The sequence below is a fragment of the Streptomyces sp. NBC_00285 genome, from assembly GCF_036174265.1.
GTDB lineage: Bacteria > Actinomycetota > Actinomycetes > Streptomycetales > Streptomycetaceae > Streptomyces.
This window is the reverse complement of record NZ_CP108055.1, coordinates 1,135,871-1,193,541: the sequence shown is the minus strand read 5'-3', so window position 1 is coordinate 1,193,541 and position 57,671 is coordinate 1,135,871. Positions and strand designations below refer to the sequence as shown.

Annotated in this window: 43 protein-coding genes (2 of these 43 running past the window's edge); 27 read left to right on the top strand and 16 right to left on the bottom strand. The window is 71.6% G+C overall.

Annotated features, from left to right (window positions below; genetic code table 11):
• The 5 genes from OHT57_RS05650 to OHT57_RS05630 form a co-directional block, all read left to right on the top strand.
• Positions 1–5,310: the 3' portion of a non-ribosomal peptide synthetase gene (locus OHT57_RS05650; RefSeq protein WP_328744929.1), read on the top strand. It extends 2,490 nt beyond the left edge of the window; the window shows 5,310 of its 7,800 coding nt (coding positions 2,491–7,800); the start codon falls outside the window, past its left edge; the stop codon is at positions 5,308–5,310.
• Between the two features lie 6 nt (positions 5,311–5,316).
• Positions 5,317–12,948 carry a non-ribosomal peptide synthetase gene (locus tag OHT57_RS05645; RefSeq protein ID WP_328744928.1) on the top strand — a complete coding sequence of 2,544 codons (7,632 nt, stop codon included), beginning with the start codon at positions 5,317–5,319 and terminating at the stop codon, positions 12,946–12,948.
• A gap of 86 nt (positions 12,949–13,034) precedes the next feature.
• Positions 13,035–16,907 carry an amino acid adenylation domain-containing protein gene (locus OHT57_RS05640; protein ID WP_328744927.1) on the top strand — a complete coding sequence of 1,291 codons (3,873 nt, stop codon included), beginning with the start codon at positions 13,035–13,037 and terminating at the stop codon, positions 16,905–16,907.
• Positions 16,904–17,116, top strand: a complete 213-nt coding sequence (locus OHT57_RS05635; RefSeq protein ID WP_328744926.1) for an MbtH family protein — start codon at positions 16,904–16,906, stop codon at positions 17,114–17,116. The genes OHT57_RS05640 and OHT57_RS05635 overlap by 4 nt, the downstream gene beginning before the upstream one ends.
• Before the next feature lie 36 nt (positions 17,117–17,152).
• Positions 17,153–18,376 (top strand): cytochrome P450, encoded by a 1,224-nt coding sequence (locus OHT57_RS05630; RefSeq protein ID WP_328744925.1) that lies wholly within the window; start codon positions 17,153–17,155, stop codon positions 18,374–18,376.
• Here OHT57_RS05630 and urtE read toward each other — a convergent pair.
• The 5 genes from urtE to urtA form a co-directional block, all read right to left on the bottom strand.
• Complete coding sequence (gene urtE, locus OHT57_RS05625; protein ID WP_328744924.1) at positions 18,366–19,058, bottom strand: urea ABC transporter ATP-binding subunit UrtE; 693 nt, start codon at positions 19,056–19,058, stop codon at positions 18,366–18,368. The genes OHT57_RS05630 and urtE overlap by 11 nt on opposite strands.
• Positions 19,059–19,062: 4 nt before the next feature.
• Positions 19,063–19,836 carry an urea ABC transporter ATP-binding protein UrtD gene (gene urtD / locus OHT57_RS05620; RefSeq protein ID WP_328744923.1) on the bottom strand — a complete coding sequence of 258 codons (774 nt, stop codon included), beginning with the start codon at positions 19,834–19,836 and terminating at the stop codon, positions 19,063–19,065.
• Positions 19,833–20,939 carry an urea ABC transporter permease subunit UrtC gene (gene urtC / locus OHT57_RS05615; protein WP_328744922.1) on the bottom strand — a complete coding sequence of 369 codons (1,107 nt, stop codon included), beginning with the start codon at positions 20,937–20,939 and terminating at the stop codon, positions 19,833–19,835. The genes urtD and urtC overlap by 4 nt, the downstream gene beginning before the upstream one ends.
• Entirely contained in the window at positions 20,936–21,823 is an 888-nt protein-coding gene (urtB, locus tag OHT57_RS05610; protein ID WP_328744921.1) for an urea ABC transporter permease subunit UrtB, read from the bottom strand. The genes urtC and urtB overlap by 4 nt, the downstream gene beginning before the upstream one ends.
• 77 nt (positions 21,824–21,900) lie before the next feature.
• Positions 21,901–23,154: an urea ABC transporter substrate-binding protein gene (urtA, locus tag OHT57_RS05605; RefSeq protein ID WP_328744920.1), complete on the bottom strand. Its 1,254-nt coding sequence runs from the start codon at positions 23,152–23,154 to the stop codon at positions 21,901–21,903.
• Between the two features lie 386 nt (positions 23,155–23,540).
• Here urtA and OHT57_RS05600 point away from each other — a divergent pair, with 386 nt between their 5' ends.
• Both OHT57_RS05600 and OHT57_RS05595 read left to right on the top strand, forming a co-directional pair.
• Complete coding sequence (locus OHT57_RS05600) at positions 23,541–24,029, top strand: MarR family winged helix-turn-helix transcriptional regulator (RefSeq protein WP_328744919.1); 489 nt, start codon at positions 23,541–23,543, stop codon at positions 24,027–24,029.
• A gap of 183 nt (positions 24,030–24,212) precedes the next feature.
• Complete coding sequence (locus tag OHT57_RS05595; protein ID WP_328744918.1) at positions 24,213–24,662, top strand: MarR family winged helix-turn-helix transcriptional regulator; 450 nt, start codon at positions 24,213–24,215, stop codon at positions 24,660–24,662.
• Positions 24,663–24,666: 4 nt separating this feature from the next.
• Here the strand turns inward: OHT57_RS05595 and OHT57_RS05590 are convergent, their stop codons facing one another.
• The 3 genes from OHT57_RS05590 to OHT57_RS05580 are packed head-to-tail and all read right to left on the bottom strand — an operon-like array spanning position 24,667 to position 28,272.
• Entirely contained in the window at positions 24,667–25,749 is a 1,083-nt protein-coding gene (locus OHT57_RS05590; RefSeq protein WP_328744917.1) for a substrate-binding domain-containing protein, read from the bottom strand.
• A gap of 37 nt (positions 25,750–25,786) precedes the next feature.
• Positions 25,787–27,010: an MFS transporter gene (locus OHT57_RS05585; protein ID WP_328744916.1), complete on the bottom strand. Its 1,224-nt coding sequence runs from the start codon at positions 27,008–27,010 to the stop codon at positions 25,787–25,789.
• A 23-nt stretch (positions 27,011–27,033) separates the two neighbouring features.
• On the bottom strand, positions 27,034–28,272 hold the full coding sequence (locus OHT57_RS05580; protein WP_328744915.1) for an ATP-grasp domain-containing protein: 1,239 nt from the start codon (positions 28,270–28,272) through the stop codon (positions 27,034–27,036).
• Positions 28,273–28,501: 229 nt separating this feature from the next.
• Between OHT57_RS05580 and OHT57_RS05575 the strand changes: the two genes are divergently transcribed.
• From OHT57_RS05575 to metX, 17 genes are all read left to right on the top strand, one after another.
• Positions 28,502–28,660, top strand: a complete 159-nt coding sequence (locus tag OHT57_RS05575) for a hypothetical protein (RefSeq protein ID WP_328744914.1) — start codon at positions 28,502–28,504, stop codon at positions 28,658–28,660.
• A 90-nt stretch (positions 28,661–28,750) separates the two neighbouring features.
• Positions 28,751–31,246, top strand: coding sequence for a dCTP deaminase domain-containing protein (locus OHT57_RS05570; RefSeq protein WP_328744913.1), 2,496 nt, complete (start codon positions 28,751–28,753; stop codon positions 31,244–31,246).
• A complete protein-coding gene (locus OHT57_RS05565; protein ID WP_328744912.1) occupies positions 31,236–32,441 on the top strand; it encodes a hypothetical protein in 1,206 nt (401 codons plus the stop codon). The genes OHT57_RS05570 and OHT57_RS05565 overlap by 11 nt, the downstream gene beginning before the upstream one ends.
• The gene (locus tag OHT57_RS05560; RefSeq protein ID WP_328744911.1) at positions 32,438–34,288 is read left to right on the top strand and encodes an alkaline phosphatase family protein; all 1,851 of its coding nucleotides are present in this window, start codon (positions 32,438–32,440) and stop codon (positions 34,286–34,288) included. Before OHT57_RS05565 ends, OHT57_RS05560 begins: the two co-directional genes overlap by 4 nt.
• On the top strand, positions 34,273–35,313 hold the full coding sequence (locus OHT57_RS05555; protein ID WP_328744910.1) for a hypothetical protein: 1,041 nt from the start codon (positions 34,273–34,275) through the stop codon (positions 35,311–35,313). Before OHT57_RS05560 ends, OHT57_RS05555 begins: the two co-directional genes overlap by 16 nt.
• Entirely contained in the window at positions 35,310–35,876 is a 567-nt protein-coding gene (locus tag OHT57_RS05550) for a hypothetical protein (RefSeq protein ID WP_328744909.1), read from the top strand. The genes OHT57_RS05555 and OHT57_RS05550 overlap by 4 nt, the downstream gene beginning before the upstream one ends.
• The gene (locus tag OHT57_RS05545) at positions 35,873–36,415 is read left to right on the top strand and encodes a dCTP deaminase (protein ID WP_328744908.1); all 543 of its coding nucleotides are present in this window, start codon (positions 35,873–35,875) and stop codon (positions 36,413–36,415) included. Before OHT57_RS05550 ends, OHT57_RS05545 begins: the two co-directional genes overlap by 4 nt.
• A 1-nt stretch (position 36,416) precedes the next feature.
• Positions 36,417–37,400: a fatty acid desaturase family protein gene (locus tag OHT57_RS05540; RefSeq protein ID WP_328744907.1), complete on the top strand. Its 984-nt coding sequence runs from the start codon at positions 36,417–36,419 to the stop codon at positions 37,398–37,400.
• Positions 37,400–38,416 carry a DUF6001 family protein gene (locus OHT57_RS05535; RefSeq protein WP_328744906.1) on the top strand — a complete coding sequence of 339 codons (1,017 nt, stop codon included), beginning with the start codon at positions 37,400–37,402 and terminating at the stop codon, positions 38,414–38,416. Before OHT57_RS05540 ends, OHT57_RS05535 begins: the two co-directional genes overlap by 1 nt.
• Positions 38,417–38,445: 29 nt before the next feature.
• Positions 38,446–38,976: a DUF6031 family protein gene (locus OHT57_RS05530; RefSeq protein ID WP_328744905.1), complete on the top strand. Its 531-nt coding sequence runs from the start codon at positions 38,446–38,448 to the stop codon at positions 38,974–38,976.
• Between the two features lie 3 nt (positions 38,977–38,979).
• Entirely contained in the window at positions 38,980–40,230 is a 1,251-nt protein-coding gene (locus tag OHT57_RS05525; RefSeq protein WP_328744904.1) for an aspartate aminotransferase family protein, read from the top strand.
• Positions 40,221–40,667, top strand: a complete 447-nt coding sequence (locus tag OHT57_RS05520; RefSeq protein ID WP_328744903.1) for a type II toxin-antitoxin system RatA family toxin — start codon at positions 40,221–40,223, stop codon at positions 40,665–40,667. Before OHT57_RS05525 ends, OHT57_RS05520 begins: the two co-directional genes overlap by 10 nt.
• Entirely contained in the window at positions 40,664–41,761 is a 1,098-nt protein-coding gene (locus tag OHT57_RS05515) for an SDR family oxidoreductase (protein WP_328744902.1), read from the top strand. Before OHT57_RS05520 ends, OHT57_RS05515 begins: the two co-directional genes overlap by 4 nt.
• On the top strand, positions 41,758–43,074 hold the full coding sequence (locus tag OHT57_RS05510; RefSeq protein WP_328744901.1) for a hypothetical protein: 1,317 nt from the start codon (positions 41,758–41,760) through the stop codon (positions 43,072–43,074). The genes OHT57_RS05515 and OHT57_RS05510 overlap by 4 nt, the downstream gene beginning before the upstream one ends.
• The gene (locus OHT57_RS05505; RefSeq protein ID WP_328744900.1) at positions 43,074–44,453 is read left to right on the top strand and encodes an O-acetylhomoserine aminocarboxypropyltransferase/cysteine synthase family protein; all 1,380 of its coding nucleotides are present in this window, start codon (positions 43,074–43,076) and stop codon (positions 44,451–44,453) included. Before OHT57_RS05510 ends, OHT57_RS05505 begins: the two co-directional genes overlap by 1 nt.
• Positions 44,450–45,226: a gamma-glutamyl-gamma-aminobutyrate hydrolase family protein gene (locus OHT57_RS05500; protein WP_328744899.1), complete on the top strand. Its 777-nt coding sequence runs from the start codon at positions 44,450–44,452 to the stop codon at positions 45,224–45,226. The genes OHT57_RS05505 and OHT57_RS05500 overlap by 4 nt, the downstream gene beginning before the upstream one ends.
• Positions 45,223–46,395 carry a homoserine O-acetyltransferase MetX gene (gene metX, locus OHT57_RS05495; protein WP_328744898.1) on the top strand — a complete coding sequence of 391 codons (1,173 nt, stop codon included), beginning with the start codon at positions 45,223–45,225 and terminating at the stop codon, positions 46,393–46,395. The genes OHT57_RS05500 and metX overlap by 4 nt, the downstream gene beginning before the upstream one ends.
• A 66-nt stretch (positions 46,396–46,461) precedes the next feature.
• Here metX and OHT57_RS05490 read toward each other — a convergent pair whose 3' ends face one another.
• The 3 genes from OHT57_RS05490 to OHT57_RS05480 are packed head-to-tail and all read right to left on the bottom strand — an operon-like array spanning position 46,462 to position 49,376.
• Positions 46,462–47,706: an MFS transporter gene (locus OHT57_RS05490; protein ID WP_328744897.1), complete on the bottom strand. Its 1,245-nt coding sequence runs from the start codon at positions 47,704–47,706 to the stop codon at positions 46,462–46,464.
• 33 nt (positions 47,707–47,739) lie between these two features.
• On the bottom strand, positions 47,740–48,270 hold the full coding sequence (locus OHT57_RS05485; protein ID WP_328744896.1) for an AAA family ATPase: 531 nt from the start codon (positions 48,268–48,270) through the stop codon (positions 47,740–47,742).
• A 59-nt stretch (positions 48,271–48,329) separates the two neighbouring features.
• Positions 48,330–49,376, bottom strand: a complete 1,047-nt coding sequence (locus OHT57_RS05480) for a LacI family DNA-binding transcriptional regulator (RefSeq protein WP_328753125.1) — start codon at positions 49,374–49,376, stop codon at positions 48,330–48,332.
• Between the two features lie 201 nt (positions 49,377–49,577).
• Here OHT57_RS05480 and OHT57_RS05475 point away from each other — a divergent pair, with 201 nt between their 5' ends.
• The 3 genes from OHT57_RS05475 (at position 49,578) to OHT57_RS05465 (ending at position 52,047) form a co-directional block, all read left to right on the top strand.
• A complete protein-coding gene (locus tag OHT57_RS05475; protein ID WP_328744895.1) occupies positions 49,578–50,636 on the top strand; it encodes a glycoside hydrolase family 5 protein in 1,059 nt (352 codons plus the stop codon).
• A gap of 199 nt (positions 50,637–50,835) precedes the next feature.
• Positions 50,836–51,486 (top strand): restriction endonuclease, encoded by a 651-nt coding sequence (locus OHT57_RS05470; protein WP_443053598.1) that lies wholly within the window; start codon positions 50,836–50,838, stop codon positions 51,484–51,486.
• A gap of 90 nt (positions 51,487–51,576) precedes the next feature.
• A complete protein-coding gene (locus tag OHT57_RS05465) occupies positions 51,577–52,047 on the top strand; it encodes a carboxymuconolactone decarboxylase family protein (RefSeq protein WP_328744893.1) in 471 nt (156 codons plus the stop codon).
• A 57-nt stretch (positions 52,048–52,104) separates the two neighbouring features.
• Here OHT57_RS05465 and OHT57_RS05460 read toward each other — a convergent pair whose 3' ends face one another.
• The 5 genes in view from OHT57_RS05460 to OHT57_RS05440 are tightly spaced (at most 26 nt apart) and all read right to left on the bottom strand, a layout consistent with a single transcriptional unit that may run on beyond the window.
• Positions 52,105–53,094, bottom strand: a complete 990-nt coding sequence (locus tag OHT57_RS05460) for an ABC transporter ATP-binding protein (protein WP_328744892.1) — start codon at positions 53,092–53,094, stop codon at positions 52,105–52,107.
• Between the two features lie 26 nt (positions 53,095–53,120).
• Positions 53,121–54,155 carry an ABC transporter ATP-binding protein gene (locus tag OHT57_RS05455; RefSeq protein ID WP_328744891.1) on the bottom strand — a complete coding sequence of 345 codons (1,035 nt, stop codon included), beginning with the start codon at positions 54,153–54,155 and terminating at the stop codon, positions 53,121–53,123.
• Positions 54,148–55,116 (bottom strand): ABC transporter permease, encoded by a 969-nt coding sequence (locus OHT57_RS05450; RefSeq protein WP_328744890.1) that lies wholly within the window; start codon positions 55,114–55,116, stop codon positions 54,148–54,150. Before OHT57_RS05450 ends, OHT57_RS05455 begins: the two co-directional genes overlap by 8 nt.
• A gap of 2 nt (positions 55,117–55,118) precedes the next feature.
• The gene (locus tag OHT57_RS05445) at positions 55,119–56,144 is read right to left on the bottom strand and encodes an ABC transporter permease (protein ID WP_328744889.1); all 1,026 of its coding nucleotides are present in this window, start codon (positions 56,142–56,144) and stop codon (positions 55,119–55,121) included.
• A protein-coding gene (locus OHT57_RS05440) for an ABC transporter substrate-binding protein (protein WP_328744888.1) crosses the window boundary here: on the bottom strand, positions 56,132–57,671 show its 3' portion. 179 nt of this gene lie beyond the right edge of the window; 1,540 of the gene's 1,719 nt are visible here — the last part of the coding sequence; its start codon lies off the right edge, out of view; its stop codon occupies positions 56,132–56,134. The genes OHT57_RS05445 and OHT57_RS05440 overlap by 13 nt, the downstream gene beginning before the upstream one ends.

Sequence of the window (57,671 nt, the reverse complement as noted above, 5' to 3'; positions counted from 1 at the left end):
GGCATGCGCGCCTACGTCCTCGACGGCGCCCTTCGCCCGGTCCCGCCCGGCACGCTGGGGGAGTTGTACGTCGCCGGGGCCGGCGTCGCCCGCGGCTACCTCGGCCGTCCGGGCGCCAGCGCGGAACGGTTCGTCGCCGACCCGTTCGGGCCGCCCGGCGAGCGGATGTACCGCACGGGGGACCGCGTCCGGCTGACACCGGACCGTGAACTCACCTTCCACGGACGGGCCGACGACCAGGTCAAGCTCCGCGGCTTCCGCGTCGAACCGGCGGAGGTCGAGGCGGCCCTCGCCGCGCACCCGGACGTCGAGCACGCCGTCGCCGTGGTCCGCGAGGACCGGCCCGGTGACCGCGGCCTCGTCGCCTACGCCACCGCTGTTCCCGGCACGGAGACGGAGGCAGCGGCGCTGCGCGACCACCTGGCCGCGCATCTGCCCGCCCACCTGGTGCCGTCCGCCGTCGTGCTCCTGGACCGGCTGCCGCTGACCGTCAACGGCAAGGTGGACCGTGCGGCGCTGCCCGCGCCGGTGCACACCCCCAGGGACCTCGCCCGAGGCGCGCGCACCGCCCACGAAGAACTGCTGTGCACCCTGATCGCCGATGTGCTCGGTCTGTCCGCCGTCGGCATCCGGGACGACTTCTTCGCCCTCGGCGGCCACTCCCTGTTGGCCCTGCGGCTCGTCCACCGCATCCGCACCACGCTGGGCGCCGACCTCGGCCTGCGGGACGTCTTCGAGGCCCCGAACGCGGCGGCCCTGGCCCGCCTCGTCGCCTCCGCCGAACGTGCCCGTCCGGTGCCTCGTCCGCTCAGGAGCACGGAGGACGGCGACGCCCCGCTGTCCTCCGCCCAACGGCGCCTGTGGTTCCTGCACCGCGCCGAGCCGACCGGCGCCGCCTACCACGTACCTCTCGCCGTTCGGCTGACCGGCGCACCCCTGGACCAGGACGCCCTGCGCGCTGCTCTGGCCGACGTCTGCGCCAGGCACGAGATCCTGCGGACCGTCTACCCCGACACCGAGGGCACTCCGCGTCCGCGGCTGCTGGACGGGGCAGCCCCGCAGTTGCACGTCTCGCACGTGACTGAGGACGAACTCCCCTCCATGGCTGCCGAGTTGGCATCGAGGGAGTTCCGGCTCGCCACCGACATACCCCTCCGCGCCCACCTCCTCACCCTCAGCGCCGAGGGTGAGGACGACAAGGCGCCCACGGACCACGTCCTGCTGCTCGTGCTGCATCACATCGCCGCCGACGGCTGGTCCCTCCAGCCGCTCCTGAGCGACCTGGCCACCGCCTACCGGTCGAGGCTCGCCGGCACGGCCCCCGACTGGGCGCCGCTCCCCATCCGCTACACGGACTACGCGCGCAGGCAACGGGACCTCATCGCCGTCGACCGGGACCGGCAGCTCGCCCACTGGCGCGGCGTCCTCGCCGACCTGCCGGACGAGCTTGAGCTGCCCGTCGACCGCCCCCGCCCGGCACGGGCCACGCACCGGGGCGGCGACATCGCCGTCCACTGGGACGCGGACCTGCACCGGCGACTGCGCGACCTCGCCGCCGGCCAGGGCGCGACGGTGTTCATGGCCGTCCAGGCCGCACTCGCCGCCCTGCTGACCAGGGTGGGAGCGGGCACCGACATCCCACTCGGCACACCGGTCGCGGGCCGCACCGACGAGGCCCTGGACGACCTGGTCGGCTGCTTCGTGAACACCCTCGTGCTGCGCACCGACACCTCGGGCGAGCCGACCTTCCGGGAACTCCTCGGCCGGGTGCGCGAGACCGACCTGGCCGCCCACGCCCATCAGGACCTGCCGTTCGAGCAGCTCGTCGAGGCGCTCAACCCGTTCCGCTCGCCGGCCAGGCACCCGCTGTTCCAGGTGATGCTCGCCTTCCGCCCGACCGCGTCATGGCGTCTCGACCTGCCCGGCCTGCATGACCGCGCCGTCCACGTGGAGACCGGCACGACCAAGATCGACCTCACCCTCAACCTCGCCGAACACCGGACGCCCGACGGCACGGCGAACGGCATCGAGGGCACCCTCCAGTACAGCGCCGACCTCTTCGACCGACGAACCGCCGAGGACCTGGCCGCACGTCTGGAACGGCTGCTGCGGGCCGCACTCGCCGAACCGGACCGGGCCATCGGCGACCTCGACGTCCTCGACCCCGAGGAACGGCGATGTCTGCTGTCCGACCTGACCGACACCGCGCGGGACGTCCCCGACATGACGTTCCCCCGGATGTTCGAGGAGCGGGCGGTCGAGACACCGGAAGCCGTCGCCGTGACCGACGCCCACAACTCACTGACGTACCGCGCACTGGACGCGCGGGCCGACGACCTGGCACGCGTGCTGGTCATGCACGGCGCCGGTCCCGGCCGGGTCGTCGCCTTCGGCCTGCCTCGCTCTGTCGATGTCGCCGTGGCGGTCCTGGCCGTTCTCAAGGCGGGCGCGGCCTATCTCCCGCTCGACCCGGAGCACCCCGCCGAGCGCACGGCCTACGTACTGTCCGACGCCGACCCCGTCTGCGTCATCGCACGGGAAACCGTCGACACGGCCCGCCCACACGTGAGTCCGGACGCGACGCCCACCGACGCCACCCGCCCCGACGCCGCGGACGAACTCCCGAAGGCCCGGCCCACCGACCCCGCCTACCTGATCTACACCTCCGGAACCACCGGTCGCCCCAAGGGTGTGGTGGTCGAACACCGCAGCCTCACCACCTATGTGGCCCGCTGTGTCGAGGCCTACCCGAGCCTGCGCGGCACCTCGCTCCTGCACGCCACGATGACCTTCGACGCGACCGTCACCACCCTGCACGGAGCACTCGCCATCGGCGGCCGCGTCCACATCGCGGCCTTCCACGAGGCGGGCGCCACCGGCCTGGCCGGCGGCTACAGCTTCCTCAAGGCCACCCCCAGCCACCTCCCGCTGCTGCCCGCGCTGCCCCACGACCTCTCGCCCACCGGGGAGTTCATGCTGGGCGGCGAGGCCCTGGTCGGCGAAGCACTGCGCGAGTGGCGCCGCGATCACCCCGACATACGGCTCGTCAACCACTACGGCCCGACCGAGCTCACCGTCGGCTGCACGGACCACCGCATCGAACCGGGGGAGGACCTGCCGTCGGGCCCCGTACCCGTCGGCCGCCCCATGTGGAACACCCGGGCGTATGTGCTCGACACACGCCTGAACCTTGTGCCGCCGGGTGTCGAGGGTGAGCTGTATGTGGCCGGAGACCATGTGGCGCGCGGCTACTGGAAGCGCCCCGGCCTGACCTCGGAGCGGTTCGTCGCCGACCCCTTCGGGCCACCCGGTGAGCGGATGTACCGCACCGGAGACCTGGCCGTACGACGCACCGACGGTGTCCTGGAACTGCGTGGCAGGGCCGACGGACAGCTGAAGATCAGGGGACTGCGGATCGAACCCGGCGAGGTCGAGGGAGCACTGACCGGTCATCCGGTCGTCACCCAGGCCGCGGTGGTGGTGCGCGAGGACCTGCCCGGCGTTCGGCGTCTGGTCGGCTATGTCGTCGGGGCCGGTGCCGACGACCTCGACGACATCCGTGCCCACGCCGCCCGCCGGCTGCCCGCCCACATGGTCCCCGAGACGCTGGTCCCGCTCGATGTCCTGCCGATGACGTCCAACGGCAAGCTCGACCGGCCCGCCCTCCCCGCCCCCGCGTCCTGCTCGGAGACGGCGGGCGGGCGGGAGCCGCGCACGCCGCAGGAGGTGACCCTGCGTGGCCTCTTCGCCGAGGCGCTCGGGCTGGAGGTGACCGAAGTAGGCCTGGACACCGGCTTCTTCGACCTCGGCGGCGACAGCATCACCTCCATCCACCTGGTCAGCAGAGCCCTCGCGGCCGGGCTGCGGCTGACGCCGCGCGATGTGTTCGAGCAGCGGACGGTCGCCGGTCTCGCCGCGGTGGCGGCCGCCGCGCCGGCCGTGACCCCGGCCGCGCAGGACGCCCCCACCGGCGAACTGCCGCTGCCCCCGGCCCTGCGACGACTGATCGAACGCGGCGGACCCGTCGACGCGTTCAGCCAGTCGATCCTGCTGGTCACACCGCAGGACGCCGACGAACAGCGTCTCGCGGCGGCACTCCAGGCCGTGATCGACCACCATGACGCCCTGCGGATGCGCCTCGGCAGTGACGGAACCGCCGTCATCCCGCCGCCAGGCTCCCTGGACGCCACCGGTCTCCTGGAGCGGGTGACCGCACTGGACCTCCACCGGCCAGCGCCACGACTCGCCCCGGAGCGCGGTGAGTTGGTCCGAGCGGTGTGGTGCGACGCCGGCCCCGGCCGCCGCGGCCGACTGCTGCTGACGATCCATCACCTCGCCGTCGACGCGGTGTCCTGGCGCATCCTGCGCACCGACCTGGCCGCAGCCTGGCGCGGAGACACCCTCACCCCGAAGGGCACGTCCTTCCGGGCCTGGGCCCACCTGCTGCAACGGCAGAGCGTGTCCCGGGAGACGGAACTCGACCTGTGGCGCGGTGTGTTGGCGGACCCGTCCCCGCTTCCCGCCGTACGGCCCACCGACCTCGTGGGCCAGATGCGCCACCTCACCCGGGAACTGCCCACCACCGGTCTGCTCACCACCGTCCCCGCTGCCTTCCACGCCGGCCCCGAGGACGTCCTGCTCGCAGCGCTGGCCGCCGCCTACGCCCGACTGCGGGACCGGCCGGCACTGCTGCTCGACATCGAGCGGCACGGCCGTGAGGAGATAGCCGACGGCGTCGACCCGACCCGGACGGTCGGCTGGTTCACCGGCGTCGTACCGGTCCGCCTCGACCTGCGCGGACTCGACCTCGGTGATCCGGCGCAGCTCCTCAAGGCGGTCAAGGAGCATCTGCGGGCCGCCCCCGACCACGGCCTCGGACACGGCATGCTGCGCCACCTCAACCCCGGGACGGCCGCGGTCCTCGCCGAACTCCCCTCCCCGCAGATCGGGTTCAACTACCTGGGCCGCGGCACCCCCGGCACCGACACCCCCTGGTCGACGGCGCCCGAAGCGCTGCCCGGGCCGGCCCTGGGTGTCGCCCACGACTCGGCGCAGCCCGTGGCCCACGGCCTGGAGATCACCGTCGTGGCCGACGCCGAGGGCACACTCACCGCCACCTGGTCCTGGGTGCCGCGCCTCTGGAACGAGGACGAGGTGAGAGCCCTGGCCGACGGCTGGTTCCAGGCACTGGCCACCTACGAAGGCACCGGCGCGGACGGCGGGCACACCCCGTCCGACGTGCCCCTGGTGTCCCTGTCCCAAGCGGAGATCGACGAACTCGAAGCCGAGTTCGCAAGCGAGTGGAGGTAACCCACGGTGACCCGGTCCGGAATTGCCGACATCCTGCCCCTGTCGCCGTTGCAGGAAGGGCTGCTCTTCCACGCCCTGTACGACGACGACCAGGCACCCGACGTCTACGCCGCCCAGCAGATCCTGGAGCTGACCGGTGACGTCGACCCCGCCGCCGTACGCGCCGCCGGCCAGGCCCTGCTCGACAGGCACCCCAACCTGCGTGCCTGCTTCCGCCGCCGTGAGACCGCGGCGCCCCTCCAGATCGTGCCCACGGACGTCGAACTGCCCTGGTCCGAAGAGGACGTGAGCGCGCTCGACGACGCTCCGCGCGAGGCGGCCTGGCAGCGGATCCTGAACGAGGAGCGCGCCCGCCGCTTCGACCTGGCACGCCCGCCGCTGCTGCGCCACGTGCTCGTCCGCTGGGCGGCCGACCGGTACCGCCTGGTGATCACCAACCACCACATCCTCCTCGACGGCTGGTCGAAGCAGCTGCTGGTACGGGAGTTCACCGCCCTGTACGCGGGAGAGCACCCCACCGCGCTGGCCCCGACCCCGCCCTATCGCGACTACCTCGCCTGGCTCTCCCGGCAGGACCGCGCCGCCGCCGAGGCGGCCTGGCACAAGACCCTGGACGGCGTCGAGGAACCCACCCTCCTGGCCCCCGGAGCGGCGGTCGGCACGGCAGTGCTGCCGCACGAACTCGTCGTCGAGCTCACCGAGTCGGCGACCATCGCCGCCGAGACCGCGGCCCGCACCCTGGGCATCACCCTCAACACCCTGGTCCAGGGCGCCTGGGGTGTCCTGCTCGGACGTCTCACCGGCCGCACCGACACCGCCTTCGGCCAGACCGTCACCGTCCGCCCGCCCGAGCTGCGGAACGTGGCCTCAATGGTCGGCTTCTGCATCAACACCGTCCCCACCCGGGTGCGTTGGGACGACGGCGACACCGTCTCCGGATTCCTCACCGCTCTCCAGGAGCGACAGGCCGCCCTGCTCCCGCACCAGCACCTCGGCCTCGCCGACATCCGGCGCGCCACCGGCACCGGCGACCTCTTCGACACCCTGCTGGCCTTCGAGAGCCACCCCGCGGCCGGCGGCCCGGGGGAGGGCCGCGTCACCCAGCTCGCCGGCCGCGACGCCACCCACTACCCCCTGACCCTCGCCGTCCTGCCCGCCCGCCGCCTGGCCCTGCGTCTCTCCTACCGTCCCGACGTGTACGACCAGGCCGGCGCCCGCACCCTCATGGACCGCTTCGCCGTGGTGCTGGCACAACTGGCAGATGACCCGTCCCGCCGCGTGCGCGAGGTGGAGGCGCTCCTGCCGGGGGAGCGGGAGCAGTTCACGAGCAGTGGCGCACCCCGGTCCGCCGCCCCGCCCGAAGCCCTCACCGACCTCTTCACCGGCCAGGCCGCCCGCACCCCCGGCGCGATGGCCGTGGTGCACGGGAACACCCGCCTCACCTATGCCGAACTGGACGCACGTGCAACGGCGTTGGCCTCCGTGCTGGCGTCCCGCGGTGCCGCCCCCGAGCGCCTGGTCGCCCTCGCGCTGCCCCGCTCCACGGACCTGGTCGTCGCGATCCTGGCCGTCCTGAAGACCGGCGCGGCCTATGTCCCGCTGGACCCGGAGTATCCCGCCGAACGGCTCGCGTACATGCTCGGCGACTCCGCGCCCGTCCTGCTGCTGACCACGCGGGAGGTGGCACCGGGTCTGCCCGCCACGGACGTACCCGTGCTGGTCCTGGACGACGACATGACGTCTCCGTGCGACGCCGAGCTCCCGCGGCTGACGGGGGATCACCTCGCCTATGTCATCTACACCTCGGGCTCCACGGGACGGCCGAAGGGCGTCGCCGTCCCGCACCGCAACGTGGTCCGCCTCGTCGACTCCACCCGCCACTGGTTCGACTTCGGCCCCGACGACGTGTGGACCCTGTTCCACTCCTACGCCTTCGACTTCTCCGTCTGGGAACTGTGGGGAGCACTCCTGCACGGCGGCACCCTCGTCGTCGTACCGCACGACGTCACCCGGGACCCGCACGAGTTCCTGCGGCTGCTCGCGAGGGAACGGGTCACCGTCCTCAACCAGACCCCCTCCGCCTTCGGTGAACTGGTACGGGCCGACGCCGAACTCCCTTCCGTTTCAGAAGATCTGAGGCTCCGTCACATCATCTTCGGCGGTGAGGCCCTCGACGTCACGCCCGTCGCCGAGTGGTTCACCCGGCACGCCGAGGACGCCCCAGCGCTGGTGAACATGTACGGCATCACCGAGACCACCGTCCACGTCACCGGCCTCCCGCTCACCCGGGAGCGCTGCGAGGGCATCGGCGAGCCCATCCCCGATCTGCGCGCCCACGTCCTGGACGCCGGTCTGCGGCTGGTCCCGCCGGGCGTGACGGGCGAGTTGTACGTCGCCGGCGCCGGTCTGGCCCGCGGCTACCTCGGGCGACCGGGCCTCACGGCGGGCCGCTTCGTCGCGGACCCGTTCGGCGCACCCGGTGAACGGATGTACCGTACCGGCGACTTGGCCCGCCGGACGGCCGACGGGCGCCTGGAGTACACCGGCCGCGCCGACGACCAGGTCAAGATCCGGGGCTTCCGCATCGAGACGGGCGAGGTGGAGGCCGCACTCGCGGCCCATCCCGAGGTGTCCCGCGCGGTCGTCCTGGTCCATGACGGGCGGCTGGTGGGATACGCCGTGGCCGAACGACCACTGGACCCGGCGGCACTTCGCGCCCACACCGCACTCACCCTGCCCGAGCACATGGTCCCCGCCACGGTCGTCGTCCTGGACCGGCTGCCCCTGACCGCCAACGGCAAGCTGGACCGCGCCGCCCTCCCGGTCCCGGCCGCCGCCGGCGTCACCGGCGCCACCCGGGCCCCGCGCACCCCGCAGGAGGAGATCCTCTGCGGCCTGTTCGCCGGTGTCCTCGGCATCGAGGCCCACCAGGTCGGCGCGGACGACTCCTTCTTCGACCTCGGCGGCGACTCCCTGCTCGCCATGCGCCTCGCCGACCGGATCAGGACCGCCTTCGGTACCGCGCTGCCCGTACGAGCCGTCTTCGAGGCCCCGACCCCGGCCGCCCTCGCCACCCGTCTGGCCGACACACGGGACGGCCGGCGGCCCGCCCTGCTGCCGCTGCCGAGCCGCCCCGACCCCGTCCCCCTCTCCTACGGCCAGCAGCGACTGTGGTTCATGAGCCGTCTCGACGGCGGGCACACCACCTACACCGTCCCCGCGGCCCTGCGTCTGACCGGCACCCTGGACCGGCAGGCGCTCACCGCAGCCCTCGCCGACGTCGTCACCCGCCACGAGCCGCTGCGTACGCTGCAGCCCGACGTCCAGGGCACCCCGTACCAGCGGATCCTGGCACCGGAGGAGGCCCGGCCGAACCCGGACGTCGTCCGAACCACCGAGGCCGAACTCCCCGCGCTGCTCAAGGCGGCAGCCGGTCACCGTTTCGAGCTGTCCACCGAACCGCCCCTGCGGGTGACCCTGTACGACCTCGGCGCCGACACCCACGTCCTGCTCCTGCTCGCCCACCACAGCGCGGTCGACGGCTGGTCGATGCGCCCGCTCACCCGCGACCTGGAGAGCGCCTACACGGCCCGCTGCGCGGGACGGGCACCCGACTGGCAGCCCCTGCCCGTCCAGTACGCCGATTTCGCGCACTGGCAGCGCGAGTCGCTGGGGGACGAGAACGACCCCGGCAGCCCGATGGCCGAGCAGATCGACTTCTGGCGTACGGCGTTGGCGGGCATCCCCGACGAGCTCCCGCTCCCCGCCGACCACCCGAGGCCCGCCGAACCCAGCGGCCGGGGCGACCGCACGGCCGTCGCCCTGGACCCCGCACTCCACGCCGGCCTCGCCGACCTGGCCGCCGCCCAGCGGGTGACCCTGTTCATGGTGCTCCAGGCCGGCCTCGCCGCCGTCCTGACCCGGCTCGGCTCGGGCACCGACGTCACCCTCGGCACCCCCGTCGCCGGGCGGAGCGACGAGCGACTCGACGACCTGATCGGGTTCTTCGTCAACAGCCTCACCCTGCGCACCGACACCTCCGGCAACCCCACGTTCCGTGAACTCCTCGCCCGGGTAAGGGAATTCGACCTGGCCGCCTACGCCCATCAGGACGTGCCGTTCGACCTGCTCGTGGACGCCGTCAGTACCGAGCGGAGCCTCGCCCGCCACCCGCTCTTCCAGGTCATGCTGGCCTACACCGGCCATGGCGCGGACCCCGTCCCCGCCCTGCCCGGCCTGAGCGTCACCCGGGAAGCCGTGGCGACGGGCGCGGCCCGCTTCGACCTCTCCCTGTACCTCACCGAGCACCGCCACGACGACGGCTCCCCGGCAGGCATCGACGGAGTCGCCGAGTTCAGCACCGACCTGTTCGAACCGGAGACCGTCCGCCGACTGGCCCACAGGCTCGTCCACTTCCTCGCCGACGTCGCCGCCGACCCGGACCGGCGCATCGGCGACGTCGACCTCCTCGACGAGGACGAGCGCGCACGCCTCGACGAGTGGAGCGCCACCGGGGGACAGGTCGAGCCCGAGTCCCTGGCCGGGATGTTCTCCCGGCAGGTGCGGCTCAGGCCGCACGCCCCGGCCCTCGACGACCTGTCCTACGCCGAACTCGACGCCCGGGCACGGCAGGTGGCCCACGTCCTCGCCGGCCGCGGCATCGGCCCCGGCGACCTCGTCGCCGTACGGCTCCCGCGATCCGCCGACCGGGTCGTCGCCCTGCTCGCGGTCGCCCTCGCCGGCGCCGCGTTCCTCCCCGTCGACCCGGCACTGCCCGCCGACCGCATCGAGGCCCTGCTGGCCGACGCCCGCCCGGCGCACATCCTGACGTCCCTCCCGGCGGACGGTCCTCCCGGCGGACTCCCCACCGCCCACCACCCCCACCACGCCGCCTACGTCATCCACACTTCCGGCTCGACCGGCACCCCCAAGGGGGTGATCGTCGAGAACCGCGGGCTCGCCGCCCTCGCGCAGACGCAGGTCGAGCGCTTCGGACTCGGCCCCGACAGCAGGGTCCTGCAGTTCTCGGCACCCGGCTTCGACGCGTCCGTGATGGAACTCCTGATGGCGTTCGCGTCCGGCGGAACCCTGGTGGTGCCCGAAACGTCCGGACCGCTGCTGGGTGCGGACCTCGCACAGGAACTGACCCGGGGCCGGATCACCCACGCCCTCGTCCCGCCGACCGCCCTCGCCACCCTGGCGCCGAACGGGTTTCCCGACCTGCAGACCCTCGTCGTGGGCGCCGAGGCCTGTTCCGGTGAACTGGTGGCCCGCTGGGCGCCGGGCTGCCGGATGGCCAACGCCTACGGGCCCACCGAGTCGACGATCTGCGCCACCATTGCCGTCCCGCTGACCGGCGACCAGGCCCCGCCCATCGGCCGCCCCGTCACCGGCACCCGCGCCCTCGTCCTGGACGCCTGGCTGCGCCCGGTGCCACCCGGCACGGTCGGCGAGCTCTACCTCGCGGGCACCGGCGTGGCCCGCGGCTACCTCGGCCGCCCCGGACCGACGGCCGCACGGTTCGTCGCCGACCCGTACGGAGGCCCCGGCGAGCGGATGTACCGGACCGGCGACCTGGCCCGCTGGGCGCCCGACGGGCAGCTGGAGTACCTCGGCCGCGCCGACGACCAGGTCAAGCTGCGGGGTTTCCGTATCGAACCCGGCGAGATCGAGTCCGCCCTGGCCCGTGATCCGGCCGTCGCCCAGGCAGCGGTCGTGGTGCGCGAGGACGAACCGGGGGAGCGGCGCCTCGTCGCCTACGTCACCACCCGCGCCGGACGCCCGCCCGCCGACCCCGCCGCACTGCGCCGGGACGCCGAACGCCTGCTCCCCGAGTACATGGTGCCCTCGGCCGTCGTCGTCCTGGACGCCCTCCCGTTGACCCCCAACGGCAAGCTGGACCGCAGGGCCCTGCCCGCCCCAGGGACGCCGACGCCCGTCGAAGCGACCCGCGAGCCGAGCACACCCGCCGAGCGCGTACTCGCCGAACTCTTCCGCGACCTGCTGAGGCTGCCCGGACTCACCCTCGACGAGGGCTTCTTCGCGCTCGGCGGCGACAGCATCTCCTCGATCCGGCTGGTGAGCCGGGCCGCCGAGGCCGGCGTGGTGATCAGCCCGCGTGACGTGTACGAGCACCAGACCGCGGCCGCCCTCGCGGCGGTGGCCCGCGGCCCCGTGGGCGCCTCACGAGGGGCCGCGGGCGACGACGGCGTCGGACCGGTGCCGTTCACGCCCGCGATGCACTGGCTGGCCGAACGCGGCGGCCCGATCGGCCGGCTCAGCCAGTCCGTGCTGCTGACCGTGCCCGCGGACGCCGACACGCCACGGCTGACCCGCACCCTCCAGGCACTCGTCGACCATCACGACATGCTGCGCTCCCGCCTCACCGGGGAACGCGCGCTGGAGGTCGCCCCGGTGGGTGCGGTCGCCGCCGTCGTGGACCGCCGGGACGTCAGCGGGACGGACGACCTCCACACCGTCGTGGCCGAGGAGTTCGACCGCGCGCTCGGCACCCTCGATCCGGCGACCGGTGCGATGGTGCGGGCCGTGTGGCTCGACGCGGGCCGGGACCGTCCCGGGCGGCTGCTGCTGGTCGTCCACCACCTGGCCGTGGACGGAGTGTCCTGGCGGATCCTCGTACCCGACCTGGAAACGGCCTGGAACGCGGTCACGGCCGGACGCGACCCCCGACTGCCGCCCGTCGGCACGTCGTTCCGAGCCTGGTCCGCCCTGCTGCGCGAGGAGGCCCGTGAGCGGGGCGCGGAGGCCAAGCTGTGGCGGCGGACGAACGACGCCCCGCGTGTCCCGTTCGGCGCCCGGCCGCTCGACCCCGCCACGGACACCGCGGCCACCACCAGGTCGCTCCGGCTGACCCTGGAGGCCGACGTGACCGGGCCCCTGCTCGCCGGCGTGCCCACGGCGTTCCGCACCGGCCCGCAGGACGTGCTGCTCGCCGGCCTCGCCCTGGCCCTCGCCGCACACCAGGACGTCCCGCACGTCCTCGTCGACGTCGAGGGACACGGCCGTGAGGAGATCGCCCCCGGCCTCGAACTCTCGCGCACGGTCGGCTGGTTCACCTCGCTCTACCCCGTCCACGTCGACCTGGAGGGCGTCGATCTGAAGGACGCGCTGGCCGCCGGTGCCGCCGCCGACAGCGTGGTCCGCCGGGTCGCCGACCGCACGGGTGAACTACCCGACCGGGGAATCGGGTTCGGCCTCCTGCGCTATCTGAACCCCCACACGTCGGGAGAGTTGGCGCAGCAGCCCGCACCCGCGGTCGGCTTCAACTACCTCGGCCGGTTCACGGCTCCCGTCGCCGACAGCATGTGGTCGTTCGCTCCGGAGTCCCCGGCCCTCGGCAGCGGCACCGACCCCGGCCTCGCCGCCGCCCACGTCCTGGACCTCAACGCGGTCGTCCACGACACCGCGCAGGGCCCCCGGCTCGTCGCCGACTGGTCGTGGCCCGACGGCGTGCTCACCGGAACCGCGGTGCGCGAACTCGCCGAGACGTGGTTCGCCGCCCTCACCGCCCTGGTCGAACGCGCCGCCCGCACGGCACCGGCGGCCCCGGGAACGCTGCTGCCGGCGGAGCTCGACGCGGACGAACTCGACGAACTCGCCGCCGGCCTCGACGGCTAGCCGCCGCGGAGATCCATCAGAAGGGCCCCAGGGCACAGCCGACCCGGCCCGCCGGACCCCCGGCCCGCACCGAAAGAGACGACGCGATGACCCAGCCCGCGCTGGCCGACGTACTGCCCCTGACCCCCCTCCAGGAGGGCCTGCTCTTCCACGCCGTGTACGAGCACGAGCGGGACGCCGCCGACGTGTACCTCGTGCAACTGGTCTTCGAAATCGAGGACCCGGTCGACGCCGAACGGCTCCGCGCCGCCTGGCAGGCCCTCCTGGACCGCCACCCCAACCTCCGCGCCGCCTTCCGGCGCCGCAAGGGCGGTGCCCCCGTCCAGGTCGTCCCGCACCGTGCGGCCCTGCCGTGGACCGAGACGGGCATCGACTCCGAGACCGCGTGGTCCCAACTGCTCGACGAGGACCGCGACCGCGGCTTCGACCCGGCCACCCCGCCCCTGATCCGCTGCACCCTGGCACACCTGCCCGACGGACGGCACCGCCTCCTCGTCACCCACCACCACATCCTTCTCGACGGCTGGTCGGTCTCCGTCCTGGTCCGCGAACTCCTCGCCCTGTACGGGAAGTCCGAGCCCGACCTGCCGCCCGCCCCCGCCTACCGCACCTTCCTCGAATGGCTCACCCGCCAGGACCGCACCGCCGCGGAGACCGCCTGGCGGACCGCCCTGGACGGGGTGACCGAACCGACCCGCCTGGCCCCGCCCCACCCCGGCCCCGGCCCGCTCGCCCAGGCCCGCGCCGAACTGCCGGAAGCCACCGGGGCCGCCCTCACCGCCCTTGCCCGCAAGCTCGGCATAACCGCCAACACCCTGGTGCAGACCGCCTGGTCGATCCTGCTCAGCCGGACGACCGGCCGCAACGACGTGCTGTTCGGCGCCACCGTCTCCGGCCGCCCCGCCGCCCTGCCCGGCGTCGAGTCGATGGTCGGACTCTTCGTGAACACCGTGCCGGTTCGGGTACGGCTGCGCCCCGACCGCGCGCTGAGCGCACTGCTCCGCGACGTCCAGGGCGGATTCGTCGGCCTCCTCGACCACCACCACCTCGGCCTGGCCGACATCCAGCGCACCACCGGCCTGCCCGAACTCTTCGACACCCTCGTCGTGTTCGAGAACTACCCGATGGAGGAGGCCACCAGGGCGGACGCCGGCGGTCTTCGCATCACCGGGACGAGCGGCCGCGACGCCACCCACTATCCCGTGACCCTCGTCGCCTTCCCCGGACCACGCCTGCGCTTCCGGCTCGCCCACCGGGCCGACCTCTTCGAGGACGGGTGGGCCGACGCCCAACTCGCCCACCTCGTGCACATCCTGGAGACCATCGCCGCCCACCCGGAACTCCCGCTCGGCCGCCTCGGACTCCTCGACCCCGGGAGCGACCCCCGCCCCGACCCGGCCACCGAACCGGCGCCCACCACCCACACCCTCATCGGCCTGTGGACGGCCCAGGTGAGCGCCATCCCCGACGCGGAGGCGATCAAGGCAGCCGGCACGAGTCTTTCGTACGCCGAACTCGACGCGCGGGCCGAACTGTTGGCACGGAGACTCACCGCGCTGGGCGCCGGACCGGAACAGGTCGTCGGCATCGCCCTCCCGCGTACGCCCGACCTGGTCGTCGCCGTCCTCGCCGTACTGAAGGCGGGGGCGGCCTATCTGCCGCTCGACCCCGCGTACCCGAAGGATCGGCTCGCCTACATCGTCGAGGACGCCCGACCGGTGGCGGTCCTGGCCACGGCCGAAACGGCAGGAGTGCTTCCCGAGGACACCGAACTCGTCCTGATCGAGACGGAGGTGACGGATCATCAGACCTCGCTGAAGAGTCCGCTCCCCGGCAACCTCGCCTACATCACCTACACGTCCGGATCCACCGGCCGCCCCAAGGGAGTCCTCGCCACCCACCGCAACGCGGTCGAGTTCGTCGAGTGGACTCACCGTGCCCTCGGCCCCGACGCGCTGCAAAAAGTCCTCTTCTCGACCTCCCTCAACTTCGACGTCTCGGTGTTCGAGATCTTCGCCCCCCTGCTGTGCGGCGGACGCATCGAACTCGTCGACAGCCTGCTGTCCCTCACCGCCTCCGGCACCGACGCCGGACTCATCAGCGGCGTGCCGTCGGTGATGGCCGGAGTGGTCTCCGAACGCCCCGACGCCACACCGCACACCGTGGCCCTGGGCGGCGAGCCCATCACCGCACAACTGCGCGCGGAGCTCGAAGCCGCCTTCCCCGGAGCCAGGCTGGTCAACTTCTACGGGCCCACCGAGGCCACGATCTACGCCACCGCCTGGCGTTCCGACGACGACCCCGCGGAGGGCTCACCGCCCCTCGGTGAACCACTCGCCCGCAACTGCCTCTACCTCCTCGACCAGGCCCTGCGGCCCGTCCCCGACGGGATCGTCGGCGAGATCCACCTCGGCGGAGGCGGCCCCGCGCGTGGCTATCTCGGCCGCCCGGGTCTCACCGCCGGCCGGTTCGTCGCCGACCCGTTCGGGGCGCCGGGAGAGCGGATGTACCGGACCGGAGACCTCGCGGTCCGTGACCGCGACGGACGGCTGCGGTTCGTCGGACGCGCCGACCACCAGGTCAAGATCCGCGGCTTCCGCGTCGAACTCGGCGAGATCGAGGCCGTACTGACGGCACACCCCGCCGTGGCGCGAGCGGCCGTGACGGTACGTCAGGACGGGCGGGGTGAAAAGCAGTTGGTGGCCTACGTCGTGCCGTACGCCGTCGCCGGTACGCCCCCCACGAGCACCGGCACGGACACGCTGCTCGCCGAACTGCGCGCGCACCTGTCCCGTACGCTTCCCGCCCACATGGTCCCCGCCACGATCGTGCCGCTCGCCGCCCTCCCGTGCACCGCCAGCGGCAAGACCGACCGCACGGCCCTGCCCGACCCCGCCGCGCCCGCCGCGACCGACAGCGCTCCGCGGACCCCGCAGGAGGAGCGTCTGCGCACGATCGTCGCCGACGTCCTCGGGCTGGACGCCACCCGCGTCGGCGTCCACGACAGCTTCTTCGACCTCGGCGGCCACTCCCTGCTGACCCCGCGTCTGACCGCCCGCATCCGCACCGACCTCGGCGCCGAACTGCCCCTGCGTGCCGTGTTCGAGACCCCGAGCGTCGCCGGGCTGGCAGAGCGGCTGCGGGGCGGCGCGTCGGGTGCGGCACCCCTGGACGCCGTACTGCCACTGCGCACCCGCGGCGCCAAGGAACCGCTCTTCTGCCTCCCGCCCGCCTCCGGACTCGCCTGGGGCTTCGCCGGACTCGCCCGTCATCTCGACCCCGAAAGGCCCCTGTACGGGCTCCAGTCGAAGGGGCTGACCCCAGGCGACCCGCGCTCGGGCAGCCTGCGGGAGACGGTCGCCGACCACATCACACGCATCCGGGAGATCCAGACCGAAGGCCCCTACCACCTGCTCGGCTACTCCATGGGCGGCCTGGTGGCCTACGACGTCGCGGTGACCCTCCAGAAGCAAGGCCACGAGGTCGCCCTGCTGGCGATGCTCGACGCCTACCCCGGCGTCTGGATCACCCGGGGCGCCCGCGCGGCGGACCGGCCGACCCTCCTGCGCAGCCTCCTCAGCATCCTGGGCCGCCCGCAGCCCGACGCAACGGAACCCCTCACCGACGCCCGCTTCGCCGAACTCGTACGCGAGACACCCGACATGACCGCGAGCCTCGACGACACCGAACTCGCAGCACTGGTCGAGGTCACCGCCGGGAACCGGCGTCTGATGGAGGAGTTCGCCCCCACGTCGTACCACGGTGACCTGCTGTTCTTCACGGCCGCACAAGATCCGGACACGCACCCGGAACGGCACCGCGCCTGGCAGCCGTACGTCGACGGACGCGTCGACAACCACGACATCCCCTGCGTCCACGGGGAGATGACCCGGCCGGGCCCGCTGGAGCGGATCGGCCCCGCACTGAACACCGCAACCCACCGGAGGAACCCCGCATGAGCGCCAACCCGTTCGACGACGACACCCTTGAGCACTTCGTCCTGGTCAACGACGAGGGACAGCACTCGCTGTGGCCCGCCTTCGCCGAGGTCCCGGCCGGCTGGACGGTCGCCCACGGTCCGGCGGGCCGCCAGGAGTGCCTGGACCACGTCGAACAGAACTGGACGGACATGCGCCCCAAGAGCCTGATCACGGCCATGGGCGAATAGGGCTTTCACGCAAGGGACTTGGAAGGTGGGACGTAGATGAGCGCGCGGCGGACGATCGCAGCCGAAGAACTGGACACGCTCGACCTGGCCGATCCACGGCTGCACGCCGAGAGCGACCTGTCCGCCGTGTGGCGCCGGCTGCGGCAGGAGGAACCGGTCCACTGGAACCCGGCGACCGGCACCCGGCCGGGGTTCTGGGTGGTGACCCGGCACGCCGACGTCACCGCCGTCTACCGAGACAGCACCCGCTTCACCTCCGAGGGCGGCAACGTCCTGGAGACCCTCCTCGCCGGCGGTGACTCCGCGGCCGGACGCATGCTCGCCATCACCGACGGGGCCCGGCACACCGGGCTGCGGCGCATCCTGATGTCGGCGTTCACGCCGCGCGCCCTGCAGCCGGTCGTGGCGAGCGTGCGGCGCACCGTCGACCGGCTGCTGCGCGAAGCCCTCGACAAGGGCAGCTGCGACTTCGCCGCCGACGTGGCCGCGGGGATTCCCCTCGGCGCGATCTGTGACCTGCTCGGCGTGCCCGAGAGCGACCGGGCCCATCTGCTCAGCCTGACCTCCTCCGCCCTGGGCTCGCACGACGCGGACGGCACCGCGGCGGACACCTGGATCGCCAAGAGCGAGATCCTGCTCTACTTCGCCGACCTCGCCCGCGACCGCCGCGGCAGCGGCCACGCGGACGTCATCGCGCTCCTGGCCGGCAGCAAGGTGGACGGCCTTCCGCTGGACGACGACGAGATCATGCTCAACTGCTACAGCCTGATCCTCGGCGGCGACGAGACGGCCCGTCTGTCCATGGTCGGCGCCGCCCTCGCCCTGGTGGAACACCCCGACCAGTGGCAGTCGCTCAAGCAGGGCGACACGGGTACCGACACGGCCGTCGAGGAGATCCTGCGCTGGACGACCCCCGCGCTGCACTCGGGCCGCACGGCCACGACCGACACCGAGATCGCAGGCCGGGCGATCCGCGCCGGTGACATCGTGACCGTGTGGAACGCCTCCGCCAACTATGACGAGCAGGTCTTCGAGAACCCGGACAAGCTTCGTCTGGACCGCACCCCCAACAAGCACTGCACCTTCGCCTACGGCCCCCACTTCTGCCTCGGCGCCTACCTCGCCCGCGCGGAGATCGGAGCCGTACTGGAAGGACTGCGCGACCAGGTGGCGGACATGGAACAGACCGGCCAGGCACGGCCGGTCTACTCCAACTTCCTCAACGGCCTCAGCGCGTTGCCCCTCAAGGTCACACGCTGAGCGCCTCGCGCACGGTCTGCTCGGAGGCGGTGCCGCCCTCGCCGGAGGAGGTCACGCGGCCCGCCTCCAGGACGTAGTACCGCTCGGCGGCGCGCATGGCGAAGCCGACATGCTGCTCGACGAGGAGGACGGACAGACCGCCCTGGCGGGTCAGCGCGAGGATCGTCTCCTCGATCTCGGCGACGACGGAGGGCTGGATGCCCTCGGTCGGCTCGTCGAGCAGCAGCAGCCGGGGAGCGGTGATCAGGGCCCGGGCGATGGCCAGTTGCTGACGCTGGCCGCCCGAGAGCAGACCCGCGCGGCGGACGGACAGCTCGCGCAGCACCGGGAAGAGGTCCAGCGCCTGTGCGATCGCCTCCTTGCCCCCGCTGCGGCCGTCCGCCACCAGTTGGAGGTTCTCGGCGGTGGTGAGGTGCGGGAAGGACTGCTGGCCCTGCGGGACGTACGCCATCCCGCGGGCCACCCGCTGGTGCGGGGCGAGGCGGGTGATGTCCTCGCCGTCCAGCAGCACCTGGCCGCCCTTCGGCTTGAGCAGACCCATCGCGACCCGCAGCAGGGTGCTCTTGCCTGCACCGTTGTGGCCGAGCACCGCGGCGACCCCGTCCTTCGGGACGGACACGGTGACGTCGTGCAGGACGTAGGAGCGGTCGTAGCCGGCCCGGACGTTCTTGATCTCCAGCATGGCGTCAGGCCTCCTGCGTCTCTACGACGGTCTCGACGGCGGGCTCGGTCGCGCGCCCCAGGTAGACCTCCTGGACCTTGGCGTCGGCCTGCACCTCGGCGACCGTGCCCTCACTGAGCATCTTTCCGGCGTGCAGCACGCTGACGCTGCGGGCGAAGGCACGCATGAAGTCCATGTCGTGCTCGATGACGACGACCGTCCGCTCCTCGCTGATGCGCTGCAACAGCTCGCCGGTGGCCTGGCGTTCGTCGTGGCTCATACCGGCGACCGGCTCGTCGAGCATCAGCAGCCGGACGTCCTGCACGAGCAGCATGCCGATCTCCAGCCACTGCTTCTGACCGTGCGCGAGCACCCCGGCCTGGCGGTCGCGCAGCCCGGTCAACCCGATCGTCTCCAGCGCCTGCTCGACCGGCTCCGGGATGTCCTTGCGGCGCCGCAGCATGGTCCACACGCCACGGCCCGCGCCGGCCGCGATGTCCAGGTTCTGAAGGACCGTCAACTCCTCGAAGACGGTGGCAGTTTGGAAGGTGCGTCCGATGCCCGTCCGGGCGATCTTCTGCACCGGCTTGCCCAGCAGTTCCTGGTCGCCGAAGCGCGCGGACCCCGTGGCCCTGACCAGACCGGTGACGGCGTCGACCAGGGTGGTCTTGCCCGCGCCGTTCGGACCGATCAGGAAGCGCAGGTCGCCGGGACGGATCTCCAGGTCCACGCCGTCGACCGCGGTGAAGCCGTCGAAAGTGACCCTGAGATCGCGGACGGTCAGTCCTTCGCCGCTCATACCGTCTCTCCCACCGTCACCGGAACCGGTTCCTCCACAGGTGTCGTCGTACGAGGCCGCTCGCGCCGCCTGCGCAGATACACCGTCAGCGACGCCAGGCCGCCCGGCAGGAAGCCGACCGCCAGCACGAACAGCAGGCCCTGCAGATACGTCCACGCGGCCGGGAACTCGTCGGACAGCGTGCTCTGCGCCCAGGCCACGGTGACCGCGCCGAGTACCGAGCCCACCAGCGAGGCCCGGCCGCCGACCGCCGCGCCGATGACGAAGCCGATGGACGGCACGACCCCGATCAGTGCCGGGGAGATGATGCCGACGGCCGGCACGAACAGCGCACCGGCCAGGCCCGCCATGCCGGCCGCCAGGACGTACGCGACGAGCTTGACGTTCGCCGGGTCGTACCCGAGGAAGCGCACCCGCTCCTCCGAGTCCCGTACGGCGATGAGGAGTTCGCCGTAGCGGCTGACGAACAGCTGCCGGGCCAGGGCCATCAGCAGGAGAAGTACGGCGGCGATGATGAAGTACACCATCCGCTGGTTGACGGGGTCGTCCAGCGAGTAGCCGAAGAAGCCCTGGATGTCGGTGAGTCCGTTGGTGCCGCCGGTGGTGGCCTGCTGGCCGACCAGCCAGATGGACAGGGCGACCGCGAGCGCCTGGCTGAGGATCGCGAAGTACGCGCCCTTCACCCGGCGGCGGAACACCAGGATGCCGAGCAGCGCGGCGACCGCCATGGGCAGGAGCATCGTCATGGCGAGCGCGAACGCCGGGTTGGCGAACGGTTCCCACCACCACGGCAGCGTGTCCGAAGTGCCGTACAGCTGCATGAAGTCGGGGAGTTTCTCGCCGGTCGCCGCGGCATCGGTGAGCTTCAGATGCATGGCCATGGCGTAGCCGCCGAGGCCGAAGAAGACGCCCTGGCCGAGGACCATCAGACCGCCACGGCCCCAGGCGAGGCTGACCCCGACCGCGACGATGGCGTAGCAGAGGTACTTCGCGAGCAGGGAGAGCCGGAAGTCGGAGAGAGCGACCGGGGCGACACCCAGGAGGAGGACGGCCCCGACGAGGAAGGCGCCGGGGACGCGGAAGCGTTCGGTGATCGTCGTCATGCCAGGCTCCGGGTGCGCAGTGTGTACAAGCCCTGGGGTCGCCACTGGAGGAAGGCGACGATCGCCACCAGGACGACGACCTTCGCGACGCTGATCGTCGTCGAGTACTCCAACACCGCCTGGAGCACGCCGAGTACGAACGCGGTGATCACGCTCCCCTTGAGCTGCCCGATGCCGCCGACGACCACGACCAGGAAGGCGTCGACGATGTAGTTGGTGCCCATCGTCGGGCCGATCGGGCCGACCAGGGTGAGTGCGACCCCGGCCACGCCCGCGAGGCCCGAACCGATGAAGAAGGTCGTACGGTCCACCCGCTCGGTGGCGATGCCCGACACCTCGGCGAGATCCCGGTTCTGCACGACCGCGCGGATCCGGCGGCCCAGGGGCGTCATGCGCAGCACGAGCGTGAGCCCGAGGACGCACAGCAGGGCGAGGCCCAGGATGAACAGCCGGTTGTTGGCCAGCGTGATGCCGCCGCCGACCGGGATGTTGCCGGTCAGCAGATCCGGGGCGTGGGTCTGCACGTTGGGGGCGCCGAAGATGTCTCGGGCCAGCTGCTGGAGCATCAGCGAGACACCCCAGGTCACCAGCAGGGTGTCCAGCGGCCGGGTGTACAGGCGCTTGATCAGCAGCCACTCCAGCAGCGCGCCGAGGCTGCCCGCGACGAGGAACGCCAGTGGCAGGGCGACCAACAGGGAGACACCGGCGCTGCTGATGGACTTCTGGAGGACGTATGTCGTGTAGGCGCCGGCCATGATGAACTCGCCGTGCGCCATGTTGATCACGCCCATCTGACCGAACGTCAGGGTCAGTCCGAGGGCGATGAGCAGGAGGACGGCACCGATGCTGATGCCGGTGAAGGTCTGGTTGAGGATGACCGTCATGAAGCGGCTCCGGGTCGGGGACGGGCGTGCGGGCTGTCCAAGGGCCCGGCCTCAAGTGCGAGGCCGGGCGGGGCGGTTCAGGAGAGACCGGCGGCCCAGGAGTAGCTCTTCAGGTACGGGTCCGGCTTGATCGGCTTGCTCGAGTTCCAGACCTCCTTGATGAGGCCGTCCGAGCCGACCTTGCCGATGCGGGCCGTCTTGTACACGTGCTGGGAGGCGCCGTCGACGGTCACCTTGCCCTCGGGGGCGTCCAGTTCGATGCCGTCGGAGGCCGCCTTCACCTTGGCGACGTCGAAGGAGCCGGCCTTCTCGACCATCTCCTTCCACAGGTAGACCGAGATGTACGCGGCCTCCATCGGGTCACTGGTCGGCTTGTCCTTGCCGTACTCCGCCTGGTAGGCCTTCACGAACTTGGTGTTGGCCGCGCCCGGTGTGGTCTCGTAGTAGTTCCACGCCGTCAGCTGGTCCTCCAGGTACTGCGTGCCGATGCTCTTGACCTCCTCCTCGGCGATGGAGACCGACAGCACCGGCATCTTCTTCGCGGTGAGCCCCGAGGACTTGTACTCCTTGAAGAAGGCCACGTTGCTGTCGCCGTTGAGGGTGTTGAACACCGCGTCGGCGCCGGAGTCCTTGACCTTGTTGACGATGGTGCTGAACTCCGTGGAGCCCAGCGGCGCGTAGTCCTCGCCGACCACGGTCATGCCGTTCGCCTTGGCGTACGCTTTGATGATCTTGTTGGCGGTGCGCGGGAAGACGTAGTCGCTGCCGACCAGGTAGAGCTTCGTCAGGCCCTGCTTCTTGAGGTAGTCGAGGGCGGGGACGATCTGCTGGTTGGTGGTCGCGCCTATGTAGAAGATGTACGGCGACTCCTCCAGGCCCTCGTACTGCACGGGGTAGAAGAGGAGCGACTTGTACCGCTCGAAGACCGGCTTGACGGCCTTGCGGCTCGCCGAGGTCCAGCAGCCGAAGGTGGCCACGACCTTGTCGTCCGTGATCAGTGCCTCGGCCTTCTCCGCGAAGGTCGGCCAGTCGGAGGCGCCGTCCTGGCTGACGGGCTTGAGCTTCTTGCCCAGTACTCCGCCGGCGGCGTTGATCTCCTTGACGGCGAGCAGCAGCGAGTTGTGGACGGTCACCTCGCTGATCGCCATGGTGCCCGACAGGGAGTTGAGCAGACCCACCTTGACGGTGCTGCCGGAGGTGTCGGCCTTGGCGGCGGAGTCGGACGACGTGTCGCTGCCGGTCTTGGCACCGCACGCGGTGAGAGCCGCGGAGGCGCCGATGGCAGAGGCGCTCGCCAGGAGACCGCGACGGCTGATGCTGAGCCCGGACATGCAATACCTCCTTGCCCCGAGGGGCATGGGAAAGAGAGGAAGAGTTCAGGGACGTGAACCTGCGGGCACTCAGCGCGTGAAGTGCGGCTGGGGTGGCGCGCGAATTCCCAGCCGTTCGGTGCGGTGGCGTCCGGGCTGGTGGACTGAAGTGCGGTCACAGACTGCGCCGATGCTGTTTCCCCGGTGTTTCGGCGCGGTTGATGAATAGTTTCTGTTGGAAGTAAATCTCGGGGCCAAAAAGAGAAAGCCGCCACCGGAGAGACCTGGGTGACGGAATCTCGGTAACGGCAATTATTGCTTCCTGTGTGAAGTTTCCGGTCTCCCGTTACCCTTGTCAAGCCGAGGTGATCGACGCCAAGGCTGAAGTCCCGACGCGACCATGTGGCATGAGGAGTGTGACGGTGAGCCGGCCCCAGGAACTGCTCCAGCTGCTGACCAGGACCGAACGCCTCGCCGCGCGCCGACTGCACGGCGTCCTCGACGAGTTCGGCTGCTCGGTGGAGGCGTGGCGGGTGCTGGACCTGCTCTCCGACGGCCGGGGGCACAACATGACGGCCATCGCCGACTGTGCCTTCCTGCCGCCGCCCAGCCTGACCAAGCTGATGGACCAACTCGTCGAGCAGAACCACGTGTACCGGCGTGTGGACCCCACCGACCGCCGTCGCATCCTCGCCCGACTGACCCCGCGCGGGCAGCAGTACTGGCATCGGCTGAGTCGTCGAGTGCAGGCGGACTGGGCCGAGTTGCCCGCGGGGCTCGCGCAGGACGAGGTGGAGGAGCTGCACGCCTTGCTGGCCCGGTTCGCCGACGTGCTCGACGGGAGTGCCGGCACGGTCGCGTCGGGGCGCGGGGCAGCGGCAGGGCGGGTGCGCTGACTCCGGTTGCTTCTGTCGGAAAGGAGCTCGGATGGGGCACAGGGTGCGGCTCGGGGGAGCCGGCGTCGGCGGAATCGGTGTGCGCCCCCGTGAGCAGGTTCTTCCCCTGGAAAGTACCGCGGCGGGGAGGTAGGGTCGGCGCTGTGAGCCGGTTGCCCGCGGACCTGCTGAGGAGGGGTTGACGTGTCGTCGGAGCTGCCCCGCGATCTCCCCCGACTGCTCAGCAGTGCCGAGCGGTTGATGACCAGGCGCCTGAGCGTGGCCCTGGACGCCGAGAGCTGTTCCGTCGAGGAGTGGCGCGTGCTGGCGTTCCTTGCCGACGACCGCGGCCACACCATGTCCGACGTCGCCGAATACGCCCTGATGCCCGCGCCCAGCCTCACCAAGCTGGTCGACCGGATGGTCTCGGCGGCGCTGGTCTACCGCCGCAAGGACCCGGGGGACGGCCGGCGCGTCCTGGTCTACCTCTCCCAGCGCGGCCGGACCCGGCACCGCGCTGTCGCCGCCCTGGCCCGGCGGGCGCAGGAGCAGGTGCTCGCCGAACTGCCCGAGGTACGGGAGCTGGTGTCCGGGCTGGCGCGCCTGGAGTCCCTCCTGGAGCGCGCCCCGCAGCAGGCCGGATCTGAGCGGTGAGCTCTCAGAGCTGAGCGGTGATCTCGAAGTCCAGGGCGTCCGCCCGGGCCAGGTAGAGCCGCTGTTCGAGGTGGTTGCCGCGCAGCCTCAGCGCGCCCCGCGGGCCCTCGTAGGAGATCGTCTCCTCAGGTCCTGGCGGGGCCGGCACGGTTAACGACCTGCGGTGGTCGGCCAGTGCGCCGAGCAGCAGGATGCCCTCGAAGCAGGACTCGCCGAGGCTCCCGGCGACCGGCGCCTCGTCCCCGAACCGCCTGGCGTAACGGTGGCCGAAGGACAGGCTCTCCGAGGTCATCAGGGAGTCGAAGTACCCGGCGGCCGCCCACAGCCCCTCCGAGGCCTCCGCGCCCGTCGCGAACAACAGGTTCTCGTCCATGTGCGTGCTCAGTCGTATGCAGTGCTGGTGCAGCCCCGCCGCCGTGAACGCCCGGTTGAAGCGCACCGCGTCGTCGCCGAGCAGCAGCATCAGCACCGCGTCCGCCCCGCTGGCCTCGATCCTTCGCAGCGCGGGGCCGAACTCCTCGGTGTTGAGGGGAACGAACACCTCGTCCACGACGCTGCTGCGGGACTCCGCGGCGAACCGGCGGGCGGTGCGGGCGGTGACCCGCGGCCAGACGTAGTCGCTGCCCACCGTGCACCAGCGGCGGGCGCCCGTCGCTTCGGTCAACAGGCGCATGGCGGGGGCGAGTTGCTGGATGTCCGTCTCCCCGGTGAGGAACACCCCGGGCGTCACCTCGCCGCCCTCGTACTGCGCGGTGTAGATGTACGGCACCCGGTGTGCGATCCGCGGCGCCAGGGCCTGGCGCACCGCCGAGGTGTGCCAGCCGACGACCGCGTCGACCGCCCCGAGGGCGACCAGGCCCGCCACCTCGTCCGCGACCTGGTGGGGTTCGGCGCCGCCGTCCACGACGACCAGCCGTACCTCCCGGTCCAGGATGCCGCCCGCGGCGTTGAGCTCCTCCGCGGCCAACTGCGCGGAGAACTCGCAGGACGGGCCGACGATGCCGGCCGGGCCGTGCAGAGGGATCACGAGTGCGACGAGGAGGATGTCCCGTCGGTCCGAACACAGGTGTGCTGCCGTCGAGTGCACAGGGCACCTCCGGGGGATTCCGCGGTGTACGTGGAGTTCAACCCCGGCGCCCTTGCTGAGGATCTCCCGCGTCGACGGAGCCTAGACCGGTACAGACCACTTGACAATCCTCGGAGGTCTGAGCCCGCCACTGGGCCCGGGGGAGCAGGTAGTACAAAGCGGGCGCACTGACCACCATGAGGCCGGCGCACATCAGCCAGGGCAGCGCGGCGTGCTGACCGTAGGCGTACACCCCGGCGGCCGGGCCGACCGCGTAGCCGACGGTCTGGCACATGCTGAGGAAGGACAGGTATACGGACTCCTGGGAGGGCGGGGCCGCCTCGGTCGCGAAGGCGGCGGCCACCGGCGTCATCAGCACCTCGCCCAGGGTCCAGCTCAGCACCCCGATGATGAGGACGGGCAGGGAGATCCCGGCGAGGTTGACCGCGTACCCGGCGCAGACGAAGACCGTGCCGAGGATCAGCGGGGTGCGCCGTTGCCAGCGCCCTGTGTAACGCGACAGGGGCACCTCGACCAGGATCACCACCACAGCGTTGAGGGTGAGCAGCCAGCCGTAGACATCGGTGGAATAGTCCGCTTCACGGACCGCCAGGGCGAGCACTCCGGTCTGCTGGGCGTAGACCAGCGAGGCCACGCTCAGCACCACGGCGGCCGCCGCGAACTCGCCGCTCACCCTTGAGCGTTGCGCCACCGGGCTCCGGTCCGGTCCCGGGACGGAACGGGGGGTCGCGCGAGGCAGCGGCAGGACGAGCAGGGTCGCCACGGTGGCGGCCAGGCCGTTGCCGACCAGGACGGCCGCCGGGGACCAGGACAGCAGCAGGGCGCCGAGGACCGGGCCCACGCTCGCGCCCACGTTCAGGCACAGCCGGTACACGGCGAACATGGCCACCCGGCGCTCGGCCGTCGCCGAGGTGCCCACCACGGTCTGGGCCAGCGGGGAGTACGCCTGCACACCGGCGGAGACCACGGCGGCCAGGGCGACGGTGGGCGCGAAGTCCTGGAGCGCGGCGCACAGGAACGCGCCCGCCGCGGTGACCGAGCCCGTGAGCAGCAGGGCCGTACGCACTCCGACCCGGGCGGCCACCGGGCCGGCCGCCGCGGCGCCGAGCACGCCCGCGGTCGCGACCACGATCAGGGCGAGTGTGATCTGCCGGGTGCCGTAGCCGCGTTCGGCCAGGACGAGGGTCAGGAAGAGGACGAAGAAGCCGCCGAGCCGACTGACGAAGATGCCGAGGCACACCAGGGCGATGGGCTTGGTCATCCCGTCGGTGTACTGGCGAAGCCTCACTCCGCTTCCAGCTTGACCAGGATCGACCCGGCCGCGGTGGTGGCCGCCGCCAGCGCGGCGGTGCTGTCGGGGCCGGTCGCGGTGACGTAGCCCAGGCGGTCGTTGTTGTTGGTCGGCGGCGCCAGGACGTCGCCCGGGCCGACGTACAGCGAGACCTCCTCCACCCCGGGCACGGCGTGCGCCCGTTCGATCCCCTCGACGGCGACCACCCGGCCGCCCGGGCTCGGCAGGAAGACGATGGCCGCACCCCGTGCCGGCTCCGGAATCCGGTCGGGCGGGGTGCCCAGGTACATCTCGATCAGCAGCTCGGTCGGGTCGACATCGAGCGCACGGTTGAGGAGATGGGTGATCCGGTCGCCCGCGGGACGGCAGTTGACCTCGATCAGTTTGGGCCCGTCGGGGGTGAGCTTGAGTTCTATGTGCCCGGCGCCGAAGACGTAGCCGATGGCGTTCAGGGCGTCGACGGTGATCCGGCGGCATTCCAGTTCGAGCTCGGGGTCGAGGTCGGCGGGCAGCGCGTGCCCGGTCTCGTAGAACGAGGGCGGCGGCACCGTGAGCTTCTGGGTGATGGCGAGGAAGCGGGTGACGCCGTCGTAGGTGAGGGTCTCCAGACTGATCTCGGGGCCCTCCAGATACTCCTCGACGAGGATCTCCTCGGACATCCGCTGGTCGCGCTGGTTGTGGGTGACCGAGTGCAGGAAGACGCCCTGCTCCGCCACCTCGTCGGCACTGTGACACAGCCGCACGCCGTAACTGCCGCCGTAATCAACGGGTTTGACGATGCACGGGAAGCCCTGGGCGACGGCTGCCTCGGCCGCCTCCTCGGGGGTGCGGGCCACGGCGAAGTCCGGGATCGGGACGCCCGCCTCGGCACAGGCCCGGCGCTGCAGGGACTTGATCCGGGCGGCGCGCACCGAGTCGGGCGCCTGCCCCGGCAGGCCGAGACGGTGCGCCGACTCCGCGCCGCTGATCATGTGCCACTCGCCGATCGAGATGAGCGCGTCGAGGCCGGGCAGCAAGGGCCGTAGCGCGGCGACCACCTGGTCCGGATCGTTGGTCTCGGTGCCTACGACATCGTCCAGCAGGCTTGTGTCCAGCTGGAGTTGGCCCGGCAGCAGATACGCCTCGATGTCACGGGTGACGAAGGTGACGCGGTGGCCGGCACGCTTGGCGGCGGCGATCGCCTCGTAGCCGCTGCCGGTGGTGTTGGTCTCCAGGAACGCGATGTGCGCCATGTGTACCTCTCGCTTGCGCCGGACCTGGGCAGGCCGGTGCGGGGAGTCAGGTGCGGGGGAGTTAGGTACTTCCTGGATGAACTATTTTCCGGTCGGTGAGTAGCTGTCAACTAGCCCAAGTTTCCGCGAAGTTACATTTGCTGAGCATGCCGTTGAATCGTTGACATCAATTCCCGAACCCAAATACTTTCTGAAGGAAGTACTCCTGATCGGAACGGGGCGTGCATCCATGCGACTGACCGCTCACGAGCAGGAACGTCACCACCCTGAGTCGATCGTCTTGTTGACCGCCCGGATCCTGGAGGGCACCGTCCCCGTCGACGGCGAGATCGCCGAAGCCCGCCCGGCCACCGAACTCCCGAGGGCCCAGCGGTACTTCCCCCTCTGACCCGACCTCGCCACCCCCTCCTTCTCCACGGCCGCGTCCCTCTGCCGATCGGGCCGTCGCCGAACCCCCCACCTCCCGCAAGGAGTGCTGATGATCCTGACCGGAAGCGAGATCGCGCGGGAACGCACGAACGACCGCATCACCATCGAGCCGTTCACTCCCGAGCAGGTCAATCCGAACAGCTACAACTTCCGGCTCGGCAGCCGCCTCAGGGTCTACTCCGAGATGCCCCTCGACCCGCGCCGCGAGAACGTCTGCGTCGACATCGAGATGGGCGACGAGGGCTATGTCCTGGAGCCCGGCCGGCTCTACCTCGCGCACACCCAGGAGGTGCTCGGCAGCCGCCACTACGCGCCGACCTTCGCCGCCCGCTCCTCCGTGGCGAGACTCGGCCTGTTCATCAATCTCTCCGCCAGCCTCGGGGACATCGGCTACGAGGGTCAGTGGACCCTCCAGCTCTACACGGTCAACCAGGTTCGGGTGTACCCGGGCATGACCATCGGCCAGATGATGTGGTGGCGCCCGCAGGGCGAGATCGAGCTGTACGACGGCAAATACCAGGGCGCTGTCGGACCCCGGGCCAGCGACATCCACAAGGACTTCGACCGTCAGCTGTCCCGGCAACGGCTGCCGGGCCTCGGCACCGTCGCGAACCCGGCGGAGGTCGGCCACAAGTTCGCCTCGCTCGCCCTGACCTCACGGACCTACCGGGTGCCGCTCGCCTTCGCCGTCCCCGCGGGGGAGCTGGCCCAGGCGCTCGATCGTGAGGCACGCGGCGAACTCGGCGCCCTGTTCGAGGAGATGCGGGCCACGGTCGGTGCCTTCTTCACCGAACTCACCGCCGGGATCGAGGCGGCGGTGGCCGGGCTGACCGTGCCGCAGGACCTGCGCGAGCTGCTCACCGCCCGGCTGCAGGACATGTTCGGAGACCCGGAGGAGGGCGAGTTCGCGGTCCGTTCCTCCGGGCTCGCCGAGGACAGCGGCACCAGCAGCCTGGCCGGCGTCCATCGCAGTGTGCTCGGCGTGCGCGGGGCCGACGGGGTGATCGCGGCCGTGGCGGAGTGCTGGCGCTCCCACTATGCGAGCTCGGCGGTGGCGGCCCGGGTGCGCGCGGGCGACTTCGACCCCGAGCCCCGGCTCGCGGTGATCGTCCAGCGGCTGGTGCGGCCCACGCTTGCCGGCGTGGCCTTCACCGGGCTCGACGGGAGTCAGGGCTCCGTCGAGATCGAGTACACCGAGGGTCTGGCCGAAGAGCTGGTCGCCGGAGTGGCGGTGCCCCGGCGCGTCTCGGCCGCGCCCGGAGGGCGGATCGACGACCCGCTCCTGGCGGAACTGGCCGACACCTGCCGCCAGTTGCGACAGGAGCGCGGCTGCGACGTGGACGTGGAGTGGGCCGCCGACGAGGCCGGGCTGCACCTCGTCCAGGTACGTCCCGTGACCGCCCGCAGGCTCGTCGACGAAGGCCCCGCCGCAGCCGGGATCTGGTCGAGCCGGCTGTACTTCGAGGATCCGCCCGCCGGTGCCCAGCTCGGTGACATCGCCGAGGTGTACGCCGGATACACCGCCAAACGAGGACCCGCGCACCGGCTGGCGGAGGAGCTGGGACTCTCCGTCGGCGCGGGCTGGCTGATCGGCTTCACTGCCCGGGACCTGGCCGCCGCCGAGGGCCGGGACCACGTACGCGCGCTGCTGGCCACCGGCCCCGGCAGCGAATGCGTCCTGGATCTCGGCGCCACGCTGCGGCAGATCGTCGTCCCCAAGGAGCAGGTGCCCGACCGGCTCGGCGAGATCACCCGCGCCGACGCGCAGCCCGACCGCCGACAGGCCGTCGTCGTACGGGACTTCATCCGCGGCGAACTCGGCCTGATCACCCGCCGGTCCGGGACCGACCTGCTCGTCGAGTACACGCCCGACGGACTGCTCGCCCTCAACCGCGGCACGGCGGGCGCCCGTTCCTTCGTCCGGAACGCGGGCGGGGAGGACCGCGCGGAGGCCGTGGACGGCGCTCCGGCCGAGCTGGTCCCGCACCTGGCACGCATGGCCGCCTTCACCGGCCGTATGCACGACCGGTACGGCGATGCCACGGTGGAGTGGGTGTTCGCCGACGGCGAGCCCTACTTCGTGGACTACTCGCTCCTGACCGGGGACGTGCTGTCGGGGGAGCGCGGCACGCTGGTCTCCGCAGGATCTGCGAGCGGACCGCTGCTCAAGCTGGCCGACGACGACCTGTTGAGGCGGCTCTCGGTGGGGCCCGCGGTGAGCGTGGACCGCAGCAAGGACGTCGTCGAACACACCGAGATCACCCGCCTGTTGGAGAAGATCCAGGCCATGCCCGCCCCGCCGGTGGTGCGGGTGAGCCGCCCCTACGCGGTGCTCTCCGTCCTCATCGGTTCGGTGGCCGGCTTCGTCTTCGAGGAGGGTTCGGTCCTCTGCCACCTCGCCATCCTGCTGCGCGAGGCCAAGGTCCCCGCCCTGGTCGCGGACGACCTGGCACCCCTGGTCGACGGCGGCGAGGCCGTCATCAGCGACGGGGTCATCACGGTGGCCGGAACCGCCGCCGGAAGGAGCACCGACGATGAGCGCTGAACGACGGGACGGCCAGGCCTGGGTCGTACTCGGGGGAGTCCACCTGCTGAACGGCAGCAAGCCGTGGGCGGACGCCGACCCGCTGGTCCTGGTCCGGGTGGACCCGCTGGAGGAGGCCCGGCCCAGCACCACCGTGGTCGTCGACTGGGCGGACCTCGGCACCTGCGAGGCGGTCGCCCTCACCAGCGACGGACACCCGCTGGGCCGCGCTCCCGTCGAGGGCGCGGACCTCTTCCAGGACGGCTTCGCGGGTCCCGCACTGCGGCCCCTGGTCGGATCCGCCGGCTCGGCCCTGGTGCCCCTGTGCTACCTCTCCGAACACCCCGGCGGCGGCTACCACGCCTATGCGCAGATCCGCGCCCACATCGAGGACGCGTGCTTCGTGCGCAGTACCGAGGCGCCGGTCGGCCATGGACCGGTGGACGAACTCCGCTGGCTGAAACCGATGCTGACGGCACATCAGCATCACGAACTGATGGTCGGCAACCACCACCTCTACTTCCGCAACCACTTCAAGGGCACCGAGCTGGAGTACAAGTACACCCTCGATCCGGCCCCGGACATCTGGGAGGCCGGCCTGGAGGTCCTGCGGGCGCTCAGGGCGGGCGAACTGCCGGGCTGCCGGCCGGAGTACCGCGAGGACTTCCAGATCTGGTACTACGACAACCACCTCCACGACGTCCTCGGTCCCGAGTCCGAACGCGGCTACGCCTCCTTCATCCCCTCCACCGACGGCAAGAACATCCTCAAGCGGAAGTGGTTCGCCGAGGACGCCTTCGCCCGCAGGGAGGAACTGACCCACAAGGTGGACGTGCCCCCAGAGGGCTACGCCGACTACCTCAAGGATGAACTCGGCCTGACCGTGCGGGCGTTGCCCCCCTTTCGGCGGGTCCGTTACGACGTCCAGTGCGAGTCCGTGCGGACCGGGCACATCTATGGCATCTTCTTCGACCACTGCCGCCTGCTGGACGCACCCGACGTGGTGCTGTCCCAGTGCGAGGTCGAGTACCTGCGGTCCCGCAACCTCGTCCCGCACGAGGAGGGCGAGGTCGTCGCGGAGATGGACCGGGTCGACGCGTGGGTGCGGGAGTTCCTCGCCGAGCGCGGCTGGGCCAAGGAGCGCTCCTTCTACTCCAAGCGCAGCTTCCTGCGGGACGTCGTCGCCGCCCGGCCCGAACTGGAGCCAGGCCGGTGACGGTCTACTGGCTGGTCTGGGACGCGGCGGCGCACTGGATCGTGGACCGGCTCACCGCGGAGGGCGCGCTGCCGAACACGGCACGGCTGCGGGCCGCCGGGGTCAGCGCCGCGGCCCGCCCACCGGCCCCCAACTGTCAGACCCCGCCCTCCCTGGCCACACTCTTCACCGGCACCTGGCCGGAACGGCACGGCATCACCGGCTTCCGGATCCCCGGCACCGGCGGCCCGGTGGAGGAGTCCGCGGCGGCCTTCGCCCCGGGCCGCTGCGCGGCACCGACCGTGTGGCACACGGCCGCCGATGCGGGGCTGCGCACCGCCGCCGTGTACGTCCCATGGACGATCGGCGCGGACGGCCAGGCGGAGCCGGGGCTCGACGTCGCGGTGGAGGCGTACGGCGACCGCATCGACCGCCAGGCGGCGCTGGTGCTCGCCGGGGGGCAGGAGAGGTTCTCCGTCGGGACGTACGTGCTTGACGTGACGCCGGTGGGCGGTGCCGATGTGACGTCGACGGGCGCGCCCGATGCGGCGACGCTGGGCAGTCCTGATGTGCGGCCGACGGGTGGTGTCGGCGTCGCGCCGGTGGGCGGCCCTGATGTGGAGCCGGCGGCCGGTGGTGTCGGCCACGCGCCGGGGCGCGGTCCCGCTGTGGCACAGGCGGCTTGCCATCGAATCCGCGTCACCTGCGGCGAGCACTCCGTGACGCTGGGGGCGGGGGACACCGACTGGCACCCCCTCCGGCTCGGCACGGACACCGGTGTATGGCTGCGGCTGATCGAGACCGAGGGGCGACGCGTCCTGCTGCGCACCGGTGCCTGGCGTCCACGGGTCGTCGGCCACGACCCCGCCCTCACCCACGCACTCACCGAAGACGAGTGTCTGCCTGTCTTCGCCGGCGAGGGCATCGGCCCCACCTATCGCGCCGGACTGCTCGGCCCCCGTCTGGTGGACGGCGGCGACGGCACCGCCGAGGACCTGTTCCTGTCGTCGCTGGCCTGCGTGCAGCGCTCCTTCGAGGCCCCGGCCCGCACAGTCCTACGACGGCACAGCGCCGACCTCGTCGTGATGTACCTGCCCACCACCGACGACCTCGGCCACGAACTGATCGGCTGGTGCGACCCCAAAGGCGCCGCCCACCGTCCGGACGTCGACGAACAGATCTGGCAGCGCGTCCGCACCTGCTACGGCTGGGCCGACCGACTCCTCGGTGAAGTCCTCGACCACGCCGGCGCACAGGACTCGGTGCTGCTCGGTGCCGACCACGGGATCGCCGGCACCGCTTGGGTGGTCCACCCCAACGAGGCACTGATCGCGGCCGGACTCGCGGCCCGCGCACCCGACGGGGCCCTCGACCCCGGGCGCTCCTCGGTGATCTACCACCCGGCGGACAACGGCTCCCTGTGGATCAACCACGAGGACCTGCCCGGAGGGCTGGTGCCCCGTGCGGACACGGAAGACCTCCTGAACCGGGCCGAGGCCGCGCTGAAAGGCCTCACCGAACCTGCCGGCCGCCCCCTGATCAGCGGTTTCTCCGGTTCCCCCGGCTGTGACCCCACCCTCGTCCGCCACGTCCTGTTCGACCCCGACTGCCTCCCGACGGCCACCCTCCGACCCGACCGCGCCGTCGTCGTCCCCGCCCACAAGCCGGGCGCGCACATCACCAACAACGGCGACCCCAGGCTGCACGCGGTGTTCGCCGCCCGCGGTCCCGGCCTGCCGTCCGGCACCGACCTCGGAACCGTCGACAACACCCTTCCGGCCCAGATCGCCCTGCGCCAGCTCGGACTGACCCCGACCGGCCGTTCCCGACCCGAACCCCTTGCGAGGCGTGCGTGCACCGCTACCTGAACTTCCTCGACACCACCCTGCACTTCGACATCGACGCCGAGGCGGAGAAGGCCTTCCAGCCCGTCGCCAGGTTCTTCCGGCACACCCTCGCCGACCAGCCCGCCAACGACCCCGCCTTCCACCTGACCCTCGTCCCCTACGACCCGGTGGCCCGGCCCCCGGCCGGCCGGCCGGCGGTGATCCGGCAGAGCACGGCACCGGAGTTCACCTTCCACGCCCTTCTGTCCCGGCACGGCGACCGCCGCGTCTACGCCAACGAGCACACCCGGCTCGACGTCCCCGTGGACGCGACGACGGACCAGCGCTTCGACGTCGGCATCACCGACGGCTCGGTGTGCCAACTGATGGACTTCATCCGCGACTTGATCATCCGCACCGAGGAGACCCGCGGCACCGTCGTCCTGCACGCCTCCGGTGTCCGCCGCGACGGGCGCGCCTACGCCATCGCCGGACCGAAGGGCGCGGGCAAGACCACCACCCTGGTCTCGGTGCTCAGCCGCCCCGGCTGGCAGTACTTCACCGGCGACAAGCTGTTCTGCCGCATCGAGGACGGCGGCATCACCGCCACCCCCTGGCGCGACTACCCGTACGTCGGCGCCGGCACCCTGCGCGAACACCCGGAGCTGGTCGACTGGGTACGCACCCACGCGGGCGTCGACCCGGCCGAACTTCCCGACCGCAGGAAGCTGTTGCTCGACGCAGACGCCTTCGAGGCCTGGCTCGGCTCGGAGTTCAGCCCCGAACCGCTCCGCCTCGCCGGAATCCTGCTCCCCGAGGTCCGACCCGGCGAACCGTTCGCCGTCGAGCGGGTCGAGGAGGAGCCCGCGCGCTGGATGGAGCTCAACCGGATCGTCGACCGCGCGGTCGACACCACGTTCTTCGGCTGGCAGCACTACCTGGTCCCGGACTACGCGGCCTTTTACGCCACCCTCTCCGCGATGCGCCCCTACTTGGCCGACCTGGCGATGCTCCGCCTCACGGGCACCCTGGACGTCGACCTCGACGCGGCACTGGCCGCCTCATGAGCCCAGGTCAGCTGCGGATCGCGGTGATCGGACACTCCGGCAGCGGCAAGTCGACCTGCGCGGTCACCCTGCGGGAGTACGCCGTCGAGGCCGGCCTCGGCTTCGCCCGCATCCCGCTGGCCCGCCCGCTGTACGAACTCCAGGACCGCGTCTACGCCGCCGCCGGCGCCCCCCTGCGCCCGGGCGCCCAGGACCAGGTCCTGATGGAGGACCTCGCGGGCCACCTCCGTCGCCTCAACCCCCGTGCCCTGGCTGACGACTTCGCCGCCCGGCTCGCCGACTGCACGGCCGGACTGGTGGTCAACGACGACCTCCGCGACCCCTTCGTCGACACCCCGGCACTGCGCGCACTGGGCTTCCGGATCCTCCGGATCACCTGTGAGGAGGAACTGCGCCTCAGCCGTCTCGCCGACCGCGCCGACCTCACCCGCGCCGACGGATCGACCCGCGGCCTGGACCTGATCGAGCCGGACACCGTGATCGACAACAGTGGCGACCTCGCCGCCTACCGCACCGCGATCCACGCCACCGTCCTTTCCCTGCAAGGGAGTTGCCAGCCGTGATCCTCACCGGCCCCGAGATGGCCCAGGCCGTGGCAACGGGCGACATCCACATCGACGACTTCGACCCGGCCCGCCTCGAGCCCAACTCCTACGGCTTCCGCCTGGCCCCCGACCTCCTCGTCTACGACCGTCAGACCCTGGACAGCCAGCGCGCCCCCACCTCCCGCCTTCTCACCATGGGCGCCGCCGGGCGGGTCCTGGAACCGGGCAGGTTCTACCTCGGCAGCACCATGGAGGCCATGGGCAGCCCGCACTACGCGGCCACCCTCTACGCCTGCCGTTCGGTTTCCACCCTCGGCGTCTGGATCCAGTTCTCCGCCCCCCTCGGCCACAGCGGCGCGGTCTTCCCCTGGACCCTGGAGATCACCGTCGCCAATCCGGTCCGCCTCTATCCGGGCATGGTCATCGGCAAGCTGGCCTTCTGGGCCATGCAGGGCCAACCGCTCCTGTACGACGGCAAGTACACCGGCTCGACCGCCGCCGTCGCCTCCCGGCTCAGCGAGGACCTGACCACGGTCCCCTCCCGCAAGGGCGCGTGACATGACGTCAGGAACCGGCGAACGTTTCATCGGCATCGACGAACTGCGCGAACTGTCCCGGCGCAGACCCGCTCGGGCAGCCCTCGCCATCGCCCGGCAGTGGACCGTCATCCTCGCGGCCGCGGCCGGGGCGGTGTACTGGGACCGCTGGTACGGCTACGTGGCGGCGATCGTGGTCATCGCGACCCGTCAGCACGCGCTCGCGGTCCTGATGCACGACGGAGCGCACCGGCTGCTGTTCGGCGACCGCAGGGTCAACGACCTGGTCAGCGATCTGCTGCTGGCCTTCCCCCTGTTCATCAGCACCACCCTGTACCGACGCCACCACCTCGAACACCACCGCTACCTCAACACCGACCGCGACCCCGACTTCGACCCCACGGCGATCGACCACACCATCCGTGACTGGGTCCGCCTGTTCGCCGCCGACGCGGTCGCCCTGAACATCGTCAAGACCGTGGGCACCCTGGACCAGTTCTCGCTGCTCCCGGTGCTGCGCGGCGACCGCAGCGTGGCCCGCGCCATGGGCCGGGCCCGGTGTGCCCTGTTCCTCTCAGGCCTCGTGGCACTCGCGACCGTGCTGGTGGTGACCGGGTGGTGGCTGCCTTATCTGCTGCTCTGGATCGTGCCGATGATCACCGCACTGAGCATGATCCTGCGGCTGCGCGACATGGCCGAACACGTGGGCTGCGACCAGGACGCCGGAATCGGCGGCACCCGCTCGGTGCTCGCCGGAGCACTGGAGCGGGCCTTGTTCTCCCCGTGCAGGATCAACTACCACCTGGCGCACCACCTTTACCCCAGCGTGCCCTGCTACAACCTGGCCGCCCTGCACCGCCGGCTCATGGAGAACCAGGCCGTCCGCGACCGGGCCCGGATCTCGCACTCCTACCTCTTCGGCCGTTCCAGCGTGCTCCGGCACGTCGCCGAGGCACGCGCCCTGCGCCCCGCTACCGGTACCGCCCCCACGGAACAAGGAGCCTGATGGCCATCACACCCGAGACCCGTCTCGGCCACGTCGACACCTTCCTGGCCGCGCGCGGACTCACCCCAGACGGACTGGACGTGCTGCTGAGCGGCCGTACCGGAAAGGCCCGGCACTTCCTGCTCACCAGCTCCCCGGCGCAGGGGCTCGCCAACGCCACCAGCGACGTGGACTTCATCAGGATCCAGTCCGAACCGATGGCGGGCGCCCGCATGGCGACCCAACTCTTCGAAGGCCCCAACCACTTGGAGTCCATCTCCTTCTCGCAGGAGGAGGTCGACGCGGCCCTCGCCGACCTGCGCGCACTGGCGGACGTCGATCCGCGCCAGGCCGTGTCCGCTTACCGCGGCTGGGACAAGCGGCACGAGGTGCGCCGCAAGTACCTGGAGCGGCTGGTCAACGGTGTCGCTCTGGACCGCACCCTGCCCTATCTCGACCGCCTGCCCGAACTGGCCCGGCTGTGGAAGTGGTCCTCCCTGCACACCGCCACCGAACAGGTCCTCTTCCTGTCACTGGCCGAGGCGGCGGGGGAGCGGCGCGGACGCGTGGGCTACGCGGTCAACGCACTGCTGTATCTGATGGACGCCGTGCTCTCGCACCACCTCGACGTGTACTCCAACCGCAAGTGGTTCCTGCTGCGTTGGACCCGTTTCCGCGATCAACAGGGAGCGGCTGATCCCCTGGTGGCGGCCGTGGACGCCCTGCGTGCCCCCGTCTCCGAGGCCCTTGCGGGCAAGGACGAGGGCCCCCTGGCCCCGCTCTTCACCGACCTGCTCGCCGAGGTTCACACCGACGTCGGCGAGGGCCGGACGCCGTCGCTCACCGTGGAGCCCGTCGGTGATCCCGTACGGCAGCGCTTCCTGCCCGGCGCCGACATGCTGCTGGGCGCGAGCACCGCCTTCCTCGGCCAGGAACCGCTGCCCAGCGGGGAGTTGAGCCTCACCGACCTCCCTGCGGCCCCCGCCGACCTGCTGCGCGCCGCCCGCGTCGGCGCGGTGACCCTGCTACCGGCCTGACCGGAACCCCCACCTGCTGAAGGAGTTTGATGGAACTCGCCCTCTTCCCCGGCGTGCGGGCCGGCCGTGGTCTGCCCCCCGAGACCGCCGTCCGGGCCTGGGCCACCACGGCCTGGCTGATGTCCGTCGACGGCCGGGCCTACGTCGAGGACCTGGACGGCGGCGCGGACCAGCCGCAGCTGCGCCAGGTCGTCAAACTCCGGCTGCTGGAGCTGTTCTCCGAGATCGACACCCGGCTGACCGGCGCCGAACCCGCGGGGGAGGGACACCAGCTGGCCCTCGCCCTGGAGTACGGACTGCACGAGGTCTGCTCGGCGACCGGCCCGGAGCTGGTCCAACTCTTCGACCTGGAGCAGGAGTTCGGCGGCGAACTGGCCGACGACGCCGGAGTGCGGGACCTGTGGAACGCGCTCTGCGAGGCCTTCCCGGGACAGATCCCCGACCCCCTGGTGGCGAGCGGCCAGAGCGAGGTGCTGCGGGCCCTGCGCAACTGGTCCAAGCTGTGCACCGCCGCCGGCACCGACGCGGCGTTCCTCGAACCCTTCCTCAAGGACGCCTGAGCCATGGGGTTCGTCGAGCGTTACGGCGCCGCCTTCGGCCGCTCCAAGGCCCTGCTGCTGCGTATGTCGGGTCTGCTGGCCGGCGAACAGGAGGCCCAGGGCGCCTGGATCACCGACACCACCGGCCGCCGCTGGCTGGACCTCGGCTCCTTCGGCGTCCACCTGGTCGGTCACCGCCACCCCGAGGTCGTCGCAGCCGCTCGGGACCAGCTGGACCTGATGGGCCTGTCCGGGAAGGTCCTCGGCAACGCGGAGGCGACCCGGTGCGCCGAGGCGCTGATCGGCATCGCCCCGGCCGGCCTCGACCAGGTCGCCTTCGCCAACAGCGGTGCGGAAGCGGTCGAGATGGCGATGAAGATGGCCGCCCTGTCCACCGGCCGCACCGAGTTCGCCGCCCTGCGCGGCTCCTACCACGGCAAGACCGCGGGCGCCCTGCACCTTTCCGACACCTACGCGGTGCGCTCCCCGCTGCCCCTGGCGGCGAAGGTCCACTTCCTGGACCCGGAAGACCTGGACCAGGCCAGGCAGGTGCTCGCCGGCGGAACGGTCGCGGCCCTCTTCGCCGAACCGGTCCGGGGCGAGGGCGGAGTGCTGCCCATCGACCCGGACCGTCTCGCCGCCCTGCGCGCGCTGTGCCAGGAGACCGGCACCCTCTTCGCCCTCGACGAGATCCAGACCGGCCTCGGCCGCTGCGGCACCCTCTGGCGCTCGGCCTCGGACTGCCCGCCCGACCTGCTCCTGGCCGGCAAGGTGCTCGGCGGCGGCCTGGTCCCGATGGCCGCCGTCATGTACTCCGGCACCCGGATCGGCGGCGCGGCAGGCGACCCGGTGGTGCTGGCCTCCTCCTTCGCGGGCGGCGCGCTGGCCGGGCGGGTCGGGTGCGCGGTCGTGGACGTCGTACGACAGGACGGGTTCCTGGACGAGGTACGGCGCCTCGGCGAGTCCGCCCGCAAGCGGCTCGGCGAGCTGCTGCGCGACGACCCGCGCATCCGCGAAGTGCGCGGCGAGGGACTCATGATCGGCGTCGACACCGCCTCGCCCGGCGTGGCCGGACAGCTCGTCCTGGAGGCGGCCAAGCACGGCGTGCTGCTCAGCTTCTGCCTCAGCAACCCGCGGGTCCTGAGGGTCTACCCGCCCGCTGTGATCGGCCAGGACGACCTCGACGAGGGGCTCGACGCGATCGCCGCCGCCGTCACCGCCGTACCGGAAACGCTTGCCGTACCCGCCGACAGAGAGGCCGCACCGTGCCCGTAGTCCGTACCGAGGTCGACATCGACGACACCCCACTGGAGCACGTGTGGACCGTACTGTGCGATTTCGAGGCGCACGCGGGCTACATGGACGACGTCCTCGGCATCCGCTTCCTGGAACGCGGCGAGGGCACCGCGCTCAGTTCGTGGCGGGTCCTGCTCAACGGCAGTGAGCTGACCTGGGACGAGCGCGATGTGTTCACGAGCATGCGGCGGATCGACTTCGACCAGACAGAGGGTGATCTGGAGGTCTTCCGCGGGTTCTGGGAACTCGTCGAGACGCCCACCGGTGTGCGGGTCGTGCTGGAGATCGAGTTCGACATCGGCATCCCCTCCCTCGCCGCGGTCCTGGACCCCATCGGTGTCCAGGCCATCGAGTCCAACTCCCGCAGCATGCTCGCCGCCATCCGCGACCGCCGCCCCGCCCCGGTGTCGCCGTGACGGGCGCGCGACTGCTGGTCACCGGCATCGGCGGCGCCGTCGGCAGCGGACTCGCCGAGTTCCTCGCGGCCGGGGAGCCCTGGGCCGAGGTGGTCGGGGTGTTCAGTGGCGAACGCTCCCGTGACGCCTTCCTGGCCAGGGCCCCCGAGGCGGTCCGGGCGCGCGTCCGTCCGGTCGTCCGTGACCTCACCGACGGCCCGGCGACCCAGGCCCTCGCACGCGAACTCACCCCCGCGCGGCGGACCGTGGTCGTCCACGCGGCGGCCAACGTCAGCTGGACCGCGTCCCTGCAGGCGGCCCGGCTCGGCAACGTCCAGGTCACCCGGAACGTCGCCGAACTGGCCCGCGCGCTGAGCGCCGACACCCGCTTCGTCTACGTCTCCTCCGCCTATACGGCGACCGACGGCTGGGAGTACCGCAACACCTACGAAGCCACCAAGGCGGAGGCCGAACGCCTGCTGCGGTCCGAGTACGCGGACCTGTGCCCGGTGGTGTTCTCGTGCAGCCTCGTCGTCGGGCACAGCCGCACCGGGGCCATCAGCCGCTTCCACGGCATCTATCCGCTGCTCGGGCTCATCGAACGCCACGAGCCACCCCTGCTGCCGGGCGGCCGCGACCGCCGGATCGACATCGTGCCCGTCGACTGGGTCGCCGGCGAACTGGCCGCTCTGCTGCGGCGGGTGGCGAACGGCGACCCGGTCACCGACGTCGTGGCGGCGTCCGGAACGGCCGCACCCCGGCTGGGGGAACTGGTCACCGGGGCCGTCGAGGCGCTGGACCGGGCGCGGGCGGCCGCCGGGCGCGCCCCACTGCCCGAGCTCACCCTCGTGCCGTTCCGCCGCTGGGAGTTCCTGCGCCGCTCGCTGGACGCCTGGCAGGTGCGCGGCATCCCGATGCCCGACCGGGCGCTCCTCGACCGGCTGATCGGCGTGTACCGGCCCTACTTCGAGGACGACCGGGTGCTGCCGCCGACAGGAACCGTCACCGTCTGTCCGCCCTGGTCGGAGTACCTGGACGCGGCGGTGGCCCACTGGTTCGCGCAACGCGCCGGCCGGCGGCCCCGGGCGCTCGCGCGGACGGGCGACGCGGGGTGACGTCGGTCTGGCCCGCGCTGGTCGCCGTCGCTCTGCTGGCCGCCGTCGAGGCGAGGGAGGCGCGCACCACGGTGGCCGCCGTCGCCTCGACGGGAAGGGGTACGGCGGTCAGGGCGGCGCTGTTACCGGGCCTGGCGTTGGTGGCGTCGGCCGGGGGAGCGCTGGGTGTCCTCGCGGTTCTGCCCGGCGGCTGGGCGGTCAGGGCAGGCGGGATCGTGGTGCTCGTGGCCGGCCTTCAGTGGCTGGTGTGGGCCGCGCGCCGGGAGCTGGGGACGGTGCCGCCACGGGACGAGCCGTCGGTGTACGACGCCGTCCGCGGGGAAGGTGCGGCGGTCGGCGCCGCACTCCTGCGAGCGGGTATGGAGACGCTGGTCCTGGCGACCGCGGTCGTGGCGCTGGCCGGCGCCCGGCCACTGTGGCTGCCGCCGCTGGCCCTGCTCCTGGTGACCGCGGCGATCACGCCCGGCCTGACGGGACGTCGCCCCGGGTCGATCCTGGGTGGACGGCCGTTCGAGACTGTCCTTGCGGGACACCGCGCTGCGACCGGCGTGCCTGGGCTTCGGCCAGGGGCCGGTCGGGCGGGGCAGAGCTCGGAGGCCGGTTCGGCGGGCGACCGCACCGGGGCCGGTGTGCCTGGGCGTCGGCCGGTGGCTGATCGGGTGAGGGACGGTTCGGGCGGCTCGGCGGAGTGCCGCCCTGCGCCGGGTGCGTTCGGGGAGCGTCCGGTGACCGGTCGAGGGTCGGGTTCTGAGGGCGGGCCGGTGGGGTGGGGTCCCGCGAACGGGCTTGCCGGGCTCGGTCCCGAGACCGTCCCGCCGACGCGTCGCACCGACGTAGGTCCGGCACCCCGCCGCCCTCTGACCGTGCTGCCCGAACGCCCCGTCAAAGCCGCGATCGCCGTCCTGCTCACAGCCCAAGGCGCCGCCGCCGTCACCTCGGACGCGGTCGGTGTCCCCCTCGCGACCCTGCTCGGCGTGACCGTACTGCTCGCCCTCACCGCATATGGACGCCTGATCCACGCGCGCGTGCCGCGCCGAGACCTGCCTCACGCGCGCGTACCCCGCCCACGCCACCCTCGCCCACCGGTAGACCCCCAAGCCTGCCCCTCGCCCAGCCGAGTGCTCCGTGACTTCGTCCTCGGCGACGACCTCGCCGTCTGGTGGGCCGCCGCCGTACTGGTCCTGGCCCCGCACCTGTCGTCGACCGGGCTCGCCCCGATACCCGCCGCCCTGCTGCTGACCGCCCTGCTCGCTGCCCTGCTCGGCAGAACGGCACGGCGCCCACGTACCGACCCCTCCGGAGGAGACCGCTGATGCCGGACCACGACGCTCCCGCCCCCACCACCCGCAAGGCGTTCCGCACGGCCCGCTCCGCCACCATCCACGGCGGCTACGAATGGCGCCTCGGCATCACCCCACCCGTCGTCACCCCGATCTTCCAGACCGCCGCCTTCGAACTGCCCAGCACCGCCGCGGCGGCCGGAATCTTCGACCTCCAGCAGGACGGCCACGCCTACACCCGTCTCAACAACCCGACCTGCGACGTGCTGGAGGAGCGCATGGCCGCGGTGGACGGCGCGGCGGCCGGACTCGCCGTCGCCTCCGGACAGGCCGCCATCGCGCTGGCGCTGCTGAACCTGTGCCAGGCGGGCGACAACATCGTCAGTTCCGACGAGTTGTACGGCGGCACGTGGAACCTGTTCGCCAACACCTTCGCCCGGTTCGGCATCGAGGTCCGCCACGTCAGCCCCGGCAACCCGAAGAACTTCGCCGAGGCGAGCGACGAGAACACCCGCTGCTGGTTCGGCGAGACCCTGCCCAACCCCCGGCTGCGGATCTTCCCGATCGAGGAGGTCGCCGCACTCGCCGAGGCGTGCGGGGTGCCGTTGGTGCTGGACAACACGATGCTGCCGTACACCTGCCGGCCGATGGAGTACGGGGCCCACATCGTCGTCTACTCGGCGACCAAGTACATCGGCGGCCACGGCTCGACGCTCGGCGGGCTGATCATGGACTCAGGTCGCTTCGACTGGGAGGCGCACGCCGAGCGCCACCCCCTGCTCACCACACCGGACCCGGCGCACGGGGGAGTCGTCTGGACCCGTACCGGCCTGGAGCTCGACAGTCCGCTCGGCCGCTCGCCCTATCTCCTCAAGGCCCGCGAGACCCTGCTCAGGGACCTCGGTCCCTGCCTCAGCCCCTTCAACGCCTGGCTGCTGCTCCAGGGGCTGGAGACGTTGCCGCTGCGGATGCGGGCGCACGGGGAGAACGCCCGCCGGGTTGCCGAGTACCTCCAGGCGCACCCGCGGGTCGCCTCCGTCCGCTATCCCGGGCTCGCCGACGGCGAGGAGGCGCGGCTGACCGAGCGCTACATGGGGGACAACGGCGGCCCACTCGTGCAGTTCGAGCTGGAGGGCGGTCGGGAGGCGGGCTGCCGCTTCATCGAGTCACTCCGGCTGGTCTCCCACGTCACCAACATCGGAGACGTCAGATCGCTGGCCACCCACCCCGCCTCCACCACCCACGCCCAGCTCCCCGAGGCCGACCAGCTGGCCGCCGGCGTCACCCAGGGCTCCATCCGCCTGGCCGTCGGCATCGAGGACATCGACGACCTGCTCGCCGACATCGAGGGAGCACTCGGCGAAGGAGCACCATACGAAGGAGTACTCGGCGAAGGAGCACGGGACGCATGACGAACCGGCCGCTGGTCGCACTCGCCTGCGCGACCGAGACCTGGGACGGCGTCCCGCACGCCGCCGTCCGCCGCGCCTACATCACGGCGCTCGAAGAGGTCGCCCACTGCTCGGTGGTGCTGCTCCCGGGCCCCGGCCCACTCCCCGACGAACTGCTCGCCCGCTGCGACGGACTCGTCCTCGGCGGACACGAGAGCAACGTGGCCCCGGAACGCTACGGCGGGGCCCCCTGCCCCGGCCCCTTCGACCCCGACCGAGACGCCCTCGCCCTCCCGGCGGTCCGCCGGGCCGTGGCCGTAGGGCTGCCCCTGCTCGGCATCTGCCGCGGCCTCCAGGAGATCAACGTGGCCTACGGCGGCACCCTCCGCGCCCTCGACTGCGCGGACCACCGTGAGGACCCCACCCTGTCCAGAGACGAGCAGTACCGGCCCGCGCACGAGGTCACCCTCGCCCACGACGGCCTGCTTCGACGGCTGCTGGACGGCGCCGACCGGGCCCGGGTCAACTCCCTGCACGGACAGGCGGTCGGCACCCTCGCGCCAGGCCTCCGCAGCGAGGCCACCGCCCCCGACGGCGTGATCGAGGCCCTGTCCGTCGTCGGGGCCCGGACCTTCGCGCTCGGCGTGCAGTGGCACCCCGAGTGGTACGCGGCCACCGACCCCGTCTGCCGTCGCCTCTTCGAGAGCTTCGGCGCGGCGGCGGCACGCCGGGCGAGCGGGCGCGCCGAACAGTGGACGAACCACCTCGTGGGCCACGGGGGAGGAGCGCGATGAACGGATTCCCCGCCCCGGCCGGCCGCCACCAGCGCACCGCCGTCCTCTTCCCTCCGGAGCGCCCCCTGCGGCTGGAGACGGGCGGCATCCTCTCCGGTGTCCGGGTCGCCTACGAGGAGTACGGCCGTCCCGACCCGGAACGGCCGAACACGGTCTTCGTCTGTCACGCCCTCACCGGCAACTCCCATGTCACCCGGCACAGTTCGGATGACATCCCCGGCTGGTGGGAGGAGATGGTGGGTCCCGGCCGCCCCCTCGACACGGACCGTCTGCACGTCGTCTGCGCCAACGTCCTCGGCGGTTGCGCGGGCACCACCGGACCCTGGAGCCCGGCGCCGGCCGGCCGGCCCCTCGGCGCCGACTTCCCCGACATCACCGTGGGCGACATGGTGGCCGTCCACCGAGGCCTGCTGCGCCACCTGGGCAGCCCCGCACTGCGGGCGGTGGTGGGCGGCTCCCTCGGCGGCATGCAGGCACTGGAGTGGCTGCTGCGCCATCCCGGCGACGCGGAGCGCTTCCTGCTCATCGCGACCGGGGCCCGGCTGTCCGCCGACTCCCTCGCCGCCCACGCCGCGGGCCGGGCCGCCATCCGCTCCGACCCGCGCTTCGCCGACGGCCACTACGCCGACGAACCCGGCGCCCCGGGTCCCGTCGACGGCCTCGGCGTCGCGCGCATGATCGCCCACCTCACCTACATGTCCCCGGGCTCCCTGGAGACCAAGTTCGGCCGCAGACACCAGCCCTCCGCCGGCCCGGGCGGCGCGGCCCACGGCCCCTACGCCGTGGAGCGCTACCTCGAACACCAGGCCCGCAGCTTCGTCGCCCGCTTCGACGCCAACAGCTATCTGCGCCTGACGGCCGCCATGGACCGCTACGACGCCTTCGCCCGCCGGCCGGCCCCCGTACCGACGGCCACCCGCACCCCCGAGGTGCACCTCTTCAGCTTCGACTCCGACCGGCTCTTCCGGGCGTCGGACACCGCGTACCTGTCGGCCCGCCTGACCTCACTCGGCCTCGCGCCCACCCACTACCGCGACCACACCTCGGAAGCCGGCCACGACGCCTTCCTGCTCCGGGTCCCGGGCTACCTGGAGGCCGTCGCGAACACGCTCGACTCCACACGGCGCACCTGCCTGCCGTTCCCGGTCGGGAGCCGTGGCGAGGCGTGAGGCGACCTGCCGGTGGGGGCCACGGTCCGCGCGCGAACAGGCACGGCCCCAGCGCCCGTTCCGCCCCTACCGGCCGGCGACCACGGTGTCCGGTGCGCGATGGCCCCGGAAGCCGGGGAACAGCAGGAGCAGCGCGAGCGCGGCGGCCACGGTCAGTACCCCGCCGCCCGTGATGGTCCACGTGGTACCGACGGCGGCACCGACCGTGCCGTGCAGAAGGTCGCCCAACCGCGGTCCTCCCACGGCCACCACGGTGTCGATCCCCTGGAGCCGGCCCCGCATGCCGTCCGGTACGGCGGTCTGCAGGACCGTCTTCCGGAAGACGCCCAGGGCGAGGAGCGCACCACCGGCGAGGAGCAGCCAACCCACGGCGAAAATCAGGGAGTCGGCCAGTCCGAACCCCGCGACGGCCAGACCCCACAGGCCCGCCGAGACCGCCACCGCGACGCCGTGCCTGCCGACGCGCGTAAAGGCCCCGGACAACAGCCCCGCCAGTACGCCACCGGCCGAGACCGCGGCGTACAACACCCCGATGTCCGAGGGATGGAAGGTCTCCCTCGCCAACTGCGGGAAGAGCGCGCTGGGCAGACCGAGGGAGAGGGCGGCGAAGTCGCAGAGGTAGACCACGAGCAGTATCTGACGGTGGATCACAAGTCGCACGCCGTCAGCGATTTGCCGCACCCCAGGCCGCTGTCCACCGATGCCCGCAGGCGGAAGGGACGGCAGTCGCCACACGGCCCACACCATCGCGCAGACGGCGACGGCATCCGTGAGATAGAGCGTCTCCGCGCCCACCACCGGCAACAGCACGCCGGCCAGCAGCGGACCACCGATCCCGGCCGACAGGACGACCGTCGACTGCAGCGCGTTGGCGGCGGGCAGCAACTCCGGCCGCACCAGGCGGGGCGGAACGGCCCTGCTCACCGCCGTGTTGGCGCCGAACAGTGCCTGCTGCACACCCACCAGCACGAGCAGCAATCCAGCCGACCGCATACCGGCCCACGCCTGCGCCCACAGCAACAGCGACGTCACACCGATGCCGACGGTGGTCACCAGCAGCACCCGCCGCCGGTCCCGTACATCGGCCAGCACCCCGCCCCAGAGCGCCGCCACGGCCATCGGGCCGAAGCCCACGAGTCCGGCAAGCCCGACCCAGGCCGACGATCCGGTGATGTCGTAGATCTGCAACGGAACCACGACCGCCGTGAGTTGAGCCCCCAGGGCGGTCACGGTCCCGGCCGCCCACAGCCTCCGGAACGCCTCCACCCGCAGTGGCCGAACGTCGACCAGTACCCGCCCGCCTCGCACCATGGACCGATGCTGCGGGCTTCCCCTGGGGCAAGGTCAACCGACGTGGGCGAGCACCTGGTCGGCCAACTCCCGTACGGGCGAGGTGCCGTCGAGGAACACCGTGTCACCGGGCAGGGTGTCGACCGCGCCGGTGCACACCTCGATCCGCGCCTTGCACCACGCCCGCACCCGCTCTTCCCTGGCCGGGTCGTCGGGGAAGGAGACCCGCCCCTCGATCCGCCGCACCAGAACCTCCGGAGGGACCTTGAGGAAGAAGTGGTGGACGACGAGGCCCGCGTTGCCCAGGGCGCCGAAGACCTCATCCAGATAGCCGGGGTTGACCAGTGTCATGGGGACCAGCAGCGGACGCCGGTACTCCTCGGCCAGCCCTGCGGCCAGACTCGCGACCTGCCGCCGCCACAGCGGGAGGTCCTGGAAGTCGCCGGTCGGCACGTCCACGATCTCCTGGAGCACGTACCCGACCATCTCCGGGTCGAAGACCAGCGCCTCGGGCCACCGCGGCCGCAGTTCCTCCACGAGCGTGGTCTTTCCGCTGCCGAACGCGCCGTTGACCCAGACGATCACAGCCTGCCTCCTGCTTTTCGCGTCCCACCCCGACCCCTCCGATCATGCCGGAACCCGTCTCAGCCGGGCGGCGGGGCCGTGCTGCCCCTCACCACCAGGCGGGTCGGCACGAGGTCGGTGCCGGGCTCTGTGCCGGTCTGCCCGCGGATCTGCTGGAGGGCCTTTTGGACACAGCGGTCGCCCACCTCCGCGAAGTCCTGGTGGACGGTGGTGAGCGGCGGCACGAAGAACCCGGCGTCGGGGATGTCGTCGAAACCGACCACACTGACGTCATGCGGCACGGACAGCCCCCGCTCGTGGAACGCGCGCAGCAGCCCGAGCGCCATCTGGTCGTTCGCGGCGAACACAGCCGTGCAGTCCGGCGGTTCGGCGAGCACCAGCCCGGCCGCGTAACCGGACTCGGCCGACCAGTCCCCGTACAGCGCGGGCGGCACCGGGCGGCCCGCCTCCTGCAGCACCGCCCGCCAGGCCTGGGCCCGCCGCTGCCCCGCGAAGGACGCCTGCGGCCCCGTCACGTGCCACACGGTCCGATGGCCCAGGTCGAGCAGATGCCGTACGGCCCTGCGGGCGCCGTCCGCCTGGTCGGTGTCGACCACGCTGTAGCGGTCGCCGGCGTCGGAGTCCACGACTACGACATGCACACCGGGCGGCAGCTGCACTGTGCCGGTGTCGAGCAGATGGATCTCCATGATGACGATGACCGCGTCGACCGCCAGCTCGCCCATCCGCGTGAAGGCCCCCAGGACGTTGTCCTGCGTCGGGACGTCGATGGGGATCAGGGTGATCGCGTACCCCTCGGCCGCCGCGTGCGTGGCGATCGCCTCCACCGTGCGGCTGTTGCCGGTCGACGACAGGCTGAACAGGATCACACCGATGGTGTTGAACTGCCCGTACCGCAGGGCCCGTGCTGCGCTGTTGGGCCGGTAGCCCAGTTCCCGCATCGCCGCCAGGACCTTCTCGCGCGTGGAAGTGATCACCCCGGGATGGCCGTTGGAGACCCGCGAGACCGTCTGCGAGGAGACGCCCGCGAGTTCGGCGACGTCGGCCATGGACACACGCTGCTTGCGCCGCCCACCGGGGACACCGGAACCTCCCCGCTCCACCACTGCTGCCTCCTTCAACCGTGCGTCGACCGGACTTCGGTCGAACATGTGCCGGATTTCGGCCGAGCTTCGGACGAACGCGCCTGTCGCGTGTCGCACCGGATGTTACGTGTCGAAGACCTTGACGGTCGCCGGGGTGAGTGCCACGATTCCGGCGCCGTCATGGTTACGTAAACATGCTGTCATTCCGAAAGGGATTGGTCGATGCGCAAGACCCCCACCAGCGCCCGTCGTGCCCCCAGGCTGCGTGCCTCGCTCGTCGCGGTCACGCTCGCCGCGATCAGCGGCGCCACCCTCACCGGCAGCCCCGCCACCGCCGCCGCGCCCGCCCACGACACGACCCAGTTCAAGGGCGTGAACTGGGCGGACCCGCGCGACAACTTCGCCGACGACGCGCTCCAGCTGTCGGGCCTGTCGACCACCGACACCTACGCCCGCACGTATGCCAAGTCGACCCGCATCATCGCGGCGTTCCGCGCGAACCTCGGCGCCAACACCGTCCGGCTGCCCATCAACCCGTACACCGTCAACAGTTCGTACTGGAAGTCGTACCGAGGCGTCATAGACGCGGCGGCGGCGCAGGGCTTCAAGGTCATCGTGTCCTACTGGGAGGGCACCGGTGACCGCAAGGACGGTTTCATCGACGACGAGGCCACCTACTGGCCCATGTGGAACACCGTGGTCAAGGCCTACAAGGGCAACTCCCGGGTCTACTTCGAGCCGATGAACGAACCGCACGGCTACACCGACGCCCAGTGGGCCGACATCGCCGCGAAGTGGCTGAACACCTACAAGTCGGTACCCCGCAACCGCGTCTTCGTCAGCGGCGCCGGCTACAACGACCACGTCACGACGGTCTGCGCCGACCCGCGCCTGAAGGGCACCTACCTGTCGCTGCACCACTACGGCTTCTGGAAGTCGTACGCCACCTACGACGAGTGGGTCGCCGACCTGAAGGTACGCATCGGCGACTGCGCGAGCCGCACCGTGGCGGACGAGTTCGGCGCGCCGATGACGACCGGCCTGAACTACAACGTGAAGACCCCGGACGACAACTTCGTCAACTTCATCCAGGCCGTCACCGACACCTTCCGCGAGCTGAAGATGGGCTCGGTGTACTGGCCGGGCCTGCGCACCGACGACATCTACTCGGTGCAGAAGCTCGTCGGCCCCGCCGACCACCCGTGGCTGCAGACCACCAACCAGTCCGGCGCCGACCGGCTGGCCTGGGCCTGGGGACGCGGCAAGCCCGTCAAGGGCTGACCCGCTCCATGGAGGGCCGCGGCGCCGTTTCGGCGCCGCGGCCGGCCGGCGTCCACGGCGGATATTCGGACATGGCCGACTCGCGCCCTTCTCACACCTCCTTGAGCTGCCCAGACTTCTGGGGAGGAGCATCGAGGGGGAGGCCGACGTGGCCAGGCGTCGAAGGAGTACGGCCGCCCGCAGACGGCGGGCACTGCGGATCAAGTGGGGCACGGGAGGCGGCGCGGCGGCGCTGGTCCTCCTGGTGGTGTTCTGGGCGAGCGTGTGGCCCTATCTGTTGGGTTTCCTACTGGTCGGCGTCGCCGTGGAGACGGGCCGTCGGCTGTGGCGCACGGACCGGCTGCTGCGTGGCCGGGACCGTCGTTGGCGCGAGGAGGACGCGGTGCAGGCCGGCCGGCGGACTCTCGGCGAGGTGGACGTCATGACGGGCACCGAGTTCGAGGAACTGGTCGCGGGACTGTGCCGACGGGACGGCTGCACCGAGGTCCGCCGGGTGGGCGGCGCGGGCGACAACGGCGCCGACGTCCTCGGGCGGCTGCCGGACGGCCGCACGATGGTCGTTCAGTGCAAACGCTACGCACCGAGCAGGGCGATCCCCAACCGCGAGCTGCGTGATCTGCTCGGTGCCCAGGTGCACTTCCGCGCCGAAGTGGCCGTGTTCGTGACCACCTCCCGCTTCACCGGCCCCTCCGAGAAGTTCGCCGTGCAGCACGACATCCTCGCCGTGCACCGCGACCTCCTCGGCCTGTGGAACAACGGGGCCTCGCTGACGTCACTGAGCGGGGTGAACGGCCGGGGCCAGGGCGACGCGCGGCACCGGGCCCGCTGGAAGCAGGCGTACGGAGGCTAGGAGACGCGGGTCACATCCGCGCCTGTCACAATCCGGCGGGCGGTCCAGTCATAGGTGTGTAGCCAACGACAACGGCAGAAGGAGCACACCATGGAAGCCCGACTGAACGTCCTCGCCGGCCCGCTCGCCGGCAAGCTGATGAAGCACTTCGCCGCGGCGGGCAAGGTGGTCACGGACTCGGGACTGCCGATGACGACCCAGGAACTGGTGAAGATCCGCGCGAGCCAGATCAACGGCTGCGGGTTCTGCCTCGACATGCACACCAAGGAGGCCGCCGCCGCGGGAGAGACCGCGCAGCGACTCCACATGGTCGCCGCATGGCGTGAGGCCAAGGTCTTCACCGAGGCCGAGCGCGCCGCGCTGGAACTGACGGAGCAGGGCACCCGCGTCGCCGACGGGACCGGAGTCTCGGACGAGGTCTGGGAGAACGCCGCCAAGCACTACGACGAGGATCAGCTCCTCGCCCTGGTCTCCCTGATCGCCGTCATCAACGCCTTCAACCGGCTGAACGTCATGACCCGGCAGCCGGCCGGTGACTACGTGGTCGGCCAGTTCGGCTGAGCCCGACGAGCGACTGGCCGGACCGGGGCTGCAGACCCCGGGCCCGACCACGGTCGCTCAGCCGGCCAGCGGGTAGTGGCAGGCGACCTGGCGGCCCGAAGGTGTCGACGTGAGCCGCGGACGTTCCACGGCACACAACTCCTGTGCGTACGGGCAGCGCGTACGGAACGGACACCCCGTCGGCTTGTCCGCAGGACTGGGCACCTCACCGGTCAGCACGATGCGCTCCCGGGGCGGTCCCTCCCCGAGGGGCGTCCCGTCGTCGATGTCCGGGACCGCCGACAGCAGGGCCTGCGTGTACGGATGAGCGGGGTCCGAGTACAGCGCCTCCGTCTCCGCGAGCTCGACGATCTCGCCGAGATACATGACGGCGATCCGGTCCGACACATGACGGACCACACCGAGGTCGTGCGCGATGAAGACATAGGTGAGGCCGAACTCCTCCTGGAGGTCGGCGAACAGGTTCAGCACCTGGGCCTGGATCGACACATCGAGCGCGGAGACCGGCTCGTCGGCCACGATCAGCTTCGGATTCGTCGCCAAGGCGCGCGCGATGCCGATGCGTTGACGCTGGCCGCCGGAGAACTCGTGCGGGTACCGGTCCAGATGGGCCGCCGCCAGCCCTACGACATCGAAGAGATCCCCGACCCTGCGGCGGACCGCGGCCGCGTCACCGTACTGGTGCACGAGCAGCGGCTCGGCCACGATGTCCCCGGCACGGCGCCGGGGGTTGAGCGAGGCCTGCGGATCCTGGAAGACCAGCTGCATGCCCGGCCGCACGGGCCGTAGCCGGCGCGTGGACAGCGTCGAGATGTCCTGCCCGTCGAACTCCACGCGCCCACCGGTCAGTTCAGTGAGCCGGACCAGACAGCGGCCCAGCGTGGACTTGCCGCAGCCGGACTCGCCGACGATGCCGACCGTCTCTCCGCCGCGCACGTCGAGCGAGACCCCGTCGACGGCCCGGAGTACCTGGCGCCTTCCGCGCACGGGGTAGTGCTTGGTGACGTCCGTCGCCCGCAGCAGCACCTCACCGGAAGGTGCTGCCATGTCCACTGTCATGCTCTCCCGCGCCGTCACGACGCCACCTCCGTGTCCAGGTCCCGTCCCTCGCCCGCCGTACGTGCCGTCGTCCGCAGTCCTGCACGGTCGTCCGGCGGCAGCCAGCAGGCGTCGCGGTGTGCCTCACCCGACAGCGCGGGACGCTCTTCGCACCGGTCGTGCCGCAGTCGGCAGCGCGGTGCGAACGCGCACCCCTCCGGGACGGAGCCGGGCGAGACGGGCAGGCCCGCGATGGTGGGCAGCCGCCGCAGCCGGGCACCGCCCACACGCGGCACCGAGTCCAGCAGCCCCCAGGTGTACGGGTGCCGCGGACCGTGGAACACGGCCCGCCGCGGACCCTCCTCGGCTGCCCGGCCGCCGTACATGACCAGGACCCGGTCGGCGATCTGGGAGACCACACCCATGTCGTGCGTGATGATCACCATCGCGGAACCCTGCCCGTTGAGTTCCCGCATCAGATCGAGGATCTGGGCCTGGACCGTGACGTCCAGCGCCGTCGTCGGCTCGTCGGCGATGAGCAGCGCGGGGCTGCAGGAGAGCGCCATCGCGATGACCGCGCGCTGGCGCATCCCGCCGGAGAACTCGTGCGGATAGGCGTTCACCCGCGAGGCCGCGTCGGGGATGCCGACGTCCGAGAGCAGCCGGACGGCACACGCGTGTGCTTCCTTGCGGGAGACCTGTTCGTGCGCCCGGATCGCTTCGGCGATCTGCCAGCCCACGGTGTACACGGGGGTCAGCGCGGTCATCGGGTCCTGGAAGACCATCGCGATCTGCCGTCCGCGCACCGCCCGCATCTCCTTGCCGGACAGGCCGAGCAGGTCACGGCCACGGAAGAGGACCTCGCCCGACACGGTCACGTTCGGGTTGGTCAGCAACCGCAGCACGGCCAGCATCGACACGCTCTTGCCGGAGCCCGACTCGCCCACCACGCCCAGGACCTCGCCGGGGTCGACGGAGAAGGAGAGTCCGTCGACAGCGGTGACAGAGCCCTGCCGGGTGCGGAAGCGCACTCTCAAGTCGCGTACGTCCAGAAGGGGTTCGTCAGGCATGGCGGGCCCTCGGGTCGAGTCGCGCGTACAGGATGTCCACCAGGGCGTTGGCGAGGACCACGAAGAACGCCGCGTACAGGACGGTCCCCATGATCACCGGCAGGTCCAGGTTCTGGAGGGCGTCGAAGGTGAGCTTGCCGATGCCTGGCAGGCCGAAGACCACCTCGGTCAGCAGCGCGGCACCGCCCACCAGGGCGCCGAAGTCCAGGCCGAACAGCGACACGATCGGGATCAGCGAACAGCGCAGGGCGTGCCGGAGCAGGATCCGCCGCTCGGACAGTCCTTTGGCGCGAGCGGTGCGGACGTAGTCCTCGTTCAGCGCCGAGACGACCTCGCCGCGCAGCAGCCGGGCGTAGATCCCGGCGTACAGCAGGGCCAGGGTCAGCCACGGGAAGAGCATGTGCAGCGCCCACTGGCCCGGGTTGTGGCCGAGGCCGACGTAGCCGGGCGGGGGGACCCAGGAGAAGAGTGAGTCGTGCAGCTGCTTCTGGGTGAGGAGGTTGACGACCTCGCCGAGCCAGTAGGCCGGGAGCGAGACGCCGACCACGCCCACCAGCATGATCAGCGGGTCGGCTGCCCTGCCGCGCAGGGCCGCCGCGGCCGTGCCCATGACGATGCCGGCCGTCATCCAGATGACGGCCGCGCCGATGACCAGGGACAGGGTCACCGGGGTGGCCTGCAGGATCTGCGGGATGACCCGTGAACCCCGGTTGACGAAGGACTCCAGGTCCCGGTCGATGAGCAGATGACGCATCATCAGCAGATAGCGGACCGGCATCGGCCGGTCGAGCCCGAAGGAGTGCCGCACCTGGGCGAGCGTGGCCGGATCGGCGTTGCGGCCGGCGATCCGGGCCGCCGGGTCGACGCCCGGGGTGGCGAAGAAGATCAGGAACACCAGCACGCTGATGGCGAACATCACCAGCAGGGCGGAAGCGAAGCGCTTGAGGGCGAAGGCGAGCATGGTCACATCCCTCCGCGCAGCCGGGCGCCCGGGTCGAGTGCGTCGCGCACCCCGTCGCCGAGGACGTTGAGCGTGGCCGTGGTCAGCGCGATCAGCAGGCCGGGCGCGATCGTCACGGTGGGCCGGGTGTACAGGAGTCCCAGCCCGTCCTCGATGATCGTCCCCCAGCTGGCGTCGGGCGGCTGGACGCCGACGGACAGGAAGGACAGCGCCGACTCGGTGAGCATGGCCAGCGCGGTCATCAACGGCACGAACACGATCGCCGTCGGCACCACGTTCGGGAGCACCTCCCGGCGCAGGATGCGCAGGGTGGGGGCGCCGGAGCCGACGGCCGCCTGGATGTACTCCTTGTTGCGCAGTACCAGCACCTGACCGCGCAACGGCCGTGCGATGTACGGCACATAGATCGCCGCGATGATCGTCACGGGCAGCCAGAGACTTCCCGCGTCGACGGTGACGGGGCCCAGTTCGAGGCCGTTGGTGAGCAGCACCACCGACAGACAGATCGCCAGCAGGTACACCGGGAACGCCCAGATCACGTCCAGGACGCGGGAGATGACGGCGTCCACGAGGCCTCCCATGTACCCGGCGACAACCCCCACGGCCGTTCCGGCGGCGCAGGTGAGCAGCGCCGCGGTGAACCCGATGAACAGGCTCGTCCGGCCGCCGTACAACAGCCGCGCCATGACATCGCGCCCCTGGTTGTCGGCGCCGAGGAAGTAGTGGGCGGGGTCCCAGGTCGGGCCGATCGGGGTGACACCGAGGCCGAGTCCCGTGCTGCTCGGTGTGAGCACCGGCACGGTCTTCCCGCCGACGACCGTGGTGCCGGAGACATGGGACTGGAAGGGGTCGGTGTGCGCGATGTGGTGCGCGTAGAGCGGAGCGCACAGGGTCGCGAGCACGACGAGGAGCAGGACCGCCGCGGCGGCCAGCGCCGGTCTGTTGCGCAGCAGGTCGCCGGCGGCGGTCCGCCAGGGGCCCGGCGAGCGCCGGGCCCCTGCAGCCGGGGCGAGGGTCACTTCACCCACAGCTGACCGACCAGCATGTAGAACTGCTTGCTGAACCGGTAGTTCCCGACCCGCTTCGACGTGAAGTCGATCATCTTGGGGTTGATCAGCGGCACCACCGGCGACTGGGCCATGACCGCCTGGTCGACGGCACCCCACTGCTTGTCGGCGCTCGCCTTGTCGGTCAGCGAGGTCTTCATCGCCGCCTGCATCTGCGCGTCGACGCCCTTGTCGCAGAAGCCGGAGATGTTGATGCTGGAGTCGCTGCCGGGATGGTAACTGGCGCAGGACAGCAGCACGTTGAGGAAGTCGGAGGCCGCCGGATAGTCCTGGTACCAGGACGTCAGGGCCAGCTGCACCTTGTTCTTGGTGTTCTGGATGTAGGTGAACTGGATGTTCCCCGACAGCGGCTTGAGCGTCGCCTTGTATCCGAGCTGGGTGAGCAGGCTCTGCAGGTACTGCCCGATCGACTTGTTGACGTCGTCGTCCTGCGTGACGATGCCGACCTCCTGCCCCGCCGTACCGGACTGCTTCACCAGGGCCTTCGCCTTGGCGAGATCCGCGGCCTTCCAGGTCGGACCGCCGCCCTTGGTGTAGTCGCAGGAGCCGACGTGCCCCGGGAAGCCGGGCGGCAGGACCGTGCAGGCGGGGGAGGCGAGGTTGGTGCCCCCGTACAGGCGCACCACGGCGGACCGGTCGACGGCCCAGTTGATCGCCTGGCGGGCCGCCTTGTTGTTGAACGGGGCCGTATTGACGTTGAGCGTCGCGTACCAGAACGCCGTCAGCGGGTTCACATGCGCCTGGGAGGCGTACTTGGTGCCGATCTCGCCCAGCCGGTCTGCCGGCGGCGCGTCGAACATCCAGTCCGCCTGGCCGTTCTCGACGGCGGTCACCTCGGACTCGACGGTCTGCCCGAAGGCGTAGTTGATGACGTCCGGGTAGCCCTGCGGCTCGGCCTGCCGCGACCATTCCTTGAAGTGCGGGTTGCGCACCAGCTTGAGGGCCCGGTTCGGGTCGTACGACGCCGCCGTGTACGGGCCGGTCGACGGCAGCGGCTTGGTCCCGGCGTCCTTCGTCGGCGAGTCCTTCGGTACGACGACGGCGTGCGGAACGGCCAGTTTGTACTCGAACTCGGGGTCCGCGGCGGTGAGGTTGATGGTGACGGTGTTGGTCGCCGCGTCACCGGTCACGCCCTTGGCCAGGGTGCAGGAGGCCGGGGTCTTCAGACAGGCCTCGGCGCCGACGATGCCGTTGTAGAAGGTGCCCGCGGTGGGGCTGGAGACCTTGAAGATGCGCTGGAAGGACGCCACCACGTCGGCGGTGGTCAGGGGCTTGCCGTTGGAGAAGGTGACGCCCTTGCGGAGGGTGAAGGTGTAGGTCTTTCCGCCGTTGGTCACCTTCGGCAGGGCGGTGGCCAGGTCGGGGACGACGGTGAAGGACTCCTGCCCGCCGACCTTCTTGAACGAGAGCAGCCCGTCATACATCGACTGGAACAACTGCCAGTACTGGAGCGTGTAGTTGACCTGGGGGTCGAAGCTGCCCGCGGCC

Excerpts from the sequence above, each read along its gene's own strand:
- OHT57_RS05530 (WP_328744905.1), top strand. The coding sequence starts at position 38,446 with ATGGAACTCGCCCTCTTCCCCGGCGTGCGGGCCGGCCGTGGTCTGCCC.
- OHT57_RS05630 (WP_328744925.1), top strand. The coding sequence starts at position 17,153 with ATGAGCGCGCGGCGGACGATCGCAGCCGAAGAACTGGACACGCTCGAC.
- OHT57_RS05570 (WP_328744913.1), top strand. The coding sequence starts at position 28,751 with ATGATCCTGACCGGAAGCGAGATCGCGCGGGAACGCACGAACGACCGC.
- urtB (WP_328744921.1), bottom strand. The coding sequence starts at position 21,823 with ATGACGGTCATCCTCAACCAGACCTTCACCGGCATCAGCATCGGTGCC.
- OHT57_RS05535 (WP_328744906.1), top strand. The coding sequence starts at position 37,400 with ATGGCCATCACACCCGAGACCCGTCTCGGCCACGTCGACACCTTCCTG.
- OHT57_RS05585 (WP_328744916.1), bottom strand. The coding sequence starts at position 27,010 with ATGACCAAGCCCATCGCCCTGGTGTGCCTCGGCATCTTCGTCAGTCGG.
- OHT57_RS05565 (WP_328744912.1), top strand. The coding sequence starts at position 31,236 with ATGAGCGCTGAACGACGGGACGGCCAGGCCTGGGTCGTACTCGGGGGA.
- OHT57_RS05450 (WP_328744890.1), bottom strand. The coding sequence starts at position 55,116 with ATGCTCGCCTTCGCCCTCAAGCGCTTCGCTTCCGCCCTGCTGGTGATG.
- OHT57_RS05550 (WP_328744909.1), top strand. The coding sequence starts at position 35,310 with ATGAGCCCAGGTCAGCTGCGGATCGCGGTGATCGGACACTCCGGCAGC.
- OHT57_RS05600 (WP_328744919.1), top strand. The coding sequence starts at position 23,541 with ATGAGGAGTGTGACGGTGAGCCGGCCCCAGGAACTGCTCCAGCTGCTG.
- OHT57_RS05525 (WP_328744904.1), top strand. The coding sequence starts at position 38,980 with ATGGGGTTCGTCGAGCGTTACGGCGCCGCCTTCGGCCGCTCCAAGGCC.
- OHT57_RS05490 (WP_328744897.1), bottom strand. The coding sequence starts at position 47,706 with ATGGTGCGAGGCGGGCGGGTACTGGTCGACGTTCGGCCACTGCGGGTG.
- OHT57_RS05540 (WP_328744907.1), top strand. The coding sequence starts at position 36,417 with ATGACGTCAGGAACCGGCGAACGTTTCATCGGCATCGACGAACTGCGC.
- OHT57_RS05460 (WP_328744892.1), bottom strand. The coding sequence starts at position 53,094 with ATGGCAGCACCTTCCGGTGAGGTGCTGCTGCGGGCGACGGACGTCACC.
- metX (WP_328744898.1), top strand. The coding sequence starts at position 45,223 with ATGAACGGATTCCCCGCCCCGGCCGGCCGCCACCAGCGCACCGCCGTC.
- OHT57_RS05505 (WP_328744900.1), top strand. The coding sequence starts at position 43,074 with ATGCCGGACCACGACGCTCCCGCCCCCACCACCCGCAAGGCGTTCCGC.
- OHT57_RS05455 (WP_328744891.1), bottom strand. The coding sequence starts at position 54,155 with ATGCCTGACGAACCCCTTCTGGACGTACGCGACTTGAGAGTGCGCTTC.
- OHT57_RS05500 (WP_328744899.1), top strand. The coding sequence starts at position 44,450 with ATGACGAACCGGCCGCTGGTCGCACTCGCCTGCGCGACCGAGACCTGG.
- urtA (WP_328744920.1), bottom strand. The coding sequence starts at position 23,154 with ATGTCCGGGCTCAGCATCAGCCGTCGCGGTCTCCTGGCGAGCGCCTCT.
- urtC (WP_328744922.1), bottom strand. The coding sequence starts at position 20,939 with ATGACGACGATCACCGAACGCTTCCGCGTCCCCGGCGCCTTCCTCGTC.
- OHT57_RS05580 (WP_328744915.1), bottom strand. The coding sequence starts at position 28,272 with ATGGCGCACATCGCGTTCCTGGAGACCAACACCACCGGCAGCGGCTAC.
- OHT57_RS05475 (WP_328744895.1), top strand. The coding sequence starts at position 49,578 with ATGCGCAAGACCCCCACCAGCGCCCGTCGTGCCCCCAGGCTGCGTGCC.
- OHT57_RS05640 (WP_328744927.1), top strand. The coding sequence starts at position 13,035 with ATGACCCAGCCCGCGCTGGCCGACGTACTGCCCCTGACCCCCCTCCAG.
- OHT57_RS05635 (WP_328744926.1), top strand. The coding sequence starts at position 16,904 with ATGAGCGCCAACCCGTTCGACGACGACACCCTTGAGCACTTCGTCCTG.
- OHT57_RS05575 (WP_328744914.1), top strand. The coding sequence starts at position 28,502 with ATGCGACTGACCGCTCACGAGCAGGAACGTCACCACCCTGAGTCGATC.
- OHT57_RS05465 (WP_328744893.1), top strand. The coding sequence starts at position 51,577 with ATGGAAGCCCGACTGAACGTCCTCGCCGGCCCGCTCGCCGGCAAGCTG.
- urtD (WP_328744923.1), bottom strand. The coding sequence starts at position 19,836 with ATGAGCGGCGAAGGACTGACCGTCCGCGATCTCAGGGTCACTTTCGAC.
- urtE (WP_328744924.1), bottom strand. The coding sequence starts at position 19,058 with ATGCTGGAGATCAAGAACGTCCGGGCCGGCTACGACCGCTCCTACGTC.